At 67.9% G+C, this 54,615-nt stretch carries 58 protein-coding genes (2 of these 58 running past the window's edge); 30 read left to right on the plus strand and 28 right to left on the minus strand.

The annotated features are described in order from the left end of the window. The 3 genes from AB0M22_RS39885 to AB0M22_RS39895 form a co-directional block, all read left to right on the plus strand. Positions 1-838, plus strand: partial view of a helix-turn-helix domain-containing protein gene (locus tag AB0M22_RS39885; RefSeq protein ID WP_364738002.1) — the 3' portion only. 152 nt of this gene lie to the left of the window's left edge; only the last 838 of its 990 coding nucleotides appear in the window; its start codon lies off the left edge, out of view; its stop codon occupies positions 836-838. Between the two features lie 303 nt (positions 839-1,141). Next, positions 1,142-2,317 (plus strand): MFS transporter, encoded by a 1,176-nt coding sequence (locus tag AB0M22_RS39890; RefSeq protein WP_364738253.1) that lies wholly within the window; start codon positions 1,142-1,144, stop codon positions 2,315-2,317. A gap of 50 nt (positions 2,318-2,367) precedes the next feature. Next, on the plus strand, positions 2,368-3,012 hold the full coding sequence (locus tag AB0M22_RS39895) for a helix-turn-helix domain-containing protein (protein ID WP_364738004.1): 645 nt from the start codon (positions 2,368-2,370) through the stop codon (positions 3,010-3,012). A 44-nt stretch (positions 3,013-3,056) separates the two neighbouring features. Here AB0M22_RS39895 and AB0M22_RS39900 read toward each other — a convergent pair whose 3' ends face one another. After that, on the minus strand, positions 3,057-4,709 hold the full coding sequence (locus tag AB0M22_RS39900) for a hypothetical protein (RefSeq protein ID WP_364738007.1): 1,653 nt from the start codon (positions 4,707-4,709) through the stop codon (positions 3,057-3,059). Between the two features lie 375 nt (positions 4,710-5,084). Here AB0M22_RS39900 and AB0M22_RS39905 point away from each other — a divergent pair, with 375 nt between their 5' ends. From AB0M22_RS39905 to AB0M22_RS39930, 6 genes are all read left to right on the plus strand, one after another. Beyond that, positions 5,085-6,290 (plus strand): lipid-transfer protein, encoded by a 1,206-nt coding sequence (locus AB0M22_RS39905; protein WP_364738009.1) that lies wholly within the window; start codon positions 5,085-5,087, stop codon positions 6,288-6,290. 59 nt (positions 6,291-6,349) lie between these two features. After that, complete coding sequence (locus tag AB0M22_RS39910) at positions 6,350-6,787, plus strand: SRPBCC family protein (RefSeq protein WP_150404245.1); 438 nt, start codon at positions 6,350-6,352, stop codon at positions 6,785-6,787. Next, positions 6,784-7,662 (plus strand): MaoC/PaaZ C-terminal domain-containing protein, encoded by an 879-nt coding sequence (locus tag AB0M22_RS39915; RefSeq protein WP_364738013.1) that lies wholly within the window; start codon positions 6,784-6,786, stop codon positions 7,660-7,662. Before AB0M22_RS39910 ends, AB0M22_RS39915 begins: the two co-directional genes overlap by 4 nt. Before the next feature lie 34 nt (positions 7,663-7,696). Further along, the gene (locus AB0M22_RS39920) at positions 7,697-8,575 is read left to right on the plus strand and encodes an SDR family oxidoreductase (RefSeq protein WP_364738015.1); all 879 of its coding nucleotides are present in this window, start codon (positions 7,697-7,699) and stop codon (positions 8,573-8,575) included. A gap of 28 nt (positions 8,576-8,603) precedes the next feature. Next, on the plus strand, positions 8,604-9,866 hold the full coding sequence (locus AB0M22_RS39925) for an acyl-CoA dehydrogenase family protein (RefSeq protein ID WP_364738017.1): 1,263 nt from the start codon (positions 8,604-8,606) through the stop codon (positions 9,864-9,866). Between the two features lie 123 nt (positions 9,867-9,989). Further along, complete coding sequence (locus AB0M22_RS39930; protein WP_364738020.1) at positions 9,990-10,847, plus strand: alpha/beta hydrolase; 858 nt, start codon at positions 9,990-9,992, stop codon at positions 10,845-10,847. 7 nt (positions 10,848-10,854) lie between these two features. On the opposite strand, the gene AB0M22_RS39935 is transcribed toward AB0M22_RS39930, so the two are convergent. From AB0M22_RS39935 to AB0M22_RS39945, 3 genes are all read right to left on the minus strand, one after another. Further along, positions 10,855-11,694 carry an SDR family NAD(P)-dependent oxidoreductase gene (locus tag AB0M22_RS39935; protein WP_364738023.1) on the minus strand — a complete coding sequence of 280 codons (840 nt, stop codon included), beginning with the start codon at positions 11,692-11,694 and terminating at the stop codon, positions 10,855-10,857. 147 nt (positions 11,695-11,841) lie between these two features. Beyond that, positions 11,842-13,209 (minus strand): hypothetical protein, encoded by a 1,368-nt coding sequence (locus AB0M22_RS39940; protein ID WP_364738026.1) that lies wholly within the window; start codon positions 13,207-13,209, stop codon positions 11,842-11,844. 88 nt (positions 13,210-13,297) lie between these two features. Beyond that, the gene (locus AB0M22_RS39945; protein WP_364738029.1) at positions 13,298-14,206 is read right to left on the minus strand and encodes an alpha/beta hydrolase; all 909 of its coding nucleotides are present in this window, start codon (positions 14,204-14,206) and stop codon (positions 13,298-13,300) included. A gap of 62 nt (positions 14,207-14,268) precedes the next feature. Here AB0M22_RS39945 and AB0M22_RS39950 point away from each other — a divergent pair, with 62 nt between their 5' ends. The 3 genes from AB0M22_RS39950 to AB0M22_RS39960 are packed head-to-tail and all read left to right on the plus strand — an operon-like array spanning position 14,269 to position 16,012. Next, complete coding sequence (locus AB0M22_RS39950) at positions 14,269-15,048, plus strand: exodeoxyribonuclease III (protein ID WP_364738032.1); 780 nt, start codon at positions 14,269-14,271, stop codon at positions 15,046-15,048. Beyond that, positions 15,045-15,527 (plus strand): ribonuclease domain-containing protein, encoded by a 483-nt coding sequence (locus tag AB0M22_RS39955; RefSeq protein ID WP_364738035.1) that lies wholly within the window; start codon positions 15,045-15,047, stop codon positions 15,525-15,527. Before AB0M22_RS39950 ends, AB0M22_RS39955 begins: the two co-directional genes overlap by 4 nt. Then, positions 15,527-16,012: a barstar family protein gene (locus AB0M22_RS39960; RefSeq protein ID WP_364738038.1), complete on the plus strand. Its 486-nt coding sequence runs from the start codon at positions 15,527-15,529 to the stop codon at positions 16,010-16,012. The genes AB0M22_RS39955 and AB0M22_RS39960 overlap by 1 nt, the downstream gene beginning before the upstream one ends. Positions 16,013-16,015: 3 nt before the next feature. Here AB0M22_RS39960 and AB0M22_RS39965 read toward each other — a convergent pair whose 3' ends face one another. After that, positions 16,016-16,651 (minus strand): TetR/AcrR family transcriptional regulator, encoded by a 636-nt coding sequence (locus AB0M22_RS39965; protein ID WP_364738041.1) that lies wholly within the window; start codon positions 16,649-16,651, stop codon positions 16,016-16,018. 97 nt (positions 16,652-16,748) lie between these two features. On the opposite strand from AB0M22_RS39965, the gene AB0M22_RS39970 reads away from it, so the two are divergent. The 3 genes from AB0M22_RS39970 to yhjD are packed head-to-tail and all read left to right on the plus strand — an operon-like array spanning position 16,749 to position 19,802. Further along, entirely contained in the window at positions 16,749-17,681 is a 933-nt protein-coding gene (locus AB0M22_RS39970) for an oxygenase MpaB family protein (RefSeq protein WP_364738043.1), read from the plus strand. A 21-nt stretch (positions 17,682-17,702) separates the two neighbouring features. Next, entirely contained in the window at positions 17,703-18,734 is a 1,032-nt protein-coding gene (gene trpS, locus AB0M22_RS39975; protein ID WP_364738044.1) for a tryptophan--tRNA ligase, read from the plus strand. Positions 18,735-18,773: 39 nt separating this feature from the next. Next, positions 18,774-19,802 carry an inner membrane protein YhjD gene (gene yhjD, locus AB0M22_RS39980; RefSeq protein ID WP_364738046.1) on the plus strand — a complete coding sequence of 343 codons (1,029 nt, stop codon included), beginning with the start codon at positions 18,774-18,776 and terminating at the stop codon, positions 19,800-19,802. 68 nt (positions 19,803-19,870) lie between these two features. On the opposite strand, the gene AB0M22_RS39985 is transcribed toward yhjD, so the two are convergent. From AB0M22_RS39985 to AB0M22_RS40005, 5 genes are all read right to left on the minus strand, one after another. Next, the gene (locus tag AB0M22_RS39985; RefSeq protein WP_364738255.1) at positions 19,871-21,016 is read right to left on the minus strand and encodes an RDD family protein; all 1,146 of its coding nucleotides are present in this window, start codon (positions 21,014-21,016) and stop codon (positions 19,871-19,873) included. A gap of 2 nt (positions 21,017-21,018) precedes the next feature. Beyond that, the gene (locus tag AB0M22_RS39990; RefSeq protein ID WP_364738048.1) at positions 21,019-21,663 is read right to left on the minus strand and encodes a hypothetical protein; all 645 of its coding nucleotides are present in this window, start codon (positions 21,661-21,663) and stop codon (positions 21,019-21,021) included. After that, positions 21,656-22,885, minus strand: a complete 1,230-nt coding sequence (locus AB0M22_RS39995; RefSeq protein ID WP_364738050.1) for a hypothetical protein — start codon at positions 22,883-22,885, stop codon at positions 21,656-21,658. Before AB0M22_RS39995 ends, AB0M22_RS39990 begins: the two co-directional genes overlap by 8 nt. Next, a complete protein-coding gene (locus AB0M22_RS40000) occupies positions 22,882-23,208 on the minus strand; it encodes a hypothetical protein (protein WP_364738053.1) in 327 nt (108 codons plus the stop codon). Before AB0M22_RS40000 ends, AB0M22_RS39995 begins: the two co-directional genes overlap by 4 nt. Before the next feature lie 136 nt (positions 23,209-23,344). Then, positions 23,345-24,628 (minus strand): D-alanyl-D-alanine carboxypeptidase family protein, encoded by a 1,284-nt coding sequence (locus AB0M22_RS40005; protein WP_364738055.1) that lies wholly within the window; start codon positions 24,626-24,628, stop codon positions 23,345-23,347. A gap of 122 nt (positions 24,629-24,750) precedes the next feature. Between AB0M22_RS40005 and AB0M22_RS40010 the strand changes: the two genes are divergently transcribed. Next, the gene (locus tag AB0M22_RS40010; protein ID WP_364738058.1) at positions 24,751-26,292 is read left to right on the plus strand and encodes an MFS transporter; all 1,542 of its coding nucleotides are present in this window, start codon (positions 24,751-24,753) and stop codon (positions 26,290-26,292) included. Continuing rightward, entirely contained in the window at positions 26,282-26,905 is a 624-nt protein-coding gene (locus tag AB0M22_RS40015) for a TetR family transcriptional regulator (RefSeq protein ID WP_364738060.1), read from the plus strand. The genes AB0M22_RS40010 and AB0M22_RS40015 overlap by 11 nt, the downstream gene beginning before the upstream one ends. Before the next feature lie 22 nt (positions 26,906-26,927). Here AB0M22_RS40015 and AB0M22_RS40020 read toward each other — a convergent pair whose 3' ends face one another. After that, complete coding sequence (locus tag AB0M22_RS40020) at positions 26,928-27,827, minus strand: phenylalanine 4-monooxygenase (RefSeq protein WP_364738063.1); 900 nt, start codon at positions 27,825-27,827, stop codon at positions 26,928-26,930. A 231-nt stretch (positions 27,828-28,058) separates the two neighbouring features. Here AB0M22_RS40020 and AB0M22_RS40025 point away from each other — a divergent pair, with 231 nt between their 5' ends. After that, positions 28,059-28,262: a type II toxin-antitoxin system VapB family antitoxin gene (locus AB0M22_RS40025; RefSeq protein WP_150404267.1), complete on the plus strand. Its 204-nt coding sequence runs from the start codon at positions 28,059-28,061 to the stop codon at positions 28,260-28,262. 9 nt (positions 28,263-28,271) lie between these two features. On the opposite strand, the gene AB0M22_RS40030 is transcribed toward AB0M22_RS40025, so the two are convergent. Next, complete coding sequence (locus AB0M22_RS40030) at positions 28,272-29,792, minus strand: alpha/beta hydrolase (protein ID WP_364738066.1); 1,521 nt, start codon at positions 29,790-29,792, stop codon at positions 28,272-28,274. 162 nt (positions 29,793-29,954) lie between these two features. Between AB0M22_RS40030 and radC the strand changes: the two genes are divergently transcribed. Beyond that, positions 29,955-30,635, plus strand: coding sequence for a DNA repair protein RadC (gene radC / locus AB0M22_RS40035; RefSeq protein ID WP_364738069.1), 681 nt, complete (start codon positions 29,955-29,957; stop codon positions 30,633-30,635). A gap of 25 nt (positions 30,636-30,660) precedes the next feature. Here the strand turns inward: radC and AB0M22_RS40040 are convergent, their stop codons facing one another. Continuing rightward, positions 30,661-31,377 carry a TetR/AcrR family transcriptional regulator C-terminal domain-containing protein gene (locus AB0M22_RS40040; RefSeq protein ID WP_364738072.1) on the minus strand — a complete coding sequence of 239 codons (717 nt, stop codon included), beginning with the start codon at positions 31,375-31,377 and terminating at the stop codon, positions 30,661-30,663. A 94-nt stretch (positions 31,378-31,471) separates the two neighbouring features. On the opposite strand from AB0M22_RS40040, the gene AB0M22_RS40045 reads away from it, so the two are divergent. Further along, complete coding sequence (locus AB0M22_RS40045) at positions 31,472-32,170, plus strand: DUF4386 domain-containing protein (protein ID WP_364738075.1); 699 nt, start codon at positions 31,472-31,474, stop codon at positions 32,168-32,170. Positions 32,171-32,210: 40 nt separating this feature from the next. Here AB0M22_RS40045 and AB0M22_RS40050 read toward each other — a convergent pair whose 3' ends face one another. Then, a complete protein-coding gene (locus AB0M22_RS40050) occupies positions 32,211-33,854 on the minus strand; it encodes an alkaline phosphatase D family protein (protein WP_364738077.1) in 1,644 nt (547 codons plus the stop codon). Positions 33,855-34,021: 167 nt separating this feature from the next. On the opposite strand from AB0M22_RS40050, the gene AB0M22_RS40055 reads away from it, so the two are divergent. After that, positions 34,022-34,822, plus strand: coding sequence for an LLM class flavin-dependent oxidoreductase (locus AB0M22_RS40055; RefSeq protein ID WP_364738079.1), 801 nt, complete (start codon positions 34,022-34,024; stop codon positions 34,820-34,822). 324 nt (positions 34,823-35,146) lie between these two features. Here the strand turns inward: AB0M22_RS40055 and AB0M22_RS40060 are convergent, their stop codons facing one another. Next, positions 35,147-36,007, minus strand: a complete 861-nt coding sequence (locus tag AB0M22_RS40060; RefSeq protein WP_364738081.1) for a hypothetical protein — start codon at positions 36,005-36,007, stop codon at positions 35,147-35,149. Positions 36,008-36,188: 181 nt separating this feature from the next. On the opposite strand from AB0M22_RS40060, the gene AB0M22_RS40065 reads away from it, so the two are divergent. Beyond that, on the plus strand, positions 36,189-36,584 hold the full coding sequence (locus AB0M22_RS40065; protein WP_364738082.1) for a PPOX class F420-dependent oxidoreductase: 396 nt from the start codon (positions 36,189-36,191) through the stop codon (positions 36,582-36,584). Between the two features lie 58 nt (positions 36,585-36,642). Beyond that, positions 36,643-38,469, plus strand: a complete 1,827-nt coding sequence (locus AB0M22_RS40070) for a hypothetical protein (RefSeq protein ID WP_364738083.1) — start codon at positions 36,643-36,645, stop codon at positions 38,467-38,469. A gap of 76 nt (positions 38,470-38,545) precedes the next feature. Here AB0M22_RS40070 and AB0M22_RS40075 read toward each other — a convergent pair whose 3' ends face one another. Genes AB0M22_RS40075 through sdhC form a run of 4 tightly spaced genes read right to left on the minus strand, consistent with a single transcriptional unit; the run spans position 38,546 to position 41,929 of the window. Continuing rightward, positions 38,546-39,316: a succinate dehydrogenase iron-sulfur subunit gene (locus AB0M22_RS40075; RefSeq protein WP_364738085.1), complete on the minus strand. Its 771-nt coding sequence runs from the start codon at positions 39,314-39,316 to the stop codon at positions 38,546-38,548. Then, a complete protein-coding gene (gene sdhA, locus AB0M22_RS40080; RefSeq protein ID WP_364738087.1) occupies positions 39,316-41,082 on the minus strand; it encodes a succinate dehydrogenase flavoprotein subunit in 1,767 nt (588 codons plus the stop codon). Before sdhA ends, AB0M22_RS40075 begins: the two co-directional genes overlap by 1 nt. Positions 41,083-41,097: 15 nt before the next feature. Next, on the minus strand, positions 41,098-41,529 hold the full coding sequence (locus tag AB0M22_RS40085) for a succinate dehydrogenase hydrophobic membrane anchor subunit (protein WP_364738089.1): 432 nt from the start codon (positions 41,527-41,529) through the stop codon (positions 41,098-41,100). A 1-nt stretch (position 41,530) separates the two neighbouring features. After that, on the minus strand, positions 41,531-41,929 hold the full coding sequence (gene sdhC, locus AB0M22_RS40090) for a succinate dehydrogenase, cytochrome b556 subunit (protein WP_364738092.1): 399 nt from the start codon (positions 41,927-41,929) through the stop codon (positions 41,531-41,533). A gap of 277 nt (positions 41,930-42,206) precedes the next feature. On the opposite strand from sdhC, the gene AB0M22_RS40095 reads away from it, so the two are divergent. Next, on the plus strand, positions 42,207-42,608 hold the full coding sequence (locus AB0M22_RS40095) for a cytidine deaminase (RefSeq protein ID WP_150404277.1): 402 nt from the start codon (positions 42,207-42,209) through the stop codon (positions 42,606-42,608). An 8-nt stretch (positions 42,609-42,616) separates the two neighbouring features. Here AB0M22_RS40095 and AB0M22_RS40100 read toward each other — a convergent pair whose 3' ends face one another. Continuing rightward, positions 42,617-42,886 carry a hypothetical protein gene (locus AB0M22_RS40100; RefSeq protein WP_364738094.1) on the minus strand — a complete coding sequence of 90 codons (270 nt, stop codon included), beginning with the start codon at positions 42,884-42,886 and terminating at the stop codon, positions 42,617-42,619. Positions 42,887-42,985: 99 nt separating this feature from the next. Between AB0M22_RS40100 and AB0M22_RS40105 the strand changes: the two genes are divergently transcribed. From AB0M22_RS40105 to AB0M22_RS40115, 3 genes are all read left to right on the plus strand, one after another. Next, positions 42,986-44,275 (plus strand): thymidine phosphorylase, encoded by a 1,290-nt coding sequence (locus AB0M22_RS40105; protein ID WP_364738095.1) that lies wholly within the window; start codon positions 42,986-42,988, stop codon positions 44,273-44,275. Between the two features lie 342 nt (positions 44,276-44,617). Further along, positions 44,618-45,715 (plus strand): adenosine deaminase, encoded by a 1,098-nt coding sequence (locus AB0M22_RS40110; RefSeq protein WP_364738098.1) that lies wholly within the window; start codon positions 44,618-44,620, stop codon positions 45,713-45,715. Positions 45,716-45,767: 52 nt separating this feature from the next. Next, on the plus strand, positions 45,768-46,424 hold the full coding sequence (locus tag AB0M22_RS40115; protein WP_364738101.1) for a hypothetical protein: 657 nt from the start codon (positions 45,768-45,770) through the stop codon (positions 46,422-46,424). Here AB0M22_RS40115 and AB0M22_RS40120 read toward each other — a convergent pair whose 3' ends face one another. From AB0M22_RS40120 to AB0M22_RS40140, 5 genes are all read right to left on the minus strand, one after another. Continuing rightward, positions 46,425-47,672, minus strand: coding sequence for a primosomal protein (locus tag AB0M22_RS40120; RefSeq protein WP_364738104.1), 1,248 nt, complete (start codon positions 47,670-47,672; stop codon positions 46,425-46,427). A 26-nt stretch (positions 47,673-47,698) separates the two neighbouring features. Then, positions 47,699-48,046: a YbaB/EbfC family nucleoid-associated protein gene (locus AB0M22_RS40125; RefSeq protein ID WP_150404300.1), complete on the minus strand. Its 348-nt coding sequence runs from the start codon at positions 48,044-48,046 to the stop codon at positions 47,699-47,701. After that, a complete protein-coding gene (locus tag AB0M22_RS40130) occupies positions 48,043-48,393 on the minus strand; it encodes a hypothetical protein (protein WP_364738107.1) in 351 nt (116 codons plus the stop codon). The genes AB0M22_RS40125 and AB0M22_RS40130 overlap by 4 nt, the downstream gene beginning before the upstream one ends. Before the next feature lie 73 nt (positions 48,394-48,466). Continuing rightward, on the minus strand, positions 48,467-49,600 hold the full coding sequence (locus tag AB0M22_RS40135) for a C40 family peptidase (RefSeq protein ID WP_364738110.1): 1,134 nt from the start codon (positions 49,598-49,600) through the stop codon (positions 48,467-48,469). Positions 49,601-49,604: 4 nt separating this feature from the next. Beyond that, positions 49,605-49,928 (minus strand): type VII secretion target, encoded by a 324-nt coding sequence (locus AB0M22_RS40140; RefSeq protein ID WP_364738113.1) that lies wholly within the window; start codon positions 49,926-49,928, stop codon positions 49,605-49,607. Between the two features lie 147 nt (positions 49,929-50,075). On the opposite strand from AB0M22_RS40140, the gene upp reads away from it, so the two are divergent. Beyond that, a complete protein-coding gene (upp, locus tag AB0M22_RS40145; protein ID WP_364738115.1) occupies positions 50,076-50,699 on the plus strand; it encodes a uracil phosphoribosyltransferase in 624 nt (207 codons plus the stop codon). A 31-nt stretch (positions 50,700-50,730) separates the two neighbouring features. Here upp and AB0M22_RS40150 read toward each other — a convergent pair whose 3' ends face one another. The 3 genes from AB0M22_RS40150 to AB0M22_RS40160 are packed head-to-tail and all read right to left on the minus strand — an operon-like array spanning position 50,731 to position 53,253. Next, positions 50,731-50,955, minus strand: a complete 225-nt coding sequence (locus AB0M22_RS40150) for a hypothetical protein (protein WP_364738117.1) — start codon at positions 50,953-50,955, stop codon at positions 50,731-50,733. A gap of 21 nt (positions 50,956-50,976) precedes the next feature. Then, a complete protein-coding gene (locus AB0M22_RS40155; RefSeq protein WP_364738119.1) occupies positions 50,977-52,473 on the minus strand; it encodes a phospho-sugar mutase in 1,497 nt (498 codons plus the stop codon). Then, positions 52,474-53,253 (minus strand): purine-nucleoside phosphorylase, encoded by a 780-nt coding sequence (locus AB0M22_RS40160; protein ID WP_150404307.1) that lies wholly within the window; start codon positions 53,251-53,253, stop codon positions 52,474-52,476. A gap of 232 nt (positions 53,254-53,485) precedes the next feature. Between AB0M22_RS40160 and AB0M22_RS40165 the strand changes: the two genes are divergently transcribed. Then, positions 53,486-54,190 carry an enoyl-CoA hydratase-related protein gene (locus tag AB0M22_RS40165; RefSeq protein ID WP_364738121.1) on the plus strand — a complete coding sequence of 235 codons (705 nt, stop codon included), beginning with the start codon at positions 53,486-53,488 and terminating at the stop codon, positions 54,188-54,190. A gap of 173 nt (positions 54,191-54,363) precedes the next feature. Then, positions 54,364-54,615, plus strand: the 5' end (the start) of a protein-coding gene (locus tag AB0M22_RS40170; RefSeq protein ID WP_364738257.1) for a M20 family metallopeptidase. It continues 1,002 nt past the right edge of the window; only the first 252 of its 1,254 coding nucleotides appear in the window; it begins with the start codon at positions 54,364-54,366; its stop codon lies off the right edge, out of view.

The following is a 54,615-nucleotide window of genomic DNA, read 5'->3' on the forward strand; positions in this document are numbered from 1 at the left end:
GGAGGTCGGCGAGTCGGCCATCGGGCACGGCGCGTTCCTGCGCGCCGAGTACGGCGTGGCCGAACTGGTCTCGGCCGACACCGTTTTCGTGCCGTCGATCGCCTACGACTGCACCACCGACGATCGCGAGGTGCCGCCCGAACTGCTCGACGCCCTAGTCGAGGCGCATCGCCGGGGCGCGCGGATGGTCGCGCTGTGCAACGGCGCCTTCGTGCTCGGCGCGGCGGGCCTGCTGAACGGCCGCCGGGTCACCGCGCACTGGGAGCACGCGGCGGTGCTGGCCCGTCGCTTTCCCGCCGCCGAGGTGGACGAGTCCGCGCTCTATGTCGACGACGGCGACATCCTCACCAGCTCGGGAATGACCGCCGCGCTGGATCTTTCGCTGCACCTGGTCCGCCGCGACTTCGGCGCCGCCGTGGCGAACCGGCTGGCCCGGCGGCTGGTGGCGCCGCCGAACCGGGCCGGTGGGCAGGCCCAGTTCGTCGATCTGTCCGTCTCGGCGCGGGCCGCGGCCGACCTCGGCCCGGCGCTGGAATGGGCCGTCGCGCACCTCGACGAGCTGCTCACCGTCGAGCTGCTCGCCGCGCGCGCCACTATGAGTCCGCGCACCTTCCATCGCCGGCTGCGGGAGTCGATCGGCTCGACGCCCAAACAGTGGCTGCTCACCCAGCGCCTGGCCCGCGCGCAATCCCTGCTCGAGTCCACCGATTTCGGCATCGATCGGATCAGCCGGATGTGCGGCCTCGGCACCGCCGCCAACCTGCGCAGGCACTTCGCCGCGGTCGTCGGGGTCACGCCGGTCGAATACCGCCGCACCTTCGAGCGACGCTCGGCCTGAATTTCCTGGAACGGGAAGCGAATCCGCGGCCGGGATGACGCTGCCCACATCCGGTGGTCCGGGTGTCCGACCGGCGTGGGGTACGCGATTGTTTCCGAATGGAATTTGCCAGGTCGAGTGCCCGCGGTGTCCCTAATGCGCGGTTTTACATTCTGACCTGCACGTTTTCTTGATGTCAGCGTGTCTCAACTCACGTTTACTCGGGAAGCGAAACGGCCCATTCAAGCGTTTCATGGATACGTGACCACACCCCTCGCCTCCCAGGCCCCCGCACGCCCCGAGGCCGCGCGGACGACTTGGCATATGCCTGCCATGCTCGCGCTGGCGCTCGGCGGGTTCGGTATCGGCACAACAGAATTCGTCACCATGGGTTTGCTGCCGGACATCGCGCGCGCCATGGGTGTTTCCGAGCCGACTGCGGGACACGCGGTGTCGGCGTACGCGCTCGGCGTGGTGATCGGCGCTCCGGTCATTGCCGCCGTGTTCGCCCGGGCTTCGCGCAAGAAGTTGCTCATCGCCTTGATGGCGGCGTTCACCCTGGGCAACGTGGCGACCGTGCTCGCCCCGACCTTCCACACCCTGGTGCTCGCCCGCTTCGTCTCCGGCCTGCCGCACGGCGCCTACTTCGGCGTGGCCTCGCTGGCCGCCGCCACCCTCGCCCCGGTGGGTCAGCGCGCGAAAGCGGTTGCCGCGGTTATGCTCGGTTTGAGCGCCGCCAATGTTGTCGGCGTTCCCGCAGCCACCTGGCTCGGCCAGCATCTCGGCTGGCGCGACGCGTACGTGGTGGTCGCGGTGATCGGGCTGGCGACGGTAGCCGCGCTGATCCGCTTCGTGCCGGAGCTCACCGGCATCACCATGACCAACCCGATGACCGAACTCGGCGCCCTGCGCCGTCCCCAGGTGCTGCTGACCCTGCTGGTCGGCGCGATCGGCTTCGGCGGCATGTTCGCCGTCTACACCTACATCACCACGACTCTCACCAGCGTGGCGGGCATGTCCGCCGGCCTGGTGCCGATCGTGCTGATGCTGTTCGGCGTCGGCATGGTGGTCGGCAATATCGTCGGCGGCGTGCTCGCCGACCGCGGTGTGGATCGGGCGATCTACGCCTCGATGATCGGCATGGCCGTCATCCTCGCGGTCTTCGTTGCGGCGGCGCACAATCCGTACACCGCCGCGATCGGCGCGTTCCTGGTCGGCGCGACCGGTGCGTCGCTGGCGCCCGGCTTGCAGACCCGGCTGATGGACGTGGCACACGAGGCGCAGACGCTGGCCGCCGCGCTCAACCACGCCGCGCTGAACATCGCCAACGCCGGCGGCGCGTGGCTCGGCGGCGCTGTGATCGCTGCCGGGCTCGGTTACACCGCGCCCGCCGTGGTCGGGGCCGGCCTCGCCGTGGTCGGCGTGGTGTTGTTCGCGATCACCGTCCGGGTCGCCAGGCGCGACGCCCGCCTCGTCGCGGCGGCGGCCCTGGTCGCCTGACCCGGCGCTTCGGCAACATACAGAGCTGTATGTAAGTGTAGAATCGCCGGATGGCCAGGATCGAAGTCGCGAAACCGCAGCGCCGCACCCAGGAGCAGCGCAGCACCGAGATGCGCACCCGGCTGCTCGACGCGACCATCGACTGTCTGGTCGAATACGGCTACGCGGGCACCACGACACCGCGGGTTGCCGAACGCGCCGGCGTCACCCGCGGCGCCCAGGTGCACCACTTCGGTTCCAAGACCGATCTGGTCGTCGCCGCGATCAGCCACCTGGCCCAGTTGCGTGCCGAGACCGCGATGCGGGAGATGGCCAAGGTCGAGCGCGGCGACGATCCGGTCGCCGCCGCGCTGGAATTCCTGTGGGAGCTGCATCAGGGGCCGCTGTTCATCGCGACCGTCGAACTGTGGGTGGCCGGGCGCACCGACCCGGTGCTGGCCGCCGCGATGGAGAAGGTCGAGCCGTTCGTCAACAACGCCGTCCTGATGGCCGTCGCCCGCTTCGTCCCCGACGAGATCCGCCGCAAAGAGGCCCGCGACTTCATCTACACCGCGATGGACGCCCTGCGCGGCATCCTCGTCTCCAACTTCGTCGACCCGGACAACGAACGCGCCCAACGCCGTTGGCGTCGCGCCACGGCCCACCTGCGCAACATCGCCGAGGCGGCGCTGGCCGACGTCCGCGCTACCGACTGATCGAGCGGGACATGGCGGAGTCGTTCGCCATGTCCCGCTCGGGATCAGCGCTGCCGGGGGAGTAGGTGGTCGCCGGCCTTGTCGGTGGAGAGGGCGAGCGAGCTGATGTACTGGATCTCGCCCGCCGGGCCGGGCACCGCCGAGGCGATCATGTCCGGGCGTTCGAATTCCAGCCCGGTGACGTGGCAGGTCAGCGTCTCGCCGGACGGGTTGCCGTGCTCGTCGAACATCGGCAGGTCGATGCCGTCGTCGGTGCGGCGCAGGTAGTACTTGCCCTTGGTGGCGATCGCGGTGAGCGGGGTGGCGACGAACGCGACCACCAGCGCGACGATCGGTGAGTACGGCTTCAGCAGCTCGCCGAAGACCCCGAAGAACGTCATGATCGACAGCACCGCCGAGAGTCCGAATCCGACCAGCCCCACCGGGTTGAAGTCGTAGAGCATGCCGCGGCGGAACTCCGGCTGCTTCGGCGAGATCTTCAGCAGATACTTGTTGACCGCGATATCCGTTGCGACGGTGACGATCCAGGCGATGCCACAGTTGGCGTAGAAGCCGAGGATGTTGTTCAGGAAGTCGAACATGTTGGCTTCCATCAGGATCAGCGCGATCACCAGGTTCACCGCGAGGAAGATCAGCCGGCCCGGGTAGGACTTGGTCACTCGGGTGTAGGAGTTGGTCCAGGCCAGCGAGCCCGAATACGCGTTGGTGACATTGATTTTGATCTGGCTGATCACCACGAGCACCACGGCCAGCGTCATGGCCAGCCAGCCCGGCACCATGTCCCGGTAGATCTCCAGGAACTGGTGCACCGGCTGGTTCGCGATGCCCTGCGCGGCAGGCAGATTCGCGATCAGATACACCGCGAGGAACAGCCCGACCACCTGCTTGAGCGCGCCGAACACCACCCAGCCCGGACCGGCCAGCAGCATCCAGCCCCACCACTTACGCGCGTTCTCCGGCGTGCGCGGTGGCATGAAGCGCAGGTAATCGATCTGCTCGGCGATCTGCGCGATCAGCGACAGGCACACGCCCGCGGCCAGCAGCGTGCCGGAAACGCTTACCCCGGAACCGTTCTCGCCGCCGTAGGCGAAGAACGACGACACCGAATCCGGATGCCGCACCAGCAGGAACCCGAACGGCAGCACCATCAGCAGCAGCCACAGCGGCGTGGTCCAGACCTGCAACTTGGCCAGCGTATTCATGCCGTAGATGACCAGCGGGAAGATGAGCACGGTCGAGGCCAGATAACCGAGCCAAAGCGGTACGCCCAGGCCGAGTTCCAGCCCCTGGGCCATGATCGACCCCTCCAGCGCGAAGAAGATGAAGGTGAACGAGGCGAACACCACATTGGTGAGCACCGAGCCGAAATAACCGAATCCGCTACCACGCGTGATCAAGTCGAGATCGAGGTTGTAGCGCGCCGCGTAATAGGCGAGCGGAAATCCGGTGACCATGATGACGATCGCGAAGAAACCGATGCCGAGCAGCGCGTTCCCGGTGCCGTGCGCGATGCCGATATTCGCGCCGATGGCGAAGTCGGCCAGGTAGGCGATGCCGCCGAGGGCGGAGATGCCGACCACGGCCGGGCTCCATTTCCGGTAGCTCCGTGGCGCGAACCGCAGCGTGTAGTCCTCGAGTGTTTCCTTCGCTGCGGCGATCCCGTCGGAATTCGACGACCGGGTATCGAGCTCGACCACGTTTACTCCTCATCCCCGCATCGATAACTGCAACCATTCGACGGTCGTACACGGTTGTGGACGGGGAATTTCCGAACGATTACGCGGCTGTTACGGCATCGGGGGCGGTGAGGCACGTCACAGCGATGGCGTCGAGGGCGGTTCCCGGCTCGGGAAATTGCTGCGTACCAGCGCAAACTGGCGATACATACACCTCTGGCTGTATGTGTTGGACCAGGCGTTACCACCTGGCTATTCGGTATCCGCAACCTGCGGTAACGCTGACAACCTTGCGTACTTACATACATCTCTGTATGTTTGTTTTCAGCTGGATCCGGACGGATCGGTTCACCGCTGCCCACACGCGGCGGCACAGGCACAACCTGAGGGAGTTCGATGGCGAACAAGGTCTACGTCGTCGGCGTCGGCATGACGAAGTTCGAGAAGCCGGGCCGCCGCAAGAACGAAGACGGCACCGATTGGGACTACCCGGATATGGCTCGCGAGTCCGGGACCAAGGCGCTCGCCGACGCGGGCATCGCCTACGACCTGGTCGAGCAGGCCTACGTCGGTTACGTCTACGGCGAATCCACCTCCGGCCAGCGCGCGGTCTACGAGCTCGGTATGACCGGCATCCCGGTGGTCAACGTCAACAACAATTGTTCCACCGGCTCGACCGCGCTTTACCTTGCGGCACAGTCGATTCGGGGCGGGCTGGCCGAGTGCACGCTGGCCCTCGGCTTCGAGAAGATGCAGCCGGGCTCGCTCGGCTCCACCTGGGACGACCGCGAGCAGCCGATGGCCAGGCACATCATGGCGCTCGCCGAGATCTCCGAGGTGCTGTTCCCGGTGGCGCCGTGGATGTTCGGCGCGGCCGGCCGCGAGCACATGAAGCAGTACGGCACCACCGCCGAACACTTCGCCAAGATCGGCTACAAGAACCACAAACACTCGGTGAACAACCCGTATTCGCAGTTCCAGGACGCGTATTCGATGGACGACATCCTCGGTTCGCGGATGATCTACGACCCGCTCACCAAGCTGCAGTGCTCGCCGACCTCCGACGGTTCGGGCGCGGTGATCCTGGCCAGCGAGGCGTTCGTGGACAAGCACAACCTGGCCGCGCAGGCGGTGGAGATCGTCGGACAGGCGATGACCACCGACTACAAGTCCACCTTCGACGAGACCGCCAAGAACCTGGTCGGCTACGACATGACCGTGCAGGCCGCGCGGAAGGTCTACGAGCAGGCCGGTCTCGGCGCCGAGGACTTCCAGGTCATCGAGCTGCACGACTGCTTCTCGGCCAACGAACTGCTGACCTATGAGGCGCTCGGCCTCTGCGGTCCGGGCGAGGCCGGAAAGCTGATCGACGAGAACCTGACCACCTACGGCGGCAAGTGGGTGGTGAACCCGTCCGGCGGCCTCATCTCCAAGGGACATCCGCTCGGCGCAACGGGTTTGGCGCAGTGCTCCGAACTCACCTGGCAGCTGCGCGGCACCGCGGACAAGCGTCAGGTCGACGACGTCACCGCCTGCCTGCAGCACAACATCGGCCTCGGCGGCGCCGCGGTCGTGACCGCGTACCGGCGCGCCGACCGCTGATTCGCCAAACTCGCTGACCGCTGAACTCGCACACCGAAATTCGACGAGGAGTCATCTCAATGGGACACATCGAAGCCACCAAGGACGTCAACGCCACCCCCGAGGCGCTGTGGACGGTCGTCTCCGACCCGAACACCTGGGAGAAGTGGTTCACCATCCACGAGCGCTTCATGGAGGAGCCGCCGGCCGTGCTGACCGAGGGCGCCAAGCTGGTCGCCAAGATCGTCATGCTGGGCATGGCGAACAAGCTGGAGTGGACCGTGGTCTCGGTCGAGCAGCCGACCAAGCTCACCCTCGGCGGCACCGGAATGGCCGGGGTGAAGACCGAATTCACCTTCGACATCCAGCCCAAGGGCGACGGCGGCAGCACCATCCTGGTCTCCGGTGACTTCGAGGGCGCGCTGATCAAGGGCGCGCTCGGCAAGGCGGTCGAGAAGGACGGCCTCAAGCAGCTGGACAAGTCGCTCGAGCAGCTCGACGCCCTGGCTTCCGCATGACCTCGGAGACCAGCACCGCCCGGCTCGTCGAGTTCGACGACGCCGGTCTCGAAACCTGGTGTGACGACGAACGTTTCGAGGTGACCGGCGAGCGGATCGGCGAATACGCCGCGGCCACCAACGATCCGATCGAGGCGCACCTCGCGGGCAAGGTCGCCTCGCCCGTCTTCGCCATCGTCCCCGTCTTCGAGGCGATGATGATGCCGGTGATCGAGGTCGCGCCGATGGACATCTTCGGCCGGGTTGTGCACGGCGAGCAGGACTTCCACTTCCACCGGGCCATCCAGCCCGGCGACCAGCTGGTCTCGCGGGCCAAGGCGACCGGCTACACCAGCAGGCCCAACGGCACGGCGATCACCATCCTCATCGAATGCCGCACCGAGGAAGGGGAATTGGTCAACGAGCAGTATCTGACCGCCTTCTTCCGCAATATCGACGCGGGCAAGACGGTCGGCGCCGCGGCGCCGGCGCACAAGTTCGACGAGAACCTGCGCGCGCAGCCGCCGGTGGCGGTCGTGCCGCAGCACGTGGACGACGACCAGACCTTCAGGTACTCACCGGCTTCCGGCGATCCGGTGCCGCTGCACCTGGACGAGCAGGTGGCCAAGGACGCCGGGCTGCCCGGCATGATCGCGCACGGGCTGTGCACCATGGCGTTCGCGTCCTGGGCGGTGCTCACCGAGGTCGGCGGGTCGGATGTCAACCGGCTCAAGCGATTTGCCGTGCGCTTCGCCAAGATGGTGTTCCCCGGCGACGATCTGGAGACCCGCGTCTGGAAGGTCGGCTCCGCCGACGGCGTCACCACCTACGCCTTCGAGACCGTGCGCGGCGAGGACGTCGTCCTCAGCGACGGGCTCGCCGAGATCGCGGATTGACATTCAGCACAGACTTGAGGAAGAGGAGACATCGATGGGTGCACTCGAAGGTCGAGTAGCCATCATCACCGGCGCCGGTCGCGGCATCGGTCGCGAGCACGCCCTGCTGTTCGCCCGGGAGGGCGCGGCCGTGGTCGTCAACGACCTCGGTGGCAGCAACGCCGGCGAGGGCACCGACACCACGCCCGCGCAGGAGGTCGCGAACGAGATCATCGCCGCCGGCGGCACCGCGATCGCCAATACCGCGAACATCGCCACCTGGGACGGCGCGAAGAACGTGGTCGACCAGGCGATTTCCGAGCTCGGCGGCCTCGACATCGTGGTCAACAACGCCGGCATCCTGCGCGACGCGTTCATCGCGGGCCTGGACGAGGCACAGTGGGACGCGGTGATCGCCGTGCACCTGAAGGGCCACGCCGCCGTGCTGCACCACGCCGCCGCCTTCTGGAAAGACCAGAGCAAGGCGGGCAATCAGCCGAACGCCGCGGTGATCAACACCGCGTCCGCCTCCGGCACCACGGTGCCGAACGCGGGCCAGGCCAATTACGGCGCGGCCAAGGCGGGGATTGCCGCGCTCACCCTGGTCGCCGCCGACGAACTCGCCCGCTACGGCGTGCGGGTCAACGCCATCGCGCCGATCGCGCGCACCCGGCTCACCCTGGCCACGCCCGGCATGGGCGCCATGATGGCGGCCGAGGCCGACGAGGTCGAAGACGGCGAATTCGATGCCTTCAGCCCCGCCAACATCTCGCCGCTGGTGGCCTACCTCGCCTCGGACAAGTGCCCGATCACCGGCAAGGTGTTCGCGGTGCAGGGCGGCGCCATCTCCGAGCTGGCCGGTTGGCACGATGTGAAGACGATCGAGACCGAGGGACCATGGCTGATCGACGACATCTCCGCTCGGCTGCCCTGAGCTCGCCGCAACGTTAAGGAGAACAACGATGTTCGAATGGTCCGAGACCGATGTCATGATCCGCGATGCCGTGCGGACATTCATCGACAAGGAGATCCGGCCCAACCTGGACGCCCTCGACAGCGGCGAACTCTCGCCGTATCCGATCATCCGGAAGCTGTTCAGCGAGTTCGGGATCGACGCCATGGGCGGCGAGGCGGTGGAGAAGCTGCTCTCGAAGCAGCGCGCCAAAGAAGAGGCGATCGCCGCGGGCGAGCCGCTGCCGGAGAAGAAGAAGGAAAAGTCCTCCGGCGGTAGCCCGTTCGCCGGGCAGGAATCGCTGATGGCGGTGGTGATCGGCGAACTGTCCGGTGTCTGCATGGGTTTGGTCACCGCGATGGGCGTCAGCATCGGTCTCGGCGCGACCACCATCATGTCGCGCGGCACGCTGGCGCAGAAGCAGCGCTGGCTCGCCGACATCGTGACCATGAAAAAGGTTGCGGCGTGGGCGATCACCGAGCCCGACTCCGGCTCCGACGCGTTCGGCGGCATGAAGACCTACGTCCGCCGCGACGGGGACGACTACCTGCTCAACGGCCAGAAGACCTTCATCACCAACGGCCCGTTCGCCGACGTGATGATCGTCTACGCCAAGGTCGACGAAGGCGACGGCGGCGACAAGCGCGAGCGCAAGGTGCTCACCTTCGTCCTGGACAAGGGCATGGAGGGGCTCACCCAGGGCAAGCCGTTCAAGAAGATGGGCCTGCACGCCTCGCCCACCGGCGAGCTGTTCTTCGACAACGTCCGGCTCGGCAAGGACCGCCTGCTCGGCGAGACCGAGGAGCACAAGGGCGGCGACGGCCGGGAGAGCGCGCGGTCCAGCTTCACCGCCGAGCGCGTCGGCGTGGCCTTCATGGCGCTGGGCATCATCAACGAATGTCACCGGCTCTGCCTGGATTACGCGAAGAACCGCAAGCTCTGGGGCCAGGAGATCGGCCGCTTCCAGCTTGTCCAGCTCAAGCTGGCCAAGATGGAGATCGCCCGGATCAACGTGCAGAACATGGTGTTCAACACGCTGGAGCGGGGTCGCGCGGGTAAGCCACCGACGCTCGCCGAGGCGTCCGCCATGAAGCTGTACGCGTCCGAGGCGGCCACCGAGGTCGCCATGGAAGCGGTGCAGCTGTTCGGCGGCAACGGGTACATGACCGAGTACCGGGTGGAACAGCTCGCCCGCGACGCCAAGTCGCTGATGATCTACGCGGGCAGCAACGAGATCCAGGTGACGCACATCGCCAAGGGTCTGCTGGCCTGACAGTTCTACCGATCCCGGGTGCGCTACAACGGCGTGCGCGCCCGGGATCGACTGTCGCGCAATCGAAACGCCGCTGGTCCTACGCACCGTGCTGGTGCGTGCTCATTGAGGAGCAACCGGCCGATGATCACTGAAACCACCGCGCGCTACGACGGCGTCAGCACTCGCGTCCTCTCCGTCGCCGGGGCCGGCACTCCGATCCTGCTACTGCATGGGTACGCCGACAGTGCGGACACCTGGCGCGGTGTTCTCACCGCTTTGGCAGCCGCCGGCCGTGCGGCTTTCGCCGTCGACCTTCCCGGTTTCGGCTTGGCGGATCGGCGCCGACCGGGTCCGATGACCTCGCAGTTCAACAGCTTCGTCGATGCGATCATCGCCGAGCGCGGTCCACTGGCCCTCGTCGGCAATTCCCTCGGTGCCGCCACCGCGTTGCACGCTGCCGCTCGGCACCAGGGTGGCGAGGTCGTCTCGGTGGTCTCCCTCGACGAGCCGCTCTTGGCCCGTCATTGGCTGGCCCGCGTCGGTCGCCTGCGTGAATACCGAATGTTCTTCCGTCTGATCGGCCTCCTGCCCATTCCGACCGCGCTGGTGCGCTGGAGTGTGCGCCGCGCGGTAGCGCTGTTCGTCTACGGACCCGGCGTTGTCGCCGACGCTGAATTCCTCACCACCGCAATACGTTCGGTGCCCGACATGGCGGCGGTGGCCGCCCGCGGCCAGGATGCGGCCCGCTACGCCCGCGAACACCCGGCCGGTCATGTCGATCTCGTAGTCAGCTGTCCGGTCCTCGTCGTCCACGGCACCAAGGACCGCATTATTCCGATCTCCGCCGCCCGCGCGTTGCACGCAATGCTGCCCGGCAGCGAGTTCGTCGCACTGCCCGGTGTCGGCCACTGCCCGCAGTTGGACGTACCCGACGAGGTCTGCCGACTGGTGCTGGGCTTTCCCCGAACCGATCGCAAGCAGTCCGACGTAGCGTCCTGAGCGTCGATCACATATCTGGCGGCGGCAATCGAGTCGGGTTGTCGCCGTTGAGGATCTGTTTCATTCGATGTTCGATATGTCCTTTCCATTCCGGGTGCGTGAGAACGTAGAAACGCTCTTCGTGAATGGCCTGGACGACCTGTTCGCCGATTGTTCGCGGGCTGGTGCCGAGTGCGAATGCCGTCCGCGCGGCCTCGACATCCCAGCCGGCCGGGCGTGGGCCGGTCTCGGCATAGCGGGTCGGCCGATTCCGTTCTGAATCAAAGATATTCGTGGCGACCAAGCCGGGACAAAGGACCGATATTCGTGGCTTGAAACCACCGTCGACCAGTTCGTGATGAATAGTTTCCGACAGCGCGACAACCGCCGCTTTCGTCGCGCCGTATAGCGAGCTTCCGCCGACCAAGGCCGCCAGCGACGCCGTATTGACGATATGCGCGGGCTCGTCCTGCTCGATCATGATCGGCAGAAAGATGCTGTGCCCGTGCACAACCCCCATCAGATTCACACCCAGGATCCACTCCCAGTCATCCAGCGTGCTGTCCCAGGACGGCCGCCCACCGGAGTGAACTCCCGCGTTATTGCACAGAACATGCACCGCCCCATACTTTTCCAGCGTCGCCTCGGCCAACTCTGTGACATCATCCGGCGCGGAAACATCCGCCACCACGGCATGCACGTTCGCCCCGTGGTCGTGCAATTCGGCAGCCGTGGAATGCAGCGCATCCACTTCCACATCACTCAGCACAACCCGCATCCCCGCATCCAGGAATGCCTCGGCCATACCCCGGCCGATTCCGCTGGCCGCCCCCGTGACAACCGCGACCTTGCCCGTCAATTCATCCATGTGCTCCACCCTGTGCCTCGACCAAGACCGGTCCACAGAGTAAAAGCCCGATGCCCGCAATACATCGACCCGCAGGCCGATGTATTGCGAGTGTCGCCCAGGCTAAAATGAAGTGGGAAGAGGAAGCGCCCGCGCCCTGGCCGCCGGCTAGCCCTCACCCTCCAGTGACGCAGGCTGCTGCTTCCGCAGCAAATCGACCACCACTTCCAACGTCTGCGAGTTCTGCCGCACCACCACTGCCAACTCATCCACCTGCCCCTCGAGCCCGGCCACCCGTCCCGGCAACTCCACAAGCCGATCCACATGCTCCGCGAGGTAATCCACCCGCCCCGTCAGATGATCCACGCGCTCGGTCAATTGATTCAGATGTCCCGTCAGATCATCCACATGCCCAGTGAGATCGTTCAGGTGCCCAGTCAGGTCATTCACATGCCCGGTAAGAACGTCCACATGCCCAGCGAGCCCATCCACTCGCCCTGACAGCCCGTCCACTTGCCCGGTGAGCCCATCCACCCGCCCCGACAACCCGTCCACTTGCCCGGTGAGTCCGTCCACTCGCCCCGACAACCCGTCCATTTGTACAACGAGCCCGTCCACTCGCCCCGCGACTGCATCCACCCGTCCCGCGAGCCCGTCCACCTGCTGCGGCAGCGGTGCAAGCCGATCGACTTGCTCAGTCAGGTAATCCACCTGTCCCGCAAGCTCATCCACCCGCGCCGGCAGCGGTGCGAGGTAGCTCACTTGTTCCGTGAGTTCGTCTACTCGCGCTGGCAGCGGTGCGAGGTGACTCACTTGTTCCGTGAGTTCATCTACACGCGCTGGTAGTGGTGTGAGGCAGCTGACTTGTTCCGCCAGTTCATCGACTTGTGGTGCCATGCGGCTCATGTGGTCTGCGAGCTCACCCACACGCGCAGGCAGCGGTGCCAGGCAGCTCACTTGCTCAGCCAGTTCATCGACTTGTGGTGCCATGCGGCTCATGTGGTCTGCGAGCTCACCCACACGCGCAGGCAGCGGTGCCAGGCAGCTCACTTGCTCCGCCAGTTCATCGACTTGTGGTGCCATGCGGCTCATGTGGTCTGCGAGCTCACCCACACGCGCAGGCAGCGGTGCCAGGCAGCTCACTTGCTCCGCCAGTTCGCCCACTTGTGGTGCCATGCGGCCCATTTGCTCTGTGAGCTCGTCCACTCGTGCTGGCAGCGGTGCGAGACAGCTCATTTGTTCCGTGAGCTCGTCCATCCGTGCCGGTAGTGGCATCAGGTGGTTCACCTGTGTTGCCACTTCTCCGAGTAGCGAGTCCACTCGATCCAGGCGGTGGCCGTGTTGGCGGTGGGCGGCGAGGAGCACGCCGAACTGGCGGCCGGACGTTCGCGACAATCGCCGGAGTCTTAGGTTGGTGTCGCGAATCACGGTGTCGGTTTCTTTGGCCTCACGGCTCATCTTGCTGTTCAGCTCGTACAGGCCGTCGACGTCGCCGCGGAGTCTGTGTACTGCGCGGTCGGTTTGTGTGCTCCCCATGCCTCGAAACAGTAGGCGCGGGCGCGCGCCGGATCGAGACCTTTCTACGAACTGTGGATAACTTCCTGACCTGTGGAAATCCCGTGTCTCACACCGCGCGGAGGCGGTTGCGGCTGGCGTACACGTGCTCGGCGATGAGGGTGGCGATGCGGTCCGGCGCCTCGAGCATCGGCACGTGTCCGACGCCGTGCACGACGATGCGGTCGGCGGACTCGGGGAGTTCCTTCAGATAGCGACGGGCGTACACGCGATTGGGGATGACGCGGTCGTATTCGGACAGCAGCAGCCGGACCGGCGTCCGCAGCGTGGACAGGTCTTCCTGCTCGGGCCCGCGCAGACTGCTGACGAGGAACGGCAACATGGACGGGCAGTGCAGGGCGGCCATGATCGCGGCGGCGGTGTCGCGCCGGGAGACCGCGGCGGCGTTCTTGCTCAGCCACAGCAGGGTGAACCGCTGCGCGATCGGGTTGTTGATCGCGAAACCGCCGAGCCGCTTGCCGATTTCGACGATCGGCACCAGCGACAGGAATTTCAGATTGATCCGCAGCTGAGTGAGCGACGGCGCATGCCAGCCACCGGCGGGGGCGACCAGCGTGAGCGTGCGGGCCCGGCCGCGCCGCGCGAGTTCGACCCCGACCCAGCCGCCGAGCGAGTTGCCCGCGATATGGCAGGTACGCCAGCCGAGTTCGTCGAGCTGATCCTCGATGCGGTCGGCCAGCGCGTGCACGTCGACCGACCAGCCGTCCGCGCGCTCGCCACCCCAGTGCCCGGCGAAGGCTGGCGCGTACACCTCACACTGGCTGGCCAGCCGCGTCGCGGTCTGCTCCCAGCAGTGCGGCGACATCATGAAGCCGTGCAACAGGAGCAGCGGGTCCCCGGAACCCAGATGCAATGCTTTGACCGCCTTGGGCAGCTCCGGCTTGGCCTTGGTTGTGACCGGCGTCCGCGCGGCGCTGGTGGCGCCGGCGGGCTTGGCGGTGTCAGACGGCATCGTCATCACCCTTTCCTGGACGGCGGTGTCCGAGGGAGTTCATCTGACCAGCATTGTACGGTCGTGCCGTGGCCTACATCATTTCGACTGTGAACGTAAATGGCGTCCGCGCGGCCGCGGGCAAAGGCATGCTGGCCTGGCTCGCCGCGACGGAGGCCGACATCGTCTGTGTCCAGGAGACAAGGGCCACCGACGAGCAGACCAGAGCGGCGCTCGCGCCCGCGCTGGCCGACGGCTGGTGGCTGGCGCAGGCCGAGCCGGAGTCCAAGGGCCGGGCCGGTGTCGCGATCCTGTCCAGGCGGGAACCGGACGCGGTCCGAATCGGCTTCGGCAGCAGCGAGTTCGGCGCGTCCGGCCGGTATATCGAGGCCGACTTCGGCGACGTCACGGTCGCCAGCGTGTACGTGCATTCCGGTGAGGAGGGCACCCCGCGCCAGGACGAAAAGTACCGGTACATGGCCGAACTCGGCGCCTATCTGACCGCCCGCACCGGCGATTTCGTGGTCAGCGGCGACTGGAACATCGCGCACACCGAACTCGACCTGAAGAACTGGAAGGGCAACCTGAAGTCGGCCGGATTCCTCCCCGAGGAGCGCGCCTGGATCGACGAACTGCTCGCCGCCGGCTACGTCGACGTGGTGCGCCAACTGCATCCGGCGGTCCCCGGCCCGTACAGCTGGTGGTCCTACCGCGGCCGCGCCTTCGACAACGACACCGGCTGGCGCATCGACTACCAACTCGCCCGCGGTGATCTCGCGGCCCGCGCCAAGCAGGCCGTGGTGGAACGCGCCGCCGCCTACGACCAGCGCTGGTCCGACCACGCGCCGGTCACGGTGCAGTACCGATGAACCTGTCGCCGAAGGCAATTCGGACACTCGCGGGGTTGGGCGTGGTGGCGGTCGCGCTGGTCGTCGTCGCGGTCCTCGGACTGCGCGGCGGCAACGACACCGGCACGGCCGCCACCACCGCGCGCGCTACCAGCAGCGCACCGATCCCCGGCGCGCCGCGGGCATCGGAACCGGCCTCGCCGACCAGCCGCGCACCGGGCGTACCCGGCAAGGCCTACGACACCCTGCGTGAGATCGACGCGGGCCGCTGGCCCGATTCGGCCAACGCCCCCGGCACCAAGGGCGGCGACCGCTGGATGAATCGCGCGGGCACGCTGGCCGCCAAAGACGTTGCGGGCAAACCGATCACCTATCAGGAGTGGGATGTGAATCCCAAGCAGCGTGGCCGATCCAGGGACGCCGAGCGCATCGTCACCGGCAGCGACGGATCGGCCTGGTACACCGGGGACCACTACGAGACCTTCACGAGGATGCGCTGATGTCCAAGGTAATTCCGTTGTCGCAGTTCCTTGCTCGCCCGATCGAGACCGAATCGCGCACGCAGCGCAGCGCCGCGCCCGCGCTCGGTGCCGCCGTCGTCGACGCGGCCGAGCTGAGCGGCGTGCGCTACCGCGCGCCGTCCGGCTACCTGGTGCGCGAACTGCGCGGCACCAAGATGCGCACGGTCGGGCGGGTGTTCGACGAGGTCGCCTCGGCGCTGCAATTCCCGTACTACTTCGGCGAGAACAAGGACGCCTTCGACGAATGTCTGCGCGACCTGGACGATTTCGTCGGCGAGGCCACGGGATACGTTGTCGTTGTGCGTGATTCGGTCCACCTGCTGGCCGAGGAGCCGACCGAGCGGGACTGGTTCGCCGAGGCGATGCGGGACTGCGCCGAGTACTGGTCGCGCAAGGGCATCCCGTTCCGCGTTGTCCTGCAAGGGGAATCGCCCGGGTTGCACGACGTCACGCTGGAGCTCTGAACCTCACGCCAAGCGGTGCGCCAAATCCTCACCGAGCAAGACGAACACGTCGGTGGTGTGCTCGATCAGTTCGTCGCGGGTCATGGTCAGTTCGCCCTGTAACCACGCGGTGAGCGTCTGCACCAGGCCGCCGACCAGGTAGTTGGCCCGGAAGTCGATCGCCGGATCGGAGTCCGGGTCGTCGATCCCGTAGAAGTCGATGCCCTCGGCCGCGACCATCCGCGCGAACACCCGCACCGTTTCCGTTGTGCGCGCCCGCAATTCCGGCGTCGCCATACCGGCGACCAGCGTGACCTTGGCCTTGCGCGGATCGTCGGTGAGCAGGTGGATACCCGCCGCGATCGCGGCCCGCGCGGTGGCCCGCGAGTCCTTCGGCGCGGTGCTCACCGCCGCCACGATCGCGACCGCGAGTTCCTCGGCGATCGTGTCGACCAGCGCGGTCAGCACGGCATCCCGACTGTCGAAACTCTCGTAGTAGTACCGCTCGTTGAGCCCCGCCTGGGCGCACAGTCCCGACACCGTCAGCTTGGCCAACCCCTGGCTGCCGATGATCTCGAGTGCCGCCTCGAGCAACGCCGAGCGCCGCTGCGCCCGCCGCTCTTCGGCGGTGATCCCTCCATACGTCCGCTGGGCACTCACAACTCGATTCTGGCACGCCTAATTCTGGCAGAGAGTATTGCCAGATTGCCGAATCTGGCGGATGCTGTTGCCAGATGCTCTCGATGAGGAGGCAGCAATGTCCGAGCCCGGCTATTTCAGCGACCACTCCATGGCTCGGCGGGTGATGCGCAAGCGGGCCGTCGGCCTGACCTACGGCCAGCGCGCCCTGGTCGTCGGCGCGGTCCACCCGCTGCTCTACGTCGGCACCGCGGAGAACACCGAGCATCGGATGACGCCGTACACCCGGCTCTCGCTCACCGGTCACCTGTTCGAGGCCGTATTCCTCGGCAGCAAGGCCGAGGCGGATCGCGCGCTCGCCTTCACCACGAACAAACACGCCAAGGTGCGCGGCGCGTTGCCGGAGGACGCCGGCCCGCACCACCCGGCGGGCACCGGCTACTCCGCGCTCGACCCGCACCTGATGTACATGACGATGGCGTTCACCTTCGACTCCGCCGAGGTGATGTACGACCTGCTGGTCCGCACCCTGACCGACGGCGAGCGCGAGGGCCTGTATCAGGACTACGTGCGCTGGGCCGAGTTGTTCGGCATGCCCGCGGACGCGGCGCCGGGCAGCTACCCGGAGTTCCGCGCGTCCTTCGACGCCTACCTCGCCTCCGACGAACTGTTCCTCACCGACGAGGCCCGGCTGGTCGGCTCCTACCTGGCCGGCCAGCGTGTGCCGTATCCGCAGCGGATGCCGATGCAGCAGGTCACCTCCGCGTTCTTCCTGCTGGTGCAGGGCAGCCTGCCGCCGCGGATCCGGCAGATGTACGGCATGCGCTGGGGGCTCGCCGATCAGGTCGCCTACCGGGCGCTCGCGCAGGCCGTGCGCACCGCGCATGTGGCGACGCCGCTGGTACCGCCGGTGCTGCGCAGCACCCTGGCCGGGCCGAGCGCGCCGGTCTACAAGCTCGTTTCCCGGCGTGAGCATCAGCTGGTCACCAAGGGGCGGCCGAGTATGCCGGGGGTCGACCCGCGCAACTGGGTGGAGCGAAATTCCGCTTGAAGGGCATGGAAAGATCGGGGTATGTCCGTTCCTGCAGAAGCCCCGGCCGCTGAACGTAAGCAGCGCGTCCTTTCCGGGATCCAGCCCACCGGTACCTCGTTCCACCTCGGCAACTACCTTGGGGCGCTGCAGTACTGGGTGACCATGCAGGACGACTACGACGCGCTCTACTTCATCCCGAACCTGCACGCGATCACCGTGCCGCAGGATCCGAAGGCGCTCAAGGCACAGACCAAGGCCGCCGCCGCGCAGCTGCTCGCGCTGGGCATCGACCCGAAGAAGTCGACGCTGTTCGTGCAGAGCCAGGTGCCCGAGCACGCCGAGCTGGCCTGGGTGCTCAGCTGCATCACCGGTTTCGGCGAGGCCAGCCGGATGACCCAGTTCAAGGACAAGTCGGTCAAGCAGGGCTCGGACAACGCGTCGGTCGGGCTGTTCACCTACCCGGTGCTGATGGCCTCGGACATCCTGCTCTACCGCCCGCACCAGGTGCCGGTCGGCGAGGATCAGCGCCAGCATCTGGAGCTGACCCGAAACCTGGCGCAGCGCTTCAATACCCGGTTCAAGAAGACCTTCGTGGTGCCCGAGGCGCACATCGAGAAGGGCACCGCCAAGATCTACGACCTGCAGGATCCGACCTCGAAGATGAGCAAGTCGGCGTCCAGCGACGCGGGCCTGATCAACCTGCTCGACGATCCGAAGATCACCGCGAAGCGGGTCCGTTCCGCGGTGACCGACACCGAGCGGGAGATCCGCTACGACCCGGAGCAGAAGCCGGGTGTGAGCAACCTGCTGGTGATCCTGAGCTCGCTGTCCGGCAGCCCGATCGTCACGCTCGAAAAGGATTACGAAGGCAAGGGCTACGGCGACCTGAAATCCGATGTGGCCGACGCGCTGGTCGAATTTGTCACGCCTTTGCAGGCGAAGGTGCGAGAGTACTTGTCGGATCAGGGCGAACTCGACCGTATCCTCGCCGCCGGTGCCGAGCGTGCGCGAGAGATCGCCGGCAACACCCTCGCACAGGTATACGACCGAGTGGGCCTGCTGGCCCGCTGACGGCGGCACCTGCGAGATCTCTCCTGAAGGGGCGAACTGGTGCAGGTGATCGACAACATCAAGGCCGGGATCGAACGACGGATCCAGGCGCTGCCATGGCTGGACCATCTGGTGCGCGCGGGCGGACGGTATCAGCGTCAGCGCGGCGACTACTACGCGGCCGGCATCACGTATTTCACCGTGCTGTCGCTGTTTCCGCTGCTGATGGTGGCCTTCGCGATCGCGGGCTTCGTGCTGTCCAGCAATCCGGATCTGCTCAGCGAGGTGCAGACCAAGATCGTCGACAACATTCCCGGCTCGCTCGGTGAGCAACTGAACGAGTTGATCGACAAGGCGATCGAGTCGCGCGGCACCGTCGGCGTCATCGGCCTGCTGGCCGGGATCTGGTCCGGGCTCGGCTGGATGGCCAACCTGCGGGCGGCGCTGACCGAGCAGTGGGAGCAGAAGAGCGAGGACCAGAACTGGTTCATGGCCAAGCTGTCCGACCTCGGCGCGCTGCTCGGTCTCGGCCTGGCCTTCGTTGTCTCCCTCGGGCTTTCCGCGCTGGCGTCCAGCACCCTCGGCGCCCGGCTGCTGATCAGCCTCGGCTTGTCGCACCTGCCCGGCGCCCGGCTGCTGCTGGCGCTGGCGTCGATCCTGCTCGGCTTCCTCGCCTCCTGGGCGGTCTTCGCCTGGATCATCGCCCGGCTGCCCCGCGAACCGGTCACGCTGGCCAGCGCCGCCAAGGCCGCCGCCCTCGCCGCCGTGGTCTTCGAGGTGTTCAAGTTCGTCGCGTCGATCTATCTGCAAAAGGTGCTGAGCAGTCCCGCGGGCGCGGCGTTCGGTTCGATCATCGGCCTGATGGTCTTCAGCTACGTCACCTACCGCATCATCCTGTTCGCCACCGCCTGGGCCGCCACCGCCTCCGACAACGAACCCGAAGCCGAAATCCCCGCACCGCCCGCCGCGATCATCGCCCCGCGCACGTCAGCCCGCGAACTCTCCGTCGGCGCGGGAGCAACGTTTTTCGGCGCAGGAGCCCTTGCGGCCCTTGCCCTTTCCGGTCTGCGCCGCCCACGCCGCCGCTGAATCGGCGCGAAGCACCGCGACCCGGGAGCGCCCGGTCCGCATCGTCGCCACACCGCGCGTTCCTGCCATCACCGCTCCTCGGATTTCGCTGGATCGTTGTCCCGCAGCACATCTCGTCGTCGCACCGCGGGTAGGAAATAATCCCCGATCTGGTCCGGGCCGCCGCCGAAGAGGCCGAGCGGCAGGTACACATGGAACAACCACACCGCCAGTAGTCGGCCGAATGACGGGTACTTGCCGTCCTGGGGGCGAATGACGACCAGGCCGAACAGCGCTTTGCCGATCGTTGTATGGAATATCGACTGGATGATGATCCGGTCGAATGCGGATGCGGCGAGAAAGAAGCCCACCGCCACAACCGGATTCACCCCGATGTGCTGCCAGTCGTGGCGAGTTATCGCGTCGGGGGAGAACCCTGGGCTCACGGCGATGGCTGCGCCGATGCCGCATCCCGCGTGAATGAGCCAGTCGATGACGAAGGCAAGGACTCGCCGCAGCGTGCGTGGTGACGGGTATCTGGAATCGTCCCTCCGGCCGAACGGTTTCCGTGTCTCCGGTGGTCCCTCGACCGGCTTCATCGCCGCGTGTCCGCGTTCTCGGCTCAGCTCGTATGCGGGTTTGGTCGACGCAGGCCGACCGGGTCGATCGGTCGAGTCATCGCGAAAGGTCAGTTCGGGCGGGGTTTTCGGGGTGGCAAGATAGGCGTGGCGGAGGTCGCCGCCACCGGGCCTGGAGATCACGCCGTATTTGCTCGGATCACCGGCGAACCAGGCTTCGGTGGTTCGGTGATTCACCAGCTTTCCGCGCTCGCCCGGCCAAGTGCTGAGCTGAAGCGCGGAAACGGATACGCCGTCCGGCCCGATCAATTCGACCCATTCGTCGCCGCCCACGCTGATGTATCGGATCGGCCAGGCCACCCACGGAAAGCGGCGCAGCGCCTTCCGCTTCCGATGACCGATCCAGCCGAACACGCAACCGACGATGGTCCCGATGACGAACACGATGCCGGCGACGCCGGCCAGCTGCGCACCGATTCTGCTGACGACGTGCACATTCGAGTGACCGACCGTACTGCTCAGCACGAATGCCAATGGCCCGCAAGCGATTACGGCGAGGAACAGCGGCCATCGAATGGCGGCCGTCCGGCGCAGGGCCGCTCGCGTCTCCGGGCAGGTATTGGCCGGGGAAGCCGACGGGGTGTGGATGATCGCCATCCTCACAGGTCGAGCGACGACGAGCGGCCAGGCGGCCGGCTGCTCGGCCGAAAGACAATGGACCGCGCCATATCCACGATCATCTTCCGGAATTCGGGCCCATGATCGACGTAAGCGGTGGACATCTCGACCGCCGCGATCGCGGACCCGTCCGCAGACGGTACGACCGCCTCGAGTTGGTATGTCGCCGTCGCATCATTCAGGTATGGCCGCCCGGGAATCTCCGGCGTCGGCAGCTCGGTTATCCGCTCGGAGAACAACATCGGCCTGCCGTCGACGTCCATGAGTTCGGTCGCGCCGAGGTCGTCGCCGGCCTCGATCCGCGACTCGACCAGGTTGGTCAGCGCCAGTCGCGGGTTGGTCTGCGCGCCATCGGTTTCGTAGACACACACCGTGAGGCACGAGGTGACGACGTCGCCGGCCGACGACGCGTGGCGTCCGATGCCGCAGTATCGCGCGTCCCGCTCGGCCAGTTCGGTGAGCAGCGTGGACGCGGCGGGCAGTACCGCGTGCGCCATCGCGGTCACCGGGGAGGGCGGCATTTCATCGACCAGGTCTCGGACCACGCTGATGCGTTCGTCGATGCCGGAGAGCGGCATTTCCGAATACCCGTCGGGAATCCACATATCCAGGGTCGTGTTACTCATGGTTGCCGAACACGCTCCCTATCTTCTCCAGGCCCAGCCCGGCCTTCGCCGACCGGGAGAACAGTTCGATACCGGCCAGCGCGGTGCCCGGCGCCAACTTGCTCGCGGCACCGAAGTCCTGCAACAGCACGGTGGCCTCGCCGGGCCGGGGAATCCAGTTGAGCGCCTTGGACGAAATCGTGGGTGACTGCGCTCCCTCCGCGAAAGCCCGCACGGCCGGGCCGAATTCGCCGACCTCGCGCAACGCCTGGGCGCCCTTGTATGCCCCGCCGACGCCGGGAATGACGCCGAGCGAGTCGACGACCACCGTGCTGCCGATCTTCTTCAGCGCATCGCTGTTGAAGTCGCCGTGCAGCACATCGCTGAACGCGCTGCGCACCTCCGGATCCAAGGCGTCCGTCGCCAATGCGCCGAGACCGCTCACCAGCGCGATGCCGGCGAAGATCGCGTCGGCGGGCGGCGGCGTCACGAGTGCGAGGAGCCCGGTGACGGCGGATATGCCCGACAGGATGTCGTGGATTTGCTGCCGGTGCTCTTCGATCCACTTCCCGACACCTTGCACCGCGTCGGCGATACGATCCCAGATGCTCTTGTCCGGCGGGCTCGGGGCGAAATCCTTTGCGGCGGCATCCAATTCGGTGGCGGTGCGGCGGGCTGTGCTGTCGTGCTGGGTTTCCAGGTCGCGGGCGCGCTGGAGGATGGAGTCGATTTTTCCTTGCCAGTTGTCGACCGCGGTGCTTGCCGAACGGACTTGGGCGGTGGCGGCATCGAGGCGGGATTGTGCGGCCTGTAGTTCGCTCTGGTCGGTGAACATCACGTTCGCCAGCGCGAGGTCCGGGTTGGCCTTGGCGGTGTGCAGAGTGGCGACGGCTTGGGTGTGTTGGCCTTTGGCGTCGGCGGCCTCGGCCTCCAGCCCCTTGGCGGTTTCCTGGTAACCGACGAGATCGGTGTGCCAGCCGTCGAGCAGGCTGACGGCGCGTTCGAGGGACTTCTGCGCGTAGCCGAGGTCTTGGGCGAGGGTGGCGTCGAAGTTGGCGCGGAACGCGTCGCCCGCGTCGCCCTTCCACACGTTGTCGTTGCTGTTGCGCAGGCGGGTGAGCAGGTCGTTGGTTTCGCGGACCGCGTCGGCCGAGGTGTTGATCTGCCCGCGCAGGCCGGCCACGTCGGTGGGGGCGCCGGGGACCGGGTTGAAACCGAGGTTGGGGTACGGGTTGTCGCTCATGCCTCGGCCTGCGGCTTTCCGTCGATGACACCGGCGACCTGGTCGAGCGCCGCGGCGATGGCGGTGTCGACGTCCCGGTAGGCGTCGTGGCACTTGCTCACGCCCTCCGCGGTGACCTTGGCCGATTCGCCGATCCGCTCGATCCCGAAATGCCAGCGCCGTTGGAAACTGTCGGCCGCGTCGTTGAGCACCTTGGTGCCGATATCGCCGTGACCGTCCTTGGTCATCGCCTGCATCGCGTCGTTGAGCACCTGTTCGGCGCCGCGCAGCGATTGGACGGTCTTGCCGAGCACCTCGATGTCCACGCCGAGAATTCCAGCCAAGTCAACGCACCCCTTCGCCCACAGCGACCGCACCCGGTCGACGGAAATCGCCTACACAAGCCATAGACGCAGCGCCGCGCGAAACGGTTCCCTCGCCGCGAACATTGCACGGTGCGGGGTTCGGGAGGATCCGGTACTACCGCCGCCGGTTCATCCGCCGCGCGCCGAGCAACAGCGCGAGCACCAGGATGACCCCGCCGACGATCCAGACGGTGCGGTTGTCGCCGTGCCCGTCCTCCGCCAGCGGACGCGAGTCCTGCTCCTTGGGCGGCGGGGAGGCAAGGGCCGCACCGGTTTTCGATTGCTTGCGATCGGGCTCGGGGAGTTTCCCGACGGCGGCGCCGCGGGGGAGGGCGAAGCCGTAGTCGAGCAGCCGGGCCGCCTGATCGGACGGGCGCAACGGCCGGACGTCGGCCTTGAGCAGGGTGACCGACAGGCGGCGCCCGTCGCGTTCGGCGGCGGCGACGAAGGTCTGCCTGGCGTCGTCGGTGAAACCGGTCTTGCCGCCGATGGCGCCGTCGTAGTCGTAGAGCAGGTGGTTGTCGTTGCCGATGGGGAAGCCGGGGTGGTCTTTGTCACCCTCGATCTTCGGGTTCGCGGGATAGCCGGGGAAGTCGATCTGTTCGGTGTGGATGAATTCGGCGAACAGCGGAATGGTCATGGCCTCGCGGAACAGCACGGACAGGTCGTAGGCCGAGGTGCTCATGCCCGGCCCGTCCAGGCCGGACGGGCTGGCGGTGCGAGTGTCCAAGGCGCCCAACGACTTCGCGAGTTCGTTCATCTTCGCGACGGTGGCCGCCTCGCCGCCGAGCTGGGTGGCGATGGCGTGCGCCGCGTCGTTGCCGGAGGCCATGATCAGGCCCTGCATGAGCTGGCGGTTGGTGTAGCGGCCGCCGGGGCCGATGCCGACCCGGGTGCCGTCGGCGTTCGCGTCGTCCTCGGTGCCGATGACCGTCTTGTTCAGGTCCAGGGTGCGCAGCGCGATCGTGGCGAGCAGCACCTTGATGGTGCTGGCCGGCCGATAGCGGCCGTGCGGGTCCTTGGCCGCGAGCACCTCACCGGTGTCCAGATCCGACAGCTGCCAGGCGGTCGCCGAAATGTCTTGCGGCGCAGGGGGTGCGCCCTTGGGCAGCACCGCGCCGCACTCGCCGAGCCGGCCCCCGCCGACCGGCGGCGTAGGGATGGGCAGCGCGGTCGGCGTCGGCTCGCCGGGCGCGGGCACCTCGGATTCGTCGATCGGCGCGGGCGGCCGCGTCTTCTGCGGGCAGCCGTCGGTATTGGGGGTGGTGAACGGCGTCGTCGGTGTGCTCGGCGCCGGCGCGGCGAGCGCCGGAACGGCCGTCCCCGCGATCACCGCCAGGGCGGCCAGCGCGGAACCGAGGCGGAGTGTGGCGCGGCGGCGCGAGTCCCGGATCTTCATCGTTCGCGAGCCTAGCGATTTCACGGCGGGTCGGCCGAATGCACGCCGGAGCGGGGTATTGACAGAAGCTACTAAATGAGAGCTACTATCAAAAAGTAGCTTCTATCATTTTCGGAGGGGTCATGAAAACAGACGCGACTCGGCGCTGGCTGGCGCTCGGCGCGCTGGCGCTGGCCATGCTGACCATCGGGCTCGACACCACGGTGCTGACCGTGGCGCTGCCCACGCTCGCCGTCGATCTGCACGCGAATACCGCTGCGCTGCAATGGTTCACCGGCGCGTACACGCTCGCGCTGGCGGCGCTGATGCTGCCCGCGGGTGCGCTCGGCGACCGCTACGGCCGCAAGAAGTTCCTGCTCGGCGCGTTGCTGATCTTCGGCGCGGCATCGCTGGCCTGTGCGTTTGCCACTTCGTCCGGCCAGCTCATCGCCGCGCGGGTGGTGCTCGGCGTCGGGGCCGCGGCGATGATGCCGTTGTCCATGTCGGTGCTGCCGTCGCTGTTCCCCGAGCCCGCGCAACGTCAACGCGCGCTGACCATCTGGGTGACCTCGACGGCGCTCGGTCTGCCGCTGGGCCCGATCCTCGGCGGCTGGCTGCTGCGGAACTTCTGGTGGGGCTCGGTCTTCCTGATCAATGTGCCGATGGTGATCATCGGTGCGCTGGCGGTCTTCGCGCTGGTGCCGGAATCGCGCAGTGCGAACCAACTTCGCGTCGACGTCCCCGGTGTGCTGCTCTCGGCCGCGGGCATGCTCGGTCTCACCTACGGCTTCATCCGGATCGGCGACCTCGGCTGGGGCGATCTGTCGGCCTGGGCCACCGTCGTCGCCGGTGTGCTGCTGCTCGGCGGGTTCGTGCTCTGGCAGCGCAGGTCGGCACATCCGCTGATCGATCTCGGGCTGTTCGAGAACGCCGGATTCCGCTGGGGCACCGGGCTTTCCATCGTGGTCAACTTCGCCATGTTCGGCATGTTCTTCACCGTGCCGCAGTACTTCCAGGCGGTGCTCGGGGTGGACGCGCTGGGCAGCGGTCTGCGGCTGCTGCCGCTGATCGGCGGGCTGATCGTCGGCAGCAGGGTGGGCGACAAGATCCTGCCGAGGCTGGGCACCCGATGGCTGCTCGCGCTCGGCTTCACGATGCTGGCCGGTGCCCTCGGACTGGGCGCGCTGACCAGCGTGGACAGCGGCTACGGCTTCACCGCGCTGTGGACGACCCTGCTCGGTGCCGGCATGGGCCTGGCGATGCCGACGGCGATGGGCCTGGCGATGGGCGAGCTCACCGCGGAGCGTGCGGGTTCGGGTTCGGCGTTGATCCAGGCGCTGCGCCAAGCCGGCGGCACCATCGGCGTCGCGATTCTCGGCACGGTGCTGGCCACCCGGTACCGGTCGGACCTCGGCTCGCTGAACCGCGATCCGATCTCCGACGGGGTGAACGCGGGCGTCGCGACGGCGCACCAGCTCGGCGATTCGGCGGTGCTGCATCAGGTGCAGAGCGCGTTCGTCGGAGGCATGGCCGCGATGCTCTGGGTCTGCGCGGGCCTGTGCGCGCTGGCCGCGGCGGCCGCCGCCGTCATCGTTCGAGCGCGGCGACCCGTCGAGCAGGTGACGGATATCGCCGGTGGCACCGCCCGGTCCGCCGATGCGCCAGAATCGACCTATGTCGGTTGAGCTGTCCGGAGAAGAGCCTGCTGTGCACGGCCTGCGCGAGCGGAAGAAGGAGCGGACCCGCCGGACGATTCGCGAAGAAGCGTTCCGGCTGTTCCGCGAGCAGGGATACAGCGACACCACGGTCGAGCAGATCGCGGACGCCGCCGACGTGTCGCCGAGCACCTTCTTCCGCTACTTCCCGACCAAGGAACAGCTGGTGCTCGCCGACGACATGGACCCGTTGCTGATCGAGGCGGTCCGGGCACAGCCGCTCGACCTCGCGCCGCTGACCGCGTTCCGCAACGCGATCACGGAGGTTTTCGCCAATCTGCCCGCGCAGGCGCTGGCCTTCGAGCAGGAACGACAGGCGCTGGTCTATCACGTGCCCGAGCTGCGTTCGGCCATCGGCCGGGAGATGGAACGCAACATCGAGATGGTCGCCACCATGATGGCCGAACGAATCGGCGGCGCCGCCCGCGATTTCGATATCCGGGTACTCGCCGGCGCGTTGACCGGCGCGGGTCTGGCCGTCGCGCGAATCACGCCGATGAATCCCGAAAACATCGGCCGGATGCTGGACCTGCTGGAAGCCGGGTTGCCGCTCGGCCGGGAACGGGCCGGCGAGCCGGACTGACCGTCCTGCTCGCCGGCGAAAGCTACTGCGCCCCGGCCGCACTCGAATGCCGCAGCCGGTCCGGCGTCTCGTCGTCCATGGCGGCGAAGAAGCCGCCGACCACGTCCTCGATCTCCGCGACCGACTCGGCGCAGTACAGGATCGGCTGGTAGTGGGTGATGTCGTAGACCGCGGTGCCCATCGCGGCGACGTCGAGCGGGCGCAGATCGGCCGTGCGGAACTCCTCGATCTCACCGTAGGAGGACAGCAATCCCGCACCGTAACAACGGGCTTCGCCCGCCTCCCGGACCACGCCGAACTCCATCGAGAACCAGAAGACATTCGCGAGGAACTTCAGCGCCGGTTCGGTCTCCAGCCGGCCGACCGCCGCGCCGACCGCCTCGTAGATGGCGGCGAAGCGGGGGCTGGCGATCTGGTTGGCATGGCCGATGATCTCGTGGATGGCATCCGGCTCGGGGGTGTAGAGCGGCGCCGAGTGATGCCGAATGTACTGGGTGGAGTGGAAAGTACGGTCGGCGAACGAGCCGAAGAACTGGCGCAGCGGCACCAGCCCGGCGGCCGGGGCGTAGCGGAATCCGCTCAGCGGGACCAGCGCCGCCGACACCTCGTTCAACTGCGGAATATGGTCCTCGGGCAGGGCGAGCCGGGTCGCGGCCTCCAGCACCTCGGCGCAGGCGTAGGTCTGGTGCTTGCGCGCCAGCTCGGCCGAGGCGATCCGCCAGACCTGCTGCTCCTCGGCGGTGTAGTCGATCTGCGGGACGGGTTTGCCCGGTGCGTAATCGAGCGCGAGCGCGGCGATGGCATTGCGACGGGCCCGGTAGTCCGCGTCGTGCACGCCGGGGTGCTCGTCGCTGAGGTGGACGGTCACATCGCCGTCGCCGGACCGGGTCACCGGTGAGTACAGCTGCGCTTCGGTGAACATACGTCGATGCAAGCACCGCTCGAGCCTGTCGACAACAAAAGCCCTCGCAGCTTGGCAAACTGTCTAGCTGACCGTCCTTTGCTGTGCAATTACCGGCATCCGACGACGGATTCCGGCGACGAGCTGACCAGCGCCCGCCGACCGCTGCCGTGAATTCGCCGACTCTGTCCCGATTTGCCGGACATGAGCGAGCGCGATGGCGCAAAATGGCGAATGTACTTAGGAGGACGCATGAAATCCGTGCGGATCGATCTCGACCAGAAGTTGCTCGCCGCCGCGGCCGCCGTGATGGGCACCTCGACGAGCAATGCCACGATCAACGAGGCACTGCGCCGGATCGTCGTGCACGAGCGTCAGCTGCGCCATCTCGAAAAGCTGGCCGCCAACTCGTTGTTCGCGTTACCCGCGCCGGAGGTCGTAGTCGTCGACGGGTAGCTCAGCGGCTCACGACTTCGCGCACCGCAGGCCGTCGGCCGGCGGGGTCAGATCGATCAGATACTTCAGCACGGGTTCGTCGACGCAGGCGATGCCCTCGAACGCCGCGCCGTGCTGGGTGCCCTCGTAGGTGATCAACGCCGCGCCAAGGGTTTTGGCGAGGGTGACGCCACCGGGATACGGCGTCGCCGGATCCCCGGTCGCCGCCACGATCACGATCTTCGGCAGTCCGGTCACCTTGGGCACGTGCGGTTGCGCGGTCGGCGGGACCGGCCAGAACGCGCAGGCATCCAGCGGGGCCTTGGTGTCTGCGTCGCCGACACCGTCGTCGAAAGCCGGTGCGGCGGTACGGGATCGGCGGACGATATCGGCCGCCACCGCCCGGTCGGTCACCCGGATCTCCTCTAGGCAGAGCACCGCGCGGTGCACGTCGTCGGAGGAGGCGTCCTGGTAGGCGCCCGCGTCGCCGAGCAGCGCTTCGCTGCGGCCCTTGGCCAGGTCGGTCAGACCCTTGGTCAGGTCCGGCCAGGACGAGGGATGGTAGAGCGAGGCGATGGTCGCGGTGGTGACGGTGCCGTAGTCGAGCCCGTGAACCGGGCGCTGGATCAGCGGGTTGACCAGCGCGCGGTAGTTCTCGTTCGCCTTCTTCGGATCGGTGCCGAGCGGGCAGTCCGGCGCTTTCGCGCAGTCGGCGGCGTAGGCGTCGAAGGCCTGCTGGAAACCGGCGGCGGTGATCACCTCGTCGCCGATGTTCGTGGTCGGGTCGACCGGCGCGTCTAGGACCATCGCGCGCACCCGCTCCGGAAACAGCTCGGCATAGGTCGAGCCGAGGCGGGTGCCGTAGGACCCGCCGAAGTAGGTCAGCTTCTGCTCACCGAGCACGGCCCGGACCACGTCCATGTCGCGGGCGACGTCGACCGTGCCGACGTGCCCGAGCAGCGTCAGCCCGGTGCGGCGCGCGCACGAGTTGGCGTAGTCCTCGTTCTCCTCCTCGATCTGGTCGATCTCGGCGAGCGGGTCGGTCCGGCCGAGCACCCGCTGACCTGTCGCGTACTCGGCGGCCGAGCGGCAGCTGACCCGCGGGGTCGAGGCGCCGAGCCCGCGCACGTCCATCCCGATCACGTCCAGATGCTCGGTCACCGGCGACTTCGCCAGCGCCCGTGGCAAACTCAGCCCCGGCGCGCCGGGGCCGCCGGGGTTGGTCAGCATCGACGCGACCCTGGTGCCGGTGGCGCGCAGCCGGGAGATGGCGATCCGGGCGGTGTCGCCGTCGGGTCTCGCGTAGTCGATCGGCACCGTCACCCGCGCGCATTCGATGCCGGCCGCGCCGAGCTCCTCACCGCCCGGATAGTCCGAGCACGCACCCCAGGCCAGGGTTTGCTGGTAGTAGCGATCGAGGGTCGGGACCGGCGGCGCCACGGCGTCCTTGTCGCTGGTGCACGCCGTCATCAGCAGCGTGACCGCGGCGAACACCGCGGGTAGCAGAGCGACGCGCCTGGGTGCCGCGGTTGCCTTGCGCGGTTTGAACATTCAGCTGCCCCTGTACTCGATCGACGCTCTCAGTGTGCCCGACCCGCGCCGATTCGCAATCGGCAGGATCGGACAACTCGGGCGGCCCCGCGGCCGCGGGCAACATGTCGGTAGGGCCTGGCACACTCCGTGACACTGTCGCCGTGACCAAGGGGTGGAACGATGCCGGTTTCGCTGATCGATGTACCCGTCGAGCAACGGCCGCGCGAGCGGCTGCTCGCGCTCGGTCCGCAAGCGCTCAGCGATGTCGAATTGCTGGCCTTGCTGTTACGGCACGGCAGGCCCGGCGCCAGCGCGCTCGACCTCGCGGTGGAGCTACTCGTCGAACACGGCGGGCTGGCCGGATTGGCGGCGGCCCGGCCCGAGGAGCTGTCCCGCCGGTCCGGCGTCGGGGTGGCGAAGGCGGCGGCGCTGATCGCCGCGTTCCACCTCGGTTCCCGGGCCCGCGGCGACACCGGCACCCCTGTGCGCCTCGGCGCCGCGTCGGATGTCGCCGCCGCGGCCAGGCCGCTGTTCACCGGCGCCCGGGTCGAGCGGCTGCTGGTGCTGGTGTGCGACGCGCAGAATCAGTTGCGGCGCAAGGTGTTCGTCGCCGAGGGCGCGGTCGATCAGGTCGCGGTCCCGATCCGCGAAATCCTGAATACCGTGCTGCGCAACGACGGTCGCGCGTTCGCCGTCGTGCACAACCACCCCTCCGGCGATCCGACTCCGAGCCTGGACGACCGCCGCGCCACCACCCTGCTCGCCGAGGCCGCCCGCACCGTCGGCCTGCGCTTCCTCGACCACGTGGTGATCGCGGGCGAGGCCTGGTCCAGCGCACCGGCCAGCACCAGCCACTATTGACCCGGCGCGGTCCTCGGCGGCGGCGTCAGTGTTCGGCGGCGGCCGCCGGGGCGTGCGCGGGAGCGGTGGAACTCCACCCCTGTCGCCACAGTCGTTCGATGCCGTCGAGGAGCAGGTCGAGCGAGAATTCGAACTCGAATTGATCGTCGCAACCCGATCCGACGACGGAGTGCTCGTCGTGCACGGCCCTGGTCGCGATCTCCACGATGTGCGGGTACCTGGCCGACATGTCGTGCGGCGCAGCCGATTGCGGGTCCGGGCCCGGCGAGCTGTCGAACAGCTCCTGGGTGAAGCCGAGCATGCGGCTGCCGAGTGCGTGCATCACATGGTGGGTGAGGTCGACCGACAGCCCGCCGACGCGGAACATCCCGATCATCGAATCCGCGTAGGCCAGCACGGCCGGTGTGGGGAGCGGACGGGATTCGATCACCCGGGCGGCCCACGCATGCCGCTGGAGCGTTCGCCGCGCCGCCAGGATGCGCCGCCGGACCGCGGGCTTCCAGTCGAGGCCGGCGTCGGGCGGCTCGATCTCGGCGACGAGCACATCGACCATGCCGTCGAGCAACTCGTCCTTGTTCGCGACGTGCTTGTAGAGCGCCATCGGCACGACGCCGAGCCGCTGGGCCAGGTTGCGCATGCTGAGCGAGTCGAGGCCGGCGTCGTCGGCCAGCGCGATCGCGGCGCGCAGCACCCGATCCCGGTTCAGCGGGGTGCGGGGCGCGGTGTTGTCCCGGTTGGCCATTGATCCCTCCCTCTTGACGGGTGTACAGCGTACGCCCTAGGGTTCCCGGCACATGAGGTGTACGTCGTACACCTCAGTGCGATGAGGAGACATCATGAACTCGATGCGAACGACTGCGGTGGTCGCGGGCGTGCTCTTCCTGGTGACGGAGGTCGCCGCGATGGTGGGCCTCGCGCTGTATCGGCCGGTGTTGCGCGACGCCGACTACATCGTCGGCGCGGGGTCCGATGGCCGGGTGCTGACCGGCGGGCTCTTCGAGTTGGTTCTCGTTGTCGCCGTTATCGGTACGGCGACCACGCTGTATCCGGTGCTGGAACGGCACGGCAAGAGCCTGGCGCTCGGCTATCTCTGCGGCCGGTTGCTCGAGGGCGCGGTCATCGCGGTCGGCATTGTCAGTGTTCTGTCGGTCGTCACGTTGCGTGGCGACCGGGCGGGCCTAGCGGATCCGGCACTGATTGCGGTCGGGAGATCACTTGTCGCTGTGCATGATTGGACGTTTCTGCTCGGACCGAACTTCATCCTCGGCGGGAACAGTCTGTTGCTGGCCGTGCTGATGTACCGGTCCCGGCTGGTGCCCAGGTCGATCGCGGTTCTCGGGTTGATCGGCGGCCCGATTATTTGTGTGTCGGCGACCGCCGTGCTGTTCGGTGTCTATGACCAACTTTCGGCGTGGGGGTCCGTCGCCGCGCTGCCGGTGTTCGCTTGGGAGGTCAGCCTTGCGGTGTATTTGGTCGTCAAAGGGTTCAGGCAGTCCGCCGACCGTGGGTTGGCGGCGGAGCCGGTGCTGTCTTGAGACGTAATGGCGTTGGCTGTCTTCGGCTTTCGAAGGTCGGCTAGCGCGGGCCGCTGTCGGCCGGACCGGCGGTGGCGCTCGGGTCTGCTGGTTTGTCGGGTTGGGTGACCGGCGTGGTGCCCGGGATTCCTTCCTGGACAACGAAACTGGCTCGGGTGTGGATGGGGGCGCCGGGGCGGCGGATGTAGGGGACGACGCGGAAGTCGTTGCGCATCAAAGTGTGGTCTAGTTCGACGCGGACGTAGCCGCGTTGGGCGTTGAAGAATTTGAGGTCGGGGTTGGCGGCGAGCAGATTGCGGCCGGACGCGGTGGTGTCGGCGCCGTCGCCCGCGCTGGAGATCGAGGTGCCGATGAATTCCGCTGCCACGACTGGTGACTCGGGGTCGGCGAAGTCGCGGCGCAGGTCGCCGGCGAGGTTCTGGTGGCGGTCGCCGGTGATCACGACGAGGTTGGGCACGTCGCGGTCGGCGGCCGCGCCGAGCACGGCGTTGCGGTCGGCGACGTAGCCGTCCCAGGAGTCGGTGCCGACGGCGAGGACCGGGCCCGCGTCCTGGTCGGACTGGCCCATCGACACCTGGTTGCCGACGATCTGCCAGCGGGCGGGGGAGTTGGCGAAGCCGTCGATCAGCCAATCGCGTTGTCTTGCACCCAATATCGTGCGAGCGGGATCGAGCCGGGCGGTGCAGTCGATGACCGTGTTGCCGTCGCCGCAGGCCTGCTTGTCGCGGTACTGCCTGGTGTCGAGCATGGTGATCTCGGCCAGGTCGCCGAAGGCGTAGCGGCGGTGCAGGTGAATGCTCGGCCCGGACGGCAGTTGCGCGATGCGCAGCGGCTGGTGTTCGTACATCGCCTGGAAGGCGGCGGCTTTGCGGCGGCGGAAGAGCGCGGGAATGCGGTAGATGTCGAATCCGAGCCCGGGGGAGTCGCCCGCCCAGTTGTTGTCGATCTCGTGATCGTCCATGGTGACCAGCCAGGGAAAGGCGGCGTGCGCGTCCTGCAGCGGCCGTTCGGCCTTGGCCTGTGCGTAGCGAAGCCGATAGCCGGCGAGGTCGACGGCTTCGGCATGGAACTGGGGCTCCTCCACCACGCCCGCGCGGCCTTGCGTCCAGCTGCGTTCGTAGATGTAGTCCCCGAGGTGCACGACGAGATCGAGGTCCTCGGCGCTCATGTGCTGGTAGGCGGTGTAGTAGCCGGAACTCCACGATTGACAGGAGGCGAACGCGAACCGCATTCGCGCGGTGGGCTGTCCGGGTAGCGGAGCCGTGTGCGTCCGGCCGACCGGCGACAGAACCGATCCGGCCCGGAATCGATAGAAATACCAGCGATCCGGGTCCAGCCCGCTGACCTCCGGGTGCACGCTGTGCGCCAGTTCCCGCGTCGCGACCGCCGACCCGCGGGTCACCACCTGTCGGAAGTTCTCGTCATGTGCGACTTCGTATTCCACGGTAACCGGGCGTAATGGCATGCCGCCGAAGCCATCCGGCGCGAACGGGTCCGGTGCCAGCCGCGTCCACAGCACCACCCCGTCCGCGGTCGGGTCGCCGGACGCGACCCCGAGGCTGAACGGATCGTCGGACCAGCGCGGCACCCGGAACTGCCCGCTGCTCGCCGTGGCCGCCCCCGCCAGCACGGCAGCGGAACCGGCGCCACCGAATCTCAGCAATTGCCGACGAGACAGACCCATACGTCAGGGTATATCGGCAGGCGATCCGGAACCGGCGGTCTGCGCGTGCGCCTCCGCGGTGAGCGTTTGCGACATCAGCGTGAGCGAACAGGAGATTGGAACGCTCGCAATCGGGCCGTAGCGTTGCTGTCGAGCAGCCGATAGCGAGTGATTGGACCGAAATGACCATGGAGATAGGCGTTATCCTGCCGACCTCGACCCCCGATCCCGCGCAGCCGATCCTGGGCGATGTGCGGGCCAGCGCCCGATTCGCCGAAGAGCTCGGGCTCGATTCGATCTGGTCCACCGATCACCTGATCGCGAGCGCGCCGATGCTGGACAGCACCGTCACGCTGGCCACCGCCGCCGCGGTGACCGACCGGATCGGCATCGGCTACAACGTGTTATTGCTGGCCCTGCGTCCGGTCGCCTGGGCGGCGAAGCAGATCAGCACGCTGCAAACCCTGTCCGGGAATCGGCTCATCGTCGGGGTCGGGACCGGGAATCCGGCGCACGGCGACATCGGATGGCGCGCGGCCGGTGCCTCGTTCGAGGGTCGGGGTCGGCGCACCGACGAGGCATTGCGGGTGCTGCCCGGTCTCGTCACCGGACAGCCGACCACGCTGCCGGACGGACTCGCGGTGACGCTCGCTCCTGGTTCGGCGATGCCGCCGATGCTGGTCGGGGGCAACAGCACTCGTGCTCGGCGTCGGGCGGCCACCTATGCCGACGGATGGATCACCATCCAGGCCGATCCGGAGCAGCTGGCCAAGGACATCGCGGAACTTCAAGAGTTCGCCGCGCAGCGTGAACGTGCGCCGCTCTCGGTCACGGTTCTGGCGGTCGGTTTGTCGTCGGACGTCGGCGAGGCTGCCGCGCAGGTGTCCGCTTATGCGGCACAAGGTGTTTCGCGGGTTGTTACCCTGCCGACGGGCGTCGACTGGCAGCGTGGTTACGAGTTCGCCGCGAAAGTTCGCGCGGCGCTGTAGATCCGCGTCCGGCGGGACATGGCTGAGGCAATTCGCGAGGAGTGGCACGGTCATGTCCCGTTGAGGGCGAAACAGTTCCGGGCTGAGGCCGTGCCGATCGAGGTGCACGGGATGCTGCGGTTGGCGACGCGCTCGCCAGGGCGCTGCGGGTGTGTGGGAGATGCGCTCGCGAGGGCGCTGCGGGTGTTCCCCGAAGCGGCGTGATCGCCGACATCGACGGGCGTGGGATCGGTTCCGTCGAGCCGATCCTGACCGGGGTCGCCATGCGGTGTCCTTCGCGGTGGACGCGCACCGCCTCGAAGTGAGCCGGATTCGTGTCATTGATCAGCGGGTCGGTGGTCCCAGCTTCAGCGGGTGGTACCCGGGATCGGCCGACTCACTGTTCGTGCCTTTGCCCTTCGTGGTGCTGTTCTCGGTGCTGGTGCTGTCTGCCTTGGCGGTACCGGCGCGAGTGGTTTCCTCGCCAGCGACCGGTGACGCCGCGCTCAGTGATGCCATTCCCGCACTGCCGGTTGCTATTCCGGCGGCGACCCCGGCACCGAGCGCGACACCGAAGGGGACCGCGGCGACGCTGCCCGAGCCGAGCATCGCGCTGCCGGTGCCGGCCATCGCGGCGAAGGGGGCGGCGGCCGCACCCGCGCCGGCGAGGCTCGCGCTGCCGGTACCCGCGGCGGCGCTACCCGCACCGAGCATCGCCAATGGTGTGCCGAGGCCGCCGGTGGCGACGCTGCCCGAGGCTCCGGCCGCGGCGCTACCGGTGCCGAGGAACGCGGCACCCGCACCCAGGACCACGCCGAGCGGCGCGAGTGCGGCGCTGCCGGTTCCGGCCGCCGCGCTGCCGCTACCGAGGAACGCCGCCCAGGGCGCGGCGGCGACGCTGCCGGTGCCCAGCAGTGCGCTGCCGGTGCCGATCAGTCCGGCCAGGCCGAGGCCGAAGGCCGCGCCGCTCATGCCGAGCGGGCCCGCGGTATCGACGAGGCCCGGGTAGAGCAACGTGTTGAGCACGGTGCGGTGCGGACCGGCCTGACCGCGGGCGTTCGTGGCGACGACGGCCGAGGTCACCTGTGCCGTCGCGCAATTGTGGTGTGGCGCGGCGCTGGTCGGCGCCGATGCCGTCGCGGCCGCGGCGATCAGTGCGGGGCAGGTCAGCACGGTCGCGGCGAGGGCCGTTCGGAACACGTACATGGGGTTAGCGCCTTCCTCTCGAGCCACGCGCGACGGGTTGTCGTGGCGCGGCCGACGATGTGTGCGGCAACCGGGAGAGCACGTCCAAGATCAACTTACCGGCAACGCTCCGGTATTGATGGCAATTGGCTATCGCTAATCTGTCGGCCGGTTTTCCGGCGTGCCCACTACTGTCCACCGCATGGGAATCACGCTCAGCCAAGCCACCATCGCCCTGCTCGACGCCAAGAACTACGCGGTGCTCGCCACGATCAACGCCGACGGCAGCCCGCAGACCTCCGCGATGTGGGTACTCAGGGACGGTGACGACCTGCTGTTCTCCACCCTGGAAGGCCGGCTCAAGCACCGGAACATGGTGCGCGACCCGCGCGTCAGCGTGACCGTGATCGACTCCGCCGACGGCGAGAGCTACGTCGAGTTGCGTGGCAAGGCGACGATCGTCCACGATGTCGATCTCGAGGTGGGCCACCGACTGTCGTGGAAGTACGACGGCAAGGATCACGCCCTGCCCGCCGAAGGCCAGGTTCGGGTCGCGGTTCGGGTCGAAGTGGAGAAGGCGACCGGGTACGCGGCCTGACCGTTCGGGTGCGGCGTCGCACCTGGGCGTAGCGGGGTCGCCACTAGGGTGGCTCGGCATGGACACCGCTGCGATCGCACCGTCGACGGCCGTGCCTACTCTGCGGCCGGATGCGGTCTCCGTCCGACGCCGGCTCGGCTTGTCGCCGGTTGTCGTCGCGGCGGCCTGCTTGATCATGCTGCAACTGGCGCTGCGCGGCTGGGTGGCGGGCAGCGGATATTTCTATTGGGACGATCTGATCCTGGTCGGCCGCGCCGGCAGATATCCGCTGTTCTCCGCGGATCTGCTGTTGCACGATCACGACGGGCATTTCATGCCGCTCGCCTTCGCCATCGCCTGGGTGACGACGAAAACGGCGCCGCTGGTCTGGGCGGTGCCCGCGGTCTCGTTGCTGGTGGGGCAGCTCGCGGTGTCGTTTTCGGTGCTGCGCATGTTGCGCGTGCTGCTCGGCGACCGGTGGGCGCTGCTCATTCCGCTGACATTCTTTCTGTTCTCGCCGGTGACGTTGCCGGCGTTCGCCTGGTGGTCGGCCGCGTTGAACGCGCTGCCCTTGCAATTCGCGCTCGCCTGGGTGATCGGTGACGCGCTGCTTCTGGTGCGCACCGGACGGCAGCGGTATGTGCTGTCCGGGACGGTCATGCTCGCGGTGGCGCTGTTGTTCTTCGAGAAATCGGTGATCATCCCGTTCGTCGCGTTCGCCGTCGCGGTGCTTGCGCACTATGTCGACGGGCGGGAATCCGCCGTTCGTGTGGTGGCGCGGCGTGGTGTGCGGTTGTGGGTGGGGTCGGGGCTGGTGCTGCTCTGCTGGCTGGCGGCGTATCTCGCGGTGGTCGGTTTCGCCGGCGTGCACAACAATCCGCAGGGCATGCGGGACTGGCTGCCCAACGCGACCTCGCTCGGTGTGGTGCCCGCGCTGGCCGGTGGGCCGTGGCGGTGGGAGCGATGGTTGCCTGCCGCGCCGTGGGCCGACCCGCCCGGCGCGGCGGTGGTCGTCGCCTGGATTCTGCTGATTTCCGTTGTGGCACTGTCGATTTACGCGCGGCGGCGAGTGTGGCCGGTCTGGGTGCTCGCGGTCGCCTACGTGCTGGTAATGCAGCTGCCGGTGGCGCTGGTGCGCGGCGGTCCGAATACCGCGGCCGAACTCATGCAGTCGCTGCGCTACTTCGCCGACCTCGGCGTGACGTTGTCCGTGGTGGGTGCGTTGATCCTGCGGGCGAGCCCACGAAAGACGAGTCCGCTGTTCGGTCGTCGTGCGGCGATACCGGTGCTGGCGCTGTTCGTCGTGAGCAGCCTGTGCTCCACGTACACCTTCGTCCGCTCCTGGAGCCCGAGCCCGACCAAAACCTATCTCGCGAACGTGAAACCGGCCCTCGCGCATTGGGACGGCGCGCCACTACTGGAGCAGGAGGTCCCCTGGGACGTCCTGAACCCCCTGGCCTACCCGCAAAACCTGACCCCCCAGGTGCTCGCCCCGATCGCGCCACCGGGCACCTTCGCCGACTCGACCCCGCACCTGCGCATGATCACCGACACCGGCGCCATCGTCGAAGCCCAGGTCTGGTGGAACCGCCGCATCCTCCCCGGCCCAGACCTCAACTGCGGCTACCGAATCCAAGCTCGCGACCCACTCCTGATCCCCCTCGACGGCCCCATGCTCGACCACGAATGGACCGCCCAACTCAACTACCTGGCCAGCACCGACGGCCACCTGTCCGTCGCCATGGAACACGGCAAATCCGTCATCGTCCCCGTCCACAAGGGCCTCGCCACAGTCTTCGTCCGCATAGTAGGCAGCGGCTCCACCCTCCGAATCGCCTCCCGCACACCAGAACTCACCCTCTGCCTAGGCGCCGGCCCAGTCGGCGTAGCCTCCTACGACAACTAGCGCGGCGCGATACCCCGCGAACGGCGAAGGCCGCCTGCATCTTTCGATGGAGGCGGCCTTCGGTGGGCCGGGGAGGTCAGCGGGCGAAGAGCAGGGCGCGCTTGACTTCTTGGATGGCCTTGGTGACTTCGATGCCGCGGGGGCAGGCGTCGGTGCAGTTGAAGGTGGTGCGGCAGCGCCAGACGCCCTCGACGTCGTTGAGGATGTCGAGACGCTCGCGGGCGCCTTCGTCGCGGCTGTCGAAGATGAAGCGGTGCGCGTTCACGATCGCGGCCGGGCCGAAGTAGCTGCCGTCGCTCCAGTACACGGGGCAGGAGGTGGTGCAGCAGGCGCACAGGATGCACTTGGTGGTGTCGTCGAAGCGGGCCCGGTCGGCCTGGCTCTGGATGCGCTCGCGGGTCGGCTCGTTACCCGAGGTCATCAGGTAGGGCTTCACCGCGCGGAACGCGTCGAAGAACGGCTCCATGTTCACCACGAGGTCCTTCTCCACGGGCAGGCCGCGGATCGGCTCGACGGTGATCGTGAGGGACTTGTCGCCCTTGGGCAGCATGTCCTTCATCAGCACCTTGCAGGCCAGCCGGTTCACCCCGTTGATCCGCATGGCGTCGGAACCACACACCCCGTGCGCACAGGAGCGCCGGAAGGTGAGCGTGCCGTCCAGGTAGGACTTGATGTAGATGAGCACGTTGAGGAAACGGTCCGTGGTCAGGACCGGCACCTGGAACGACTCCCAGTGCGCGCCCTTGTCGTCCTCCGGGTTGAACCGGGCGACCTTGACCGTGACCATGACCGAGCCCTCGGGGATCGGCGCCGGCTTGGCCGGGGGTGTCTCGAGTACAGCAGTCATCAGTACTTACGCTCCATCGGCTCGTAACGGGTCTGCACCACCGGCTTGAAGTCGAGGCGGATATCCGAGATGAGATCCGGGCTCTCCTTGTAGGCCATCGTGTGCCGCATGAAGTTCACGTCGTCGCGGTCCGGGTAGTCCTCGCGGGCGTGGCCGCCGCGCGATTCCTTGCGGTTGAGCGCCCCGACGACGGTGACCTCGGCCAGCTCGAGCAGGAAGCCGAGCTCGACGGCCTCGAGCAGGTCGCTGTTGTAGCGCTTGCCCTTGTCCTGCACCGTGATCCGGCTGTAGCGCTCCTTGAGCACGTGGATATCGGTGAGGGCTTGCTTCAGGGTGTCCTCGGTGCGGAACACGGCGGCATTCATGTCCATCGTGTACTGCAGCTCGGTGCGGATGTCGGCGACTCGCTCGTTGCCGTGGTCGGACAGGATCAGCGCCAGCCAGTCCTGCACCATCCGCGCCGGGTTCTCCGGCATCTCCACGAACTCGGTGCGGTGCGCGTACTCGGCGGCGGCGATGCCGGCGCGGCGGCCGAACACGTTGATGTCCAGTAGCGAGTTGGTGCCGAGGCGGTTGGAGCCGTGCACCGAGACGCACGCGCATTCGCCGGCCGCGTAGAGACCGGGCACCACGTCGGTGTTGTTGCGCAGCACCTCGCCGCGAATTTTGGTGGGGATGCCGCCCATCACGTAGTGACAGGTCGGCATGACCGGGACCAGCTCGGTCACCGGGTCGACACCGAGGTAGGTGCGGGCGAATTCGGTGATGTCGGGCAGCTTCTCCTCGAGCACGTCCGCGCCGAGGTGGGTCACGTCGATGTAGACGTAGTCCTTGTTCGGCCCGGCGCCGCGGCCCTCCAGCACCTCGAGCACCATCGAGCGGGCGACGATGTCCCGCGGCGCGAGGTCCTTGATGGTCGGCGCGTAACGCTCCATGAACCGCTCGCCGCTGGCGTTGCGCAGGATGCCGCCCTCACCGCGGACGGCCTCCGAGATCAGGATGCCGAGCCCGGCCAGGCCTGTCGGATGGAACTGGTGGAACTCCATGTCCTCCAGCGGCAGACCCTTGCGGAACACGATCGCCATGCCGTCGCCGGTCAGCGTGTGCGCGTTCGAGGTGGTCTTGTACATCCGGCCCGAGCCACCGGTGGCGAACACGATCGACTTCGCGTGGAAGACGTGGATGTCGCCGGTGGCCAGCTCATAGGCGACCACGCCGGTCGCGACCTGGCCGCGGTCGGTCTCGGTCATCACCAGGTCGAGCACGTAGAACTCGTTGTAGAACTCCACGTCGTGCTTGACGCAGTTCTGGTACAGCGTCTGCAGGATCATGTGACCGGTGCGGTCGGCGGCGTAACACGCGCGGCGCACCGGCGCCTTGCCGTGGTCGCGGGTGTGCCCGCCGAAGCGGCGCTGGTCGATCTTGCCCTCGGGCGTCCGGTTGAACGGCAGGCCCATCTTCTCCAGGTCCATCACCGCGTCGATGGCCTCCTTGGCCATGATCTCCGCGGCATCCTGGTCGACCAGGTAGTCGCCACCCTTGACGGTGTCGAAGGTGTGCCATTCCCAGTTGTCTTCTTCGACGTTCGCCAGCGCGGCGCACATGCCACCCTGCGCCGCGCCGGTGTGGCTGCGGGTCGGGTACAGCTTGGTCAGCACGGCGGTACGCGCCCGGGGCCCGGCCTCGATCGCCGCGCGCATGCCGGCGCCACCGGCGCCGACGATCACGACATCGTAGCGATGCTCCTGAATCCGCGAGTCACTCATCGAGTTGACCTGTTCCTAACTGATGTTGGGGTCGAAGGTGAAAATGACGTAGGTGCCGACGGCCAGGATCAGGATCATCGAGATGGCCAGCAGCGTGTTCAGCCAGAACCGGGTCGAGTCCTTGCGGGAGTAGTCCGCGATGACCGTGCGCAGGCCGTTGCCGCCGTGCAGCTGAGCCAGCCAGAGCATGCTCAGGTCCCACAGCTGCCAGAACGGGCTGGCCCAGCGGCCGGCCACGAAGCCGAAGTTGAGCCGCTTCACGCCGCCGTCGAGCAGCAGCATGATCGACATGTGGCCGAGGACCAGCACGATCAGCAGCAGGCCGGAGGCGCGCATGAACAGCCACGCGTACTTCTCGAAGTTGCTGTTCGCGCGCAGGCGCGGCGAGCGCGGGTTGTCCAGGCTCGCGGGCCGGTCGTAGGACTTACCGAGGACAGGTGCGGTCATCTCAGTGCTCCGTGAACAGGTAGAAGAACTGGCGCCCGATCGCGGGAACGGCCAGCAGGAACCAGATCGCGAGAATGATCCAGAGCATCAGGCGCTGGTACTTCGGGCCCTTGGCCCAGAAGTCGACCAGGATGACCCGGACGCCGTTGAGCGCGTGGAAAAGCACGCAGACGACCAGGCCCATTTCCATCAGCGCGACGATGGGGCTCTTGTAGGTCTCGATCGCCCGGTTGTAGGTGTCCGGGCTGACCCGGACCAGTGCGGTGTCCAAGACGTGCACGAAGAGGAAGAAGAAAATGGTGACACCGGTGATCCGGTGCAGCGCCCAGGACCACATCCCGGGGTCGCCTCGGTACAGCGTCTTCCGCTTCGGCTGGGCCGGAGCTTCTATCGTGGTCATAGAGTGCGGTGCCTCCAACGTCGTTGATGGACCCGGTTCATTGATCCGAGGCCGGCTGCGTTGGGCGCAAATGCCCAGGTGGCTGCGCTGCGGCCCGCTGCCGGGAACCTGAACCGATCTGTTCTGGACTCTAATCCTCTAGGTTTGCCGGAACTAATTCGGCGTGCCGTGCGTTGCGCTACAGTCTGGCGGGTTAGGTTTACCTTTCTTGATACGTGAAGGGTTCCTTCGAGGGTCCCGCGCGGCCAGTTTCGGCTTGTTCCAGAAGAGGTTCCCGATGTCGCAAATCGACTGGAAATCCCTGCACGACAACGCGATTCAAGTTATGCGCAATGCCTATGCGCCGTACTCGCGGTTTCCGGTCGGCGCGGCAGCTCTCAGCGCCGACGGCCGAATTGTGCGCGGGTGCAATGTGGAAAATGTCTCATACGGTTTGGGCCTGTGCGCCGAATGTGTACTCGTCGGTAACTTGCATTCGGATGGTGGCGGACGCTTGGTGGCCATCTCGGTCACCGATTCCCGCGGCGAAATCCTGATGCCCTGCGGACGCTGCCGCCAACTCCTCTATGAACACGGCGGGCCCGACCTGCTGGTCGATCACAAGGACGGACCCGTCCCGCTGAGTGCCTTGCTGCCGGACGCCTTCGGCCCGGATGACCTAGGCGCCGGACAGATCTGACCGAACGCTCACAGCCCCGCTTCGAGCGCCGCGTCGATCTCGGCCTCGGTGGCGCGGGCCGCCGGCGGGAACTCGATCGGCGCGATCCCCAGCCGTTCCATGATCAGCGTGAAAGCGCGACTCGCGCTGTCGGTCCAGTCGATCAGCCGACCGGTCTCGATCCGGCCGCGGGCATCGCCACACGTGAGCTTGTACAGCGACTCGCTGTGCGTGTCCTCGATGTCGGTGACCCGCGTTTCGAGTCTGGTGACGCGGCGGTCGATGTGGATGGATGTCATTGCTGCCCCCTAGCCCCTCGAACGATTGATGTGGAGAGGCTATCGGACCCTACCGACAAGAACCGGACTCGATGGCGATCTCGTGCCAGACTGGCGAATGTGACGGCACTGGACGCGGTTTCGATCATCACGACCAAGCGGGACGGCGGCGAGCTGTCGGACGCGCAGATCGACTGGGTGGTAGATGGATTCACCCGGGGGGCGGTGGCCGACGAGCAGATGTCGGCGCTGGCGATGGCGATCGTGTGGCGCGGGATGACGCGGCGGGAGACGGCGCGGTGGACCGGCGCGATGATCGCCTCGGGTAGCCGGCTGGACTTCACCGATCTGCCCCGACCGACCGTGGACAAGCACTCGACCGGCGGGGTGGGGGACAAGATCACGCTGCCGTTGGCGCCCTTGGTCGCCGCGTGCGGTGCCGCGGTGCCGCAGCTGTCCGGGCGCGGACTCGGGCACACCGGCGGCACGCTGGACAAGCTCGAGGCCATTCCCGGCTGGCAGGCGGATGTTTCGGTGCCGCGGATGCGGGAGATCCTCGCCGACCCCGCGATCGGCGCGGTGGTGTGCGCGGCGGGCGCCGATCTCGCGCCGGCCGACAAGCGGCTCTACGCGCTGCGCGACGTCACCGGCACCGTCGAATCCATCCCGCTGATCGCCAGCTCGATCATGAGCAAGAAGATCGCCGAGGGCACCGCGGCGCTGCTGCTCGATGTGAAGGTCGGCGCGGGCGCGTTCCTGAAGACCCTCGACGGCGCCCGCGAATTGGCCACGGCCATGGTCGAATTGGGCACCGACGCCGGGGTGCGCACGGTCGCGCTGCTGACCGCGATGGACACCCCGCTCGGCCGCACCGCGGGCAACGCGCTGGAGGTCGCCGAGTCGGTCGAGGTGCTGGCCGGCGGCGGACCCGCGGACATCGTGGAGCTGACGGTCACGCTGGCCCGCGAGATGGTCGCCCTGGCCGGGCTCGACATCGATCCGGCCGACGTGCTCGCCGACGGCCGGGCGATGGACCAGTGGCGCGCGATGATCCATGCGCAGGGCGGCGACCCGGACGCGCCGCTGCCGGTCGCGCAGCACACCGAGATCGTGCGGGCCGAGCGCGACGGCGTGCTGACCCACCTCGACGCGATGGGCGTCGGCATCGCGGCCTGGCGTCTCGGCGCGGGCCGGGCCAGACAGGGCGATCCGGTCCAGGCCGGCGCCGGCATCGAAATGCACGCCAAGCCAGGCGATTCCGTCACCGCGGGGCAGCCGCTGCTCACCTTGCACACCGACACCCCGGACGCGTTCGCCGGTGCCCAGGCGGCACTCGTCGATGCGTTCGCGATCGGCGATGCCACCGAAAAGCCCGCCACCCCACTGGTACTCGGACGCATCGAAGCCTGACCTCCGGCCGACCGAATGCCGCGCACGAATGTGCTTGGGGCACATCGAATCGCCAGTTGACCCGTACCCGGGAGACCGTGCCGCACGTGAGGTCGAACAGCTCGTGAGTTCTGTGCTGCGCGAGACCGGGTCCGCGTACGAATCAGCGCGGGCGAGCAGAATTGTGTGCCGATCGGCACGGCGATTTCGCGGTGTGCGGCAGCGCACAGAACCGTCGTAGGCGCGGGTCAGCGGGGTGCCCGAAGGTCCAGCTGTGGGCCGGGACAGGGCGACTCGGCAACGAGATGGTTGCCACTTCCGCAGTCGGGTGCCGTTCGAGCTCGGTGCGGCTACCGTCGTTACATGACTGGACCGACCGCATTGACCCTTGCCTCGATCCGACAGGCGCCAAAAGCGCTGCTGCACGACCACCTCGACGGTGGTCTACGGCCCGCGACGGTGCTGGAGCTGGCCGCCGAGTGCGGCTACGAGGACCTACCCGCCAACGACGAAGCGGCACTGGCCGCCTGGTTCCGGGACGCGGCCGACAGTGGATCGCTGGAACTGTATTTGGAGACCTTCGCGCACACCGTGGCCGTCATGCAGACGCCGGAGGGCCTGCGCCGGGTCGCCCGCGAATGCGCGGAGGACCTGTCCCTGGACGGCGTGGTGTACGCCGAGGTGCGCTTCGCCCCGGAACAGCATCTCGAACGCGGACTCACCCTCGACGAAGTGGTCGAGCACACCCTGGAAGGTTTCCGCGAGGGTGAGGCCGCGGCCGCCGCGGCGGGCCGCCCGATCGTGGTCACCTGCCTGCTCACCGCCATGCGGCACGCGGCCCGCTCCCGCGAGATCGCCGAGCTGACCGTGCGCTTCCGCGATCGCGGCGTCGGCGGCTTCGACATCGCCGGCGCGGAGGCCGGCTACCCGCCCAGCCGACACCTGGACGCGTTCGAATACATGCGCGCCAACAGCGCGCACTTCACCATTCACGCGGGCGAGGCGTTCGGCCTGCCGTCGATCCACGAGGCGCTGGCCTTCTGCGGCTGCGACCGGCTCGGGCACGGCGTGCGGATCACCGACGACATCAGTGTGCCCGGCGCGATCGAGGACGCGCGCCTCGGGCTGGTCGCGAACTACGTGCGGGACATGCGAATTCCGCTCGAGCTCTGTCCGTCGTCGAATGTGCAGACCGGCGCGGTGCCGTCGCTGGACAAGCATCCGTTCGACCTGCTGGCCCGGCTGCGCTTCCGGGTCACGGTGAACACCGACAACCGGCTGATGAGCGATACCAGCATGAGCCAGGAGATGCTCAAGCTGGCCGACACGTTCGGCTACGGCTGGAGCGATCTGGAGCGCTTCACCATCAACGCGATGAAGTCCGCGTTCATCCCGTTCCCGGAGCGGCTGCGCATCATCGACAACATCATCAAGCCCGGGTACGCGGTCCTGCTCGGATAACCCAGGGGCGGGCCGAAAGGGCCGGCGGGCGGATTCGCTAGCGTGGCTGACTATGGCGACATTGCAGATCCCCAGTCGGTTCAACGGCCCGCCCAACTCGGGTAACGGCGGCTACGTCGGCGGTCTGCTCGCCGAGCAGCACGGGGACGCCGCCGTGACGGTGATCCTGCGCAGCCCGCCGCCGCTGGATACTCCGCTGGAGGTTCGGGCAGGCAGCCTCTACGACGGCGACACCTTGGTCGCGGAGTCTCGCACCGGCGAATTCGACCGGGGCGCACCGCAATCCGTGCCGTTCCCGACCGCGTCCGCGGCGGCGAGTTCCTACCAGAGCAACGAGATGTTCGCGTCCTGCTTCGTCTGCGGCACCGGCCGCACCGACGGGCTGCGCATCGAGGCGGGCGCGGTCGGCGACGGCCGGGTGGCCGCACCGTGGGTCCCCGACGACTCGCTTCCGCTCGGCCCCGCCGTCCTCTGGGCCGCGATGGACTGCCCCGGCGGCTGGTCGCTGCCCGACATGTTCGACCGGCCCGCCCTGCTCGGCTCGATGACCGCCGCCGTGCACGACCTGCCCGAGGTCGGCGAGCAGTGCGTGGTCATCGGCGAGAACCACGGCGAACAAGGGCGCAAGGCGTTCTCGTCCACCGCCGTCTACGGCGCCGACGACCGTCTGCTCGGCCGGGCCGAGCAGATCTGGATCCGGCTGAAGTAACTACTGCTGGTTGAGCCGGGCCTCGAAGTTGCGCTCCAGGTCCCGCCAGGACTGCGCCTCCGCGGTGAACGGCGGGTTCGGGGCCATCCGGCTCGGGTCCGGGTTGAGCAGGTACGAGACGTACCAGCCGAGCGGATTCGATTGGGCCAGTGCCTGTTCCACGGTGTCGTCGCCGGCGTAGTCGGACGCGTCGGTGAACAGTTCGACCGCCAGGTCGAGCTGCTCGATGTCGACCGCCTCCGGGCCCTCGGCCAGATCGTCGGCGAGACCGGGCAGCACGTAGACGTTCTCGTCGGTGACCTCGACCTCGAGCGAACCGTCCACCGCGGCGGTCTGCACGTCGGCGAAGGTGCTCACCCGGGACAGATCGTGTTCGTGGTCGTCGGCCAGGTACCTGGCCAGCGCGCGCTCCGAGGTGAACACCGTGATGGTGTTGTCGGTGCCGAGGAAGATCGGCTCGTCATCGAGGTAGCAGCGCAGCGTGAAGTAGGTGCCGTCCGAGGCGATGATCTTGACCGGGTCGATGCCGACCTCGTGCCAGAACGAATCGTCCTCTTCCTCGTCCTCGTCGTCCGCGTCGAGGTCGACGGGCTCGAACTCGTCCTCCTCGTTGTCCGCGGCGTCGTCGGCGTCGACCACGTTCTCCTCGGCGGCCAGCAGCTCCGCCTCGGCGACGGCGACGGCTTCCGCGTCGACCTCGGGGGTGTGCACGACGGAGTCGATGGCGTCGAGGACATCGTCCCAGCCCTTGGCGATGGCCGCGCCGATCTGGTCCCAGAGTTCCTCGCCGTCGCGCCCGATGAACGCGTTGATCCCGCCGGGCAGCGCGCCGAGCACCGGATGCGACCCGAAGAACTTGGTCACCGTCTCCAGCTCGCACACCTCGCCGATGTTGCGCACCATGCCGAGGGTGTCTTCCAGCTCGGCAATGGCGTCCACCTCGGGCTCACCCGCGGCCAGCTCCGGCACCGCGACCAGATCGAAGGAGAAGTTCTCCTCCGGCTCCAGTTCCACCGCCGACAGCCCGGCGACGACCTTCCATGCCGGATGCTCGACGAGGTCGTTGTCGGAGTTGGTCCGGATGAACGCGGCCAGCTCAGCAACGGTCTCGAAACCATAGAGGGAGTCCTCGTGTCCGAGGAACGCCTCCCACTCGTCGTCACCGTCTCGCCAGCGCGGTGCCCACAGGGTGACGAGATCGCCGTCGGTCAGGCCGAGCTCGATCGGGACGATGTCTCCAGAAGCCATGAGCGGAAGCCTATCGACCTTCCGCGTCAGGCACTATCCGGCCCGCCCCCAATGGTTCCTTTGGCGTCGTCCGCCCCGGGAACGAATGACTCGTTCAGTGTCGCAACGACCTTCGAGCGCTGGTTGCCCGCGTCCTCCGCGGCCTGCCTGCACGCCCAGACGATCAGCTGTCCGACCTCGGCCGGGGCCAGCGAGGTGACCGTCTCCGCGAGGCTCAGCGCGACCAGTGCGCCGTCGCTGTCCACCTCGACGGTGACCGAGCCGTCCTCGGTGGTGTGGCGCCCACGCACCTGCTTGAGGCCGTACAGCGCGGCCTCGAGTGCCTCCAGCTTCTGCGTCGCGTTCGCGACGAGAGCGTCCATCTCCGCACTCATACCGGCCTCATCCAGGTCGTCGGTCCCGTGTCCGCGTCATCGATCCGGTCCAGCTCGTCCACCGCGGCCTGGCGGGTGGGCAGGCCGAGCCGGTCCAGGATGTCGGCGGGCATGCCCGCCTCGGCCAGCAGCTCGCGCCGGCGCGCCTTCGCGGCGACGGTGGAGCGCTTGGTCAGCCGCAGGATCTCGTTCGCGAGACCCTGTGCGCCGTACCGATATTCGCTGCGCTCGAACTTGATTTCCACCGGCATGCCCTGATCCGTGGCGCGCACCGAGATGGTGCCCGACCGGTTCGTGCTGCCCGCGACCGTGACGTTGGGAACCGTCGGTTGCTGCGGGTTAGTCATGACTGCGCCTCGCTAGCGCTCGGCTCCGTCATGACAAGCGTCGCTGTGTTGTTGATTCGCTCGCTGCGCTCGCTCATGTTGTCGGCCTGTAGAAGCCGTGGAAGCCCATCCCTGAGTTCTCCGTTCGAATCGAGCTGATCTGGACCGGATCACCGGCTTCGACGAATTGTCCGTTGCCGATCACCATGGCGACATGGCCGTCCCAGATGGCCAGATCGCCGGGCATGAGGTCGCCGGGGGAGACCGAGGTGCCGGTGGCCTGATCGGAGGCCAGCCGGGGCAGGTCGACGCCCGCCTCGCCGTACGCGTATTTGGTCAGGCCGCTGCAATCCAGGCCGGCGCCGGGCGTATTGCCGCCCCACACGTATGGAGTGCCGACCGCGCTGATCGCCGAGCGGACCGCGGTGGCCGCCTTCTCGTTGGGCGCCTCCACCGTGCTGCCGTCGGGCAGGGTGATCTTCACGCCCTTGCCGTCGCTCGGCATGCCGGAGGAACCGGTGTCGATCTTCGGGGTGCTCGGCGAGCTCGGGGTGCCGGAGGTGGATTTCGTCGCGGTCGAGGTGGTCGACGGGATCGCCGACATCGCGGTGCTCATCAGGCTGCTGGCCATCGAACCGGCGCCGCTGAGCGCGCTGGTCGCGGTGGAGGTCAGCTGCTGCACACCGGCGGTGGTGGTGGCGGGGGTGCCGGCCAGCGAGGTGGTGGGCGGCGCCGGGGTGAGATCGGTCATCGAGGCGGTGTGCGTGCCGAGTTCGTTCTGCACCCGGCCGACCACGTTGAGCGCCTGGCCGAGGTGGTCGATCGCGGAACCGACGATCATCGTCAGCCCGGCCGGCGTGGCCAGTGCGGGGCCCGCGCTCGCCGCGGTGTTCACGAACGACTGGGCGATGCCGGCCAGGTCCTTCTGGCCCGATTCGACCTCGGCCGCGGCCTGGTTCACCACGGTAGCCATGTCGTTGCCGCGGTCGGAGATGGTGGCCGCGGAGGTCTGCACCCGCAGCGCCTTCGCGGTCGCGGCGTCGGCGGCCTGGCCGTCCCACGCGGTGTTCATGCTGTTGATGCCGTCGCGACCCAGCTGATGGATCTGGTCGACGGCGGTCGAGGTGCTGCGCAGCGCGTCGGAGGGACCGCCGGTCGGCAGCACGCCCGAGCCGAAGCTCTCGAGCAGGTCGAAGATCGGCTGGGCCAGCGCGGTCAGATCGATCACCGGCTCACCCGTCCAATTCGGTGGCCACGCTCTGCAGCGATCCGGCGTGGTTCAGGTCGGTCTCGGTGAGCACCGTGGCCGCGCCGGTGGTGGCGACGCCCATGCTGGTCAGCACCGCCGACAGCTGGCCGATCGAGGCGACGTGCCCCGCGTGCGCGGCAGCGTAGGCGGCCATGAAATCACCGCCGATCAACCCCATGATCGGACCGAGCAGCGCCGGTTCAGCCGCGACCGCGCTGGCCCCGGCCGTAGCCATTTCCCCGGCCATCACATGGGCGGTCGCGCCATAGGCTGCGATGCCCTCGGTGTCCGCCGACATCTTCCGCATCAGAGCTTCCCCCATCTGTTGTTCCCAGGCAGAGTACGTCATTCACTTGGTTCGACGCGCCCTCTTCCCGTTCGGTTCCCACCGATGCGAAAAAACTTTCGGGTGGAGCCTCGGCGGTGGGTCCACCGGTCACTTTATCGTTCCCTCATGCGTACTCACACCGTGGACCATCCGCTCGCCGCCGCCCTGTTGACCACGATGCGAGACGAGCGAACCGACAATTCCGCCTTCCGCTCGGCCCTGCGCGATCTCACCCGGATCCTCATCTACGAAGCGCTGCGCGACGCACCCGTCCAGCACTTCGAGATCACCACCCCGGTGCAGACGACCGAGGGCACCCGGCTGGCACAGCCGCCGCTGCTGGTGCCGGTGCTGCGGGCCGGCCTCGGCATGCTCGACGTGGCCGCCGAGCTGATCCCCGACGCCCGGATCGGCTTCGTCGGCATCGCCCGCGACGAGGAGACCCATCAGCCGGTCCCGTACATGGAATCGCTGCCCGCCGACCTGGCCGGCCTGCCCGTCTACGTGCTCGACCCGATGCTGGCCACCGGCGGCTCGATGCTGCACACCCTCGAACTCCTGATCGCCCGCGGCGCCACCGACATCACCGCGGTCTGCGTCGTGGCGGCACCGGAAGGTGTTGCCGCACTGGCTGATTCGGGACATCCGGTGAACCTCGTCACCGCCGCCGTCGACGCGGGCCTGAACGAGAACGCCTACATCGTCCCCGGCCTCGGCGACGCGGGCGACCGCCAATTCGGCCCGCGCTAGGCGGCGACGCGACCGGCTCCCGCCGGGGCTCTCACCCGTCCTTCGAGCGGGTGAACAGCTCCAGGTGGGAGCATTCCGCGCAGCGGTAGGCGTCGACCAGCCAGTGGGTGCGGCCGGTTCGTTTCGCGCCCCAGAAGCCGATTTCCAGCGGACCCTCGACCCAGCGGGCATGGCCGCGTGAACTGTCGCCGGAGTCCTCGATATAGCCGGGCAACAAGCCCTCGCTGCCGCAGTGGGTACAGTGCATCGCCGTCATCATCTGATGATGCCTGGCTGTTCAGAGCCCCTGGCAGTATTCGCGCAATGCGGAAAGGTGTTGTCCCGCAGTTGTCCTGGCGGCGGGCAGCCCGGCGGCGGACTCGACCGGGGTCAGCACCTCAAGATAGCACTTGAGTTTGGGCTCGGTGCCGGACGGGCGGACCACGATGCGCGAGGTGGCGCCCTCGAAAATCAGTGCGTCGGTGCGCATGCGGCCGCGCACCTGGAGCAGGTCGCTGTACTTGACCGCCTCGCCGGCGATCGCGTCCGGCGGGTTCGCGCGCAGCCGGGCCACCACGTCCGCGGCGGCCGCCGCCGAATCCAGCCGCAGCGACACCTGATCGGTGCTGTGCAGGCCGAACTCGATCGCGTAATCGTCGAGCTGGTCGGTGAGGGTGCGGCCCGCCGACTTCAGCCGGGCGACCAGGTCGGCGGTCAGCACGGTGGCCGAGATGCCGTCCTTGTCCCGGACGGTGGCCGGGTCGACGCAGTGCCCGATCGCCTCCTCGTAGGCGTAGACCAGGCCGTCACCGGCGCGGGCCAGCCATTTGAAGCCGGTGAGCGTCTCCGCGTATCGGGCGCCGCGGGCGGGGGCGAGCTTGGACAGCAGCCGCGAGGACACGATCGTGGTGGCCACCAGCGCGTCCGGCGGTGCGGTGCGCAGCACGCAGTCGCCGAGCAGCACGCCGGTCTCGTCGCCGCGCAACATTCGCCAGGAGTTGTCCGGCAACGGAATTCCGACGGCGCAGCGGTCGGCGTCCGGGTCGACCGCGATGGCCACGTCCGCGCCGATTCGAGTGGCGAGCGCCAGCAGCAGATCGGTCGCGCCGGGCTCCTCCGGGTTCGGGAACGCGACGGTGGGGAAGTCGGGGTCGGGTTCGAACTGCTCCTCGACCACGTGCACGTCGGTGAATCCGGCCGCGGCCAGCGCCTTCACGACCAGGTCGCCGCCGACGCCGTGCAGCGGGGTCAGGGCGATCCGGATCGCGGAGCGCGCACCCTCGCCGCCGATCACCGAGGGCAACGACGACACCCGGTTCAGATAGCGCTGCACCACGTCGTCGCCGGCCGGGTCGACCGGAGTGCGGGCGACGGGCTCGGTGACCGCGTCGATGCAGCGCTCGATCTCGGTGTCGGCCGGCGCCAGCAGTTGCGAGCCGCCGTCGAGATAGACCTTGTAGCCGTTGTCGGTGGCCGGATTGTGCGACGCGGTGATCTGCACGCCCGCCACCGCGCCCAGTTCCCGAACCGCGTACGCGACCACCGGCGTGGGCAGCGGACGCGGCAGCAACGTCACCGGAAAGCCCGCCGCGGCAAAGATTTCCGCGGTCGCGGTGGCGAATTCGGCGGACCCGTGCCTGGCGTCGCGGCCGACGATCACCGCCCCGCCGCCTAGGCACCGCCCGCGCAGCCATTCGACCAGGCCGGCGGTGGCCTTGGTCACCGTCGTCACGTTCATGCCGTCCGGACCGTCCTGCAACGGTCCACGCAGACCGGCGGTGCCGAAGCGCAGCATCTACACCCGTTCCAGCACGCCGCGCAGCAGTTTGCCCAATCGCGGTGCGGCGGCGTGCCCTTCGGCGAGCACCTCGGCGTGCGAGAGATGCCCGCCGGTGACGCCCGCGGCCAGGTTGGTGACCAGCGAGATGCCCAGCACCCGTGCGCCGAGCGCGCGACAGGCGATGGCCTCCAGCACCGTGGACATGCCGACCAGGTCGGCGCCCATGGTGCGCAGCATCCGGATCTCGGCCGGGGTCTCGTACTGCGGCCCGGTCAGGCCCGCGTACACGCCCTCGGTCAGGCTGGGATCGATTTCCTTTGCCAGGGAACGTAATTCGGGATCCCAGGCGTCGACCAGGTCGACGAAGGTGGCGCCGGTCAGCGGGGTGCGCCCGGTAAGGTTCAGGTGATCGTTGATCAGCACCGGCTCGCCGACCCGCAGGCCCTCGCGGATGCCGCCGGCGGCATTGGTGAGCAGCACGATCTCGGCGCCCGCCGCGATGGCCGCGGCGACCGGGTGCACCACATCGGCGGGCTGGTAGCCCTCGTACAGATGTTGACGACCCATGAGCAGCAGCGCGGGCGTGTCGCCGACGGTGACCGAGTGGACCATGCCGCCGTGTCCCTGCGCGCTCGGCGTGCCGAACCCGGGCAGCTCCGGCATCGGCACCGACGCGACCGGCGTGCCGATCTCCGCGGCCGCCTCCTGCCAGCCCGAGCCGAGCACCACCGCAACCCGGTGACGCGGCACTCCAGTACGTTCGGCGATCGCCTCGGCGGCCTGTTCGGCAAGCATGTAGATCACTGTATTGGATTGCGCCGCCGGGGGCCCCGCGTGTTCGCGACCCGCGTCGCCGGCTGTAGCCAGGTCCGAGCGGTCGGCGAATGAGCCGCGAACAGCCTTCGAGCGCGTCGTGCGCGGTGGTTGCGGTCCGCGGACGCGGCGGCCGAACCGGAGGTAGGCACCCTGTGCGCAAGATTGCTACCCGCGAGTAGGGGTGCGGCCGGGCGCCGGATATTCTGCACGCATGCCGTATCTGGAACGTGATGGGGATGTGTTCGTCGTCTACCTCGGAAGCGAGGGACAGACGGACAGCGAGAACCGCTTCCACCCGGACTGGATCGACGAGTTCCACGGCCTGCTGGACAAGGTCGAGGACTCCGACGGCCCGGCCGCGCTGGTCACCGTGGCGACCGGCAAGTTCTACAGCAACGGCCTCGACACCGACTGGCTGTTCGGCAACCTGGACAAGTCGCACGGCTACCTCGACCGCGTGCACTCGCTCTACACCCGGTTGCTGCAGTTCCCGATGCCGACCGTCGCCGCGATGAACGGCCACGCCTTCGGCGCGGGCGCCATGCTGGCCACCGCGCACGACTTCCGGGTGATGCGCGCCGACCGCGGCTTCTACTGCCTGCCCGAGGTGCACCTCGGCATGCCGTTCACCGTCGGGATGAACGCCCTGCTCACCGAGCGGCTGAGCAACCAGGTCTGCGTGCAGGCGATGACCACCGGCCACCGCTACCCGGCCGACGAGGCGATCGCCGCGGGCATCGTCGACGGCAAGGCCGACGCGGAGTCGTTGCTGGCGACCGCGGTGGCCAAGGCCGCGGCATTGGCGAGCAACCGCAAGCCGAACCTGCCGGTGATCAAGCGCGCCCTGCACGCCAAGGCGCTGGCCGGTCTCGCGGTGCAGACCACCCCGGAAAACCTCGCCTTCGCCACGGGCTAGCCGGACGGCCGTTCGGTCGGTTCCGCACCCCGGAAACCGGCGCCGCGTGATCCGCTGGACGGATATGCGCTGCGCCCGGTTTGCGGCCGAGTGCAACACTGTGTGCCATGCCACCACCGCGCAGCGGGCACCAGGAATCGCGCATCGACGATGACGTCGCGCGCGCCGATGCCATGCAGCAGTCGGACGCGGCGATCAAGGCCGCGCGCGACCAGCTGATCGATCTCTCGCACTCGATCCACGCCGAACCGGAGCTCGCGTTCGAAGAGACCAGGAGCGTCGCGAAGATCATCGCGCCGCTCGCCGAACGCGGCTTCGAGGTCGCCACCGGCGTGGCCGAATTACCGACCGCGTTTCGCGCGAGCTTCGGCAGCGGGCCGCTCACCGTCGGCATCTGCGCGGAGTACGACGCGCTGCCCGGCATG

Origin of the sequence: Nocardia sp. NPDC051756 (genome assembly GCF_040681495.1) — a bacterium.
In the GTDB taxonomy this organism is placed as follows: Bacteria; Actinomycetota; Actinomycetes; order Mycobacteriales; family Mycobacteriaceae; genus Nocardia.

Bases quoted from the DNA above. Each gene is read 5' to 3' on its own strand.
- sdhA (WP_364738087.1), bottom strand. From the start codon at position 41,082: ATGAGTGACTCGCGGATTCAGGAGCATCGCTACGATGTCGTGATCGTC.
- AB0M22_RS40015 (WP_364738060.1), top strand. From the start codon at position 26,282: ATGTCGGTTGAGCTGTCCGGAGAAGAGCCTGCTGTGCACGGCCTGCGC.
- AB0M22_RS40025 (WP_150404267.1), top strand. From the start codon at position 28,059: ATGAAATCCGTGCGGATCGATCTCGACCAGAAGTTGCTCGCCGCCGCG.
- AB0M22_RS40130 (WP_364738107.1), bottom strand. From the start codon at position 48,393: ATGACTAACCCGCAGCAACCGACGGTTCCCAACGTCACGGTCGCGGGC.
- AB0M22_RS40020 (WP_364738063.1), bottom strand. From the start codon at position 27,827: ATGTTCACCGAAGCGCAGCTGTACTCACCGGTGACCCGGTCCGGCGAC.
- AB0M22_RS40155 (WP_364738119.1), bottom strand. From the start codon at position 52,473: ATGCTGCGCTTCGGCACCGCCGGTCTGCGTGGACCGTTGCAGGACGGT.
- AB0M22_RS39970 (WP_364738043.1), top strand. From the start codon at position 16,749: ATGTCCGAGCCCGGCTATTTCAGCGACCACTCCATGGCTCGGCGGGTG.
- AB0M22_RS39905 (WP_364738009.1), top strand. From the start codon at position 5,085: ATGGCGAACAAGGTCTACGTCGTCGGCGTCGGCATGACGAAGTTCGAG.
- AB0M22_RS40055 (WP_364738079.1), top strand. From the start codon at position 34,022: ATGGAGATAGGCGTTATCCTGCCGACCTCGACCCCCGATCCCGCGCAG.
- AB0M22_RS40010 (WP_364738058.1), top strand. From the start codon at position 24,751: ATGAAAACAGACGCGACTCGGCGCTGGCTGGCGCTCGGCGCGCTGGCG.
- AB0M22_RS40075 (WP_364738085.1), bottom strand. From the start codon at position 39,316: ATGACTGCTGTACTCGAGACACCCCCGGCCAAGCCGGCGCCGATCCCC.
- AB0M22_RS39960 (WP_364738038.1), top strand. From the start codon at position 15,527: ATGTCCAAGGTAATTCCGTTGTCGCAGTTCCTTGCTCGCCCGATCGAG.
- AB0M22_RS39985 (WP_364738255.1), bottom strand. From the start codon at position 21,016: ATGGCGATCATCCACACCCCGTCGGCTTCCCCGGCCAATACCTGCCCG.
- upp (WP_364738115.1), top strand. From the start codon at position 50,076: ATGCGTACTCACACCGTGGACCATCCGCTCGCCGCCGCCCTGTTGACC.
- AB0M22_RS39910 (WP_150404245.1), top strand. From the start codon at position 6,350: ATGGGACACATCGAAGCCACCAAGGACGTCAACGCCACCCCCGAGGCG.
- AB0M22_RS39930 (WP_364738020.1), top strand. From the start codon at position 9,990: ATGATCACTGAAACCACCGCGCGCTACGACGGCGTCAGCACTCGCGTC.
- AB0M22_RS39890 (WP_364738253.1), top strand. From the start codon at position 1,142: ATGCCTGCCATGCTCGCGCTGGCGCTCGGCGGGTTCGGTATCGGCACA.
- AB0M22_RS40085 (WP_364738089.1), bottom strand. From the start codon at position 41,529: ATGACCGCACCTGTCCTCGGTAAGTCCTACGACCGGCCCGCGAGCCTG.
- AB0M22_RS40060 (WP_364738081.1), bottom strand. From the start codon at position 36,007: ATGTACGTGTTCCGAACGGCCCTCGCCGCGACCGTGCTGACCTGCCCC.
- AB0M22_RS40125 (WP_150404300.1), bottom strand. From the start codon at position 48,046: ATGAGTGCGGAGATGGACGCTCTCGTCGCGAACGCGACGCAGAAGCTG.
- AB0M22_RS39915 (WP_364738013.1), top strand. From the start codon at position 6,784: ATGACCTCGGAGACCAGCACCGCCCGGCTCGTCGAGTTCGACGACGCC.
- AB0M22_RS40005 (WP_364738055.1), bottom strand. From the start codon at position 24,628: ATGAAGATCCGGGACTCGCGCCGCCGCGCCACACTCCGCCTCGGTTCC.
- AB0M22_RS40120 (WP_364738104.1), bottom strand. From the start codon at position 47,672: ATGGCTTCTGGAGACATCGTCCCGATCGAGCTCGGCCTGACCGACGGC.
- AB0M22_RS39990 (WP_364738048.1), bottom strand. From the start codon at position 21,663: ATGAGTAACACGACCCTGGATATGTGGATTCCCGACGGGTATTCGGAA.
- AB0M22_RS39895 (WP_364738004.1), top strand. From the start codon at position 2,368: ATGGCCAGGATCGAAGTCGCGAAACCGCAGCGCCGCACCCAGGAGCAG.
- sdhC (WP_364738092.1), bottom strand. From the start codon at position 41,929: ATGACCACGATAGAAGCTCCGGCCCAGCCGAAGCGGAAGACGCTGTAC.
- AB0M22_RS40030 (WP_364738066.1), bottom strand. From the start codon at position 29,792: ATGTTCAAACCGCGCAAGGCAACCGCGGCACCCAGGCGCGTCGCTCTG.
- AB0M22_RS40150 (WP_364738117.1), bottom strand. From the start codon at position 50,955: ATGACGGCGATGCACTGTACCCACTGCGGCAGCGAGGGCTTGTTGCCC.
- AB0M22_RS40095 (WP_150404277.1), top strand. From the start codon at position 42,207: ATGTCGCAAATCGACTGGAAATCCCTGCACGACAACGCGATTCAAGTT.
- AB0M22_RS39955 (WP_364738035.1), top strand. From the start codon at position 15,045: ATGAACCTGTCGCCGAAGGCAATTCGGACACTCGCGGGGTTGGGCGTG.
- AB0M22_RS40100 (WP_364738094.1), bottom strand. From the start codon at position 42,886: ATGACATCCATCCACATCGACCGCCGCGTCACCAGACTCGAAACGCGG.
- AB0M22_RS39940 (WP_364738026.1), bottom strand. From the start codon at position 13,209: ATGGGGAGCACACAAACCGACCGCGCAGTACACAGACTCCGCGGCGAC.
- AB0M22_RS40065 (WP_364738082.1), top strand. From the start codon at position 36,189: ATGGGAATCACGCTCAGCCAAGCCACCATCGCCCTGCTCGACGCCAAG.
- AB0M22_RS40165 (WP_364738121.1), top strand. From the start codon at position 53,486: ATGCCGTATCTGGAACGTGATGGGGATGTGTTCGTCGTCTACCTCGGA.
- AB0M22_RS39920 (WP_364738015.1), top strand. From the start codon at position 7,697: ATGGGTGCACTCGAAGGTCGAGTAGCCATCATCACCGGCGCCGGTCGC.
- AB0M22_RS40045 (WP_364738075.1), top strand. From the start codon at position 31,472: ATGAACTCGATGCGAACGACTGCGGTGGTCGCGGGCGTGCTCTTCCTG.
- AB0M22_RS40110 (WP_364738098.1), top strand. From the start codon at position 44,618: ATGACTGGACCGACCGCATTGACCCTTGCCTCGATCCGACAGGCGCCA.
- trpS (WP_364738044.1), top strand. From the start codon at position 17,703: ATGTCCGTTCCTGCAGAAGCCCCGGCCGCTGAACGTAAGCAGCGCGTC.
- radC (WP_364738069.1), top strand. From the start codon at position 29,955: ATGCCGGTTTCGCTGATCGATGTACCCGTCGAGCAACGGCCGCGCGAG.
- AB0M22_RS39935 (WP_364738023.1), bottom strand. From the start codon at position 11,694: ATGGATGAATTGACGGGCAAGGTCGCGGTTGTCACGGGGGCGGCCAGC.
- AB0M22_RS40160 (WP_150404307.1), bottom strand. From the start codon at position 53,253: ATGCTTGCCGAACAGGCCGCCGAGGCGATCGCCGAACGTACTGGAGTG.
- AB0M22_RS40070 (WP_364738083.1), top strand. From the start codon at position 36,643: ATGGACACCGCTGCGATCGCACCGTCGACGGCCGTGCCTACTCTGCGG.
- AB0M22_RS39995 (WP_364738050.1), bottom strand. From the start codon at position 22,885: ATGAGCGACAACCCGTACCCCAACCTCGGTTTCAACCCGGTCCCCGGC.
- AB0M22_RS40050 (WP_364738077.1), bottom strand. From the start codon at position 33,854: ATGGGTCTGTCTCGTCGGCAATTGCTGAGATTCGGTGGCGCCGGTTCC.
- AB0M22_RS39925 (WP_364738017.1), top strand. From the start codon at position 8,604: ATGTTCGAATGGTCCGAGACCGATGTCATGATCCGCGATGCCGTGCGG.
- AB0M22_RS40115 (WP_364738101.1), top strand. From the start codon at position 45,768: ATGGCGACATTGCAGATCCCCAGTCGGTTCAACGGCCCGCCCAACTCG.
- AB0M22_RS39945 (WP_364738029.1), bottom strand. From the start codon at position 14,206: ATGACGATGCCGTCTGACACCGCCAAGCCCGCCGGCGCCACCAGCGCC.
- AB0M22_RS40040 (WP_364738072.1), bottom strand. From the start codon at position 31,377: ATGGCCAACCGGGACAACACCGCGCCCCGCACCCCGCTGAACCGGGAT.
- AB0M22_RS40140 (WP_364738113.1), bottom strand. From the start codon at position 49,928: ATGCGGAAGATGTCGGCGGACACCGAGGGCATCGCAGCCTATGGCGCG.